This is a genomic window from Streptomyces sp. NPDC053560 (genome assembly GCF_044544605.1).
Taxonomy (GTDB): Bacteria; Actinomycetota; Actinomycetes; order Streptomycetales; family Streptomycetaceae; genus Streptomyces.
In genome coordinates this window covers 337,742-392,448 of record NZ_JBITXI010000010.1, presented here as the reverse complement: position 1 = coordinate 392,448, position 54,707 = coordinate 337,742, and the positions used below count along the sequence as shown (strand labels likewise).

Sequence of the window (54,707 nt, the reverse complement as noted above, 5' to 3'; positions counted from 1 at the left end):
CCGCGCCCCAGATCGCGATGCCCAGGCAGAGCAGGATGGCCACTGCCATCACCACTTCGACCATCACGCGGGCCTCGTTGCCCAGGCTCCCGAACGGGCCCCAGTCCGGGGCGATTCCGCCGATAATGGTGGTGATGTCGCCCTTTTCGGCCGCAATGAACATTTGTGAACTCACCGCCCCAATTGGGTAGTTGTCTCCCGTACCACATGGCACGGCCAGTCTCTATCTTCGCTGACGATTGCCCGTGACGATGTCGACTTGGCGTCAAACTTTGGCGGATCCCGTGTGGGCGGCGGGAGCAGGGGTGCGCACGTCGCCCACAGGGCCCATTATTCTCACCGTGTGTACCATGCTTGGTCACTCTGAGCAATATTGAGGCGGGAAGTGAACACGCAGCGCGGTCGGTGCAGGGGGCGCCGCTGACGTGCGGTCAATGTGCCGCCGCTCCGGGGCCAATGGGCCGCTGAGCGGCGGGCGGTGTCGCGCGGTACCCGTGGCGTGAGACGGGGCGGACAGGTGAACGGTTCGTCGGTAGCCTGACGGGGATCGATGTGGGGGTGAGGGGTGCAGTGCGCAAGGTCTGGGTGGGGACAGGGATCGGCACCGGCCTCGGTGCCGGCTTTCTCGCACTGCTGATCATCGGTACGTACGCAGCGGCCGGCGGTATCGGCGGCGCCGCGGGGCGGGCCGTCGGCCTGGCCAAGGGGTCGGTGCCGGCGGCGTACCAGGCACATGTGCAGAAGTGGGGCGCGCTCTGTCCCGCGATCAACCCGGCGCTGCTCGCCGCGCAGTTGTACCAGGAGAGCGGCTGGAACCCCAAGGCGCAGAGCCCGGCGGCGGCGCAGGGGCTCGCGCAGTTCATCCCCGGCACGTGGGCCACGCACGGCGTCGACGGTGACGGCGACGGAGACAAGGACGTCTGGGACCCGGTGGACGCGATCGCGTCGGCCGCCTCGTACGACTGCGAACTGGCCAAGTACGTGAAGAACGTCCCCGGGGACGCCACGCACAACATGCTGGCGGCGTACAACGCGGGCGCCTACCGGGTCATCCAGTACGACGGCGTGCCGCCATACCGGGAGACGCAGAATTACGTCAAGGTCATCACGACCCTCGCGAAGAGCTTCGAGGCGCCGGTCCAGAACGTGGAGCCCTCGCAGCAGGCGGCCGGCGCGATCTATTACGCACAGAAGAAGCTCGGGACGCCGTACCTCTGGGGCGGCAACGGAACGGCGGACCAGGGCGGCCGGTTCGACTGCTCGGGTCTGACGAAGGCCGCTTTCAAGACGGTCGGCATCGAGCTGCCCCGTGTCGCGAACGACCAGTGGAACGCCGGGCCGCACCCGAAGCGCGACGAACTGCTCCCCGGCGACCTGGTGTTCTTCGCCCACAACCTGAACGACCCGCGGTCGATCCACCACGTGGGCATCTATGTGGGCGGCGGCTACATGATCAACGCTCCGTACACGGGCGCGGTGATCAGATTCGACAAGATCGACACCCCTGACTACATCGGCGCCACTCGCGTCACAGAAGATGGCGCAAAAGCGCTCCCCCGTCGGAACGCTGCGTGAACATGGGGCCTGAGCTGCGGCGATGAGTCAAGCTTCGATAACGTCCTGGTGATCATCCGGTGGAAAGTGGAACGTCGTGCGGGTGCATGACGTTTCCTTGGAGTGGGTGTGAGAGGCACTGCGGAGCGGGCTGTCGAATGACGCGGCCGGCACGGCACTGCTCGACGACCACGGGGGTTGGCAGCACTCGGATGGCGCTCGCGCGCGCGAAAGGTTAGGGGCCGCGGCACATGGCTGGACTCGCACTGGACGGGTCGAACCCCGACGTTGGCCTGCTCTATGAGGTCAACGGCCTCGCCAAGGACGCTCCGCACTGGTTCGACCAGGTGATGGAGTACGTCGGCGAGTACGGCATCATCGCCGGGCTGGCGATTCTCTGTCTGGTCGCCTGGTGGGGCGCCCGCAAGAAGTCCGACGCGCCCGCCGCGGTGGCGGGCCTGGTCTGGGCACCGCTGGCGGCCGGTATCGCGCTGCTGGCCAACATCCCGATCCGGGAGTTCGTGGCCCGGCCGCGTCCCTTCAAGGACCACTCGGGCCTGCAGGTCCTGGTGGAGGGCAAGAACGACTTCTCGTTCGTGAGCGACCACGCCACGCTCACCATGGCCGTCGGCGTCGGCATCTTCATCGCGCACCGCAAGTTCGGGCTGGTGGGCATCGCGCTCGCGCTGCTCGAAGGGCTGTGCCGGGTCTACATGGGCGTGCACTACCCGACGGACGTCATCGGCGGATTCGCGCTGGGTACGGCGGTCGCGCTGCTCTTCGCGCCGCTGGCGCAGGCGCTGCTGGTGCCGTTGATGAAGGCGATCGCGGCCTCCCGTATCGGGGCGCTGGTCCAGGTGCCCCGCGCGGGGACGGCGCACGCGGGCGGAGCGGGCGAGGGGGACGGCGCGGCTGTGACGGACGCGTTCGGGCCCGCGGGGGCGGCCGGTGCCGTCGGGGCCGGGGGCCCCGACGGGTTTCCGGAACCGCCGGGCGCGCCGCGCGACGGCCGCGTGAACCGCGACAAGGACCTCGCGGCCTGACGGTCCCGTCGCCCGACGGACGATCCGCATCTCGGCCCCGCCCGGACACCGGGCGGGGCCGACGCGTATCCACCGCCGGCCGGGCGCCGCAGCCCGCCGCGGAGCCCAGCCCGGCGCCGTATCCGCCGCAGGCCCCTGGGCCCGCCCCGGGCCCAGGGGCCCCGCAGCACGCCGTGGCCCGTACCTCGCTACAGCGCCTGCGGGAACGTCCGGAACAGGTGCTTCGGGTCGTACGTCTGCTTCACCTCGGCCAGCCGCCCGGCGGCCGCCCCGTAGTACGCCTTCTTCCAGTCCTTCAGGGCCGGGTCGGCGTAGTTCTGGTAGGCGGCGCCCGAGGCGTACCGGCGCATCGCGGTGTGCATTCCGGCCAGCCAGGCGTTCTGGGCCTTGCCCGTGCCGCTGGGTGCCCAGGAGGCGAGGTACTGCGCGAGGAACCGCGAGCGGCGGTGCACGAAGGCGGTGGCGGTGGGCTGCACGCGGTTGATCGCGCCACCCAGGGCGGTGAAGGCGACGTTGCCGTTGACGCCGTTGCGGCCCGCGCGCTCGATCTGGTCGAGGACCGTGCGGATGCCGGCCGCGCTCAGCGAGCGGTCGAAGAAGTCGGAGCGGGCCGCGTAGGTCTCCCGGCCCAGCTGCCCGGCCGGGTTCCGCCCGGGGGTGCTGCCCGGCTGGTGGCACTGGGCGGTGGTCTTCGAGGCGCAGCCCGCGTACGCCTCCATGGCGTCCAGGTACGCCTTCGGCTTGAGCGAGACGGAGGACGCGGGGCCGGGGCCGCCCGCGCGGTCGGCGAGCTTGTCGACGGCGTTCTGGAGGTCGCGGTACGAGCCGAGCGAGAACGCGGCGACGGAGACGGTCGGGGTGGCGCCGGGCCGGGCGTCCAGGTGGCAGCTGGACCAGATCTCGTCGGCCTGGTCCGGGCCCCACTCCTGCCAGGAGCGCAGCACGGCGGCGGCCTTGGACCAGGGCCAGGTCAGGTACGCCATCACCGCGTCCGGCGCCTTGTGCGTACGGAAGCGCAGCTCGGTGACCACACCGAAGTTGCCGTTGCCCGCGCCGCGCAGCGCCCAGAAGAGGTCGGGGTGCTCCTTCGTGTCGCAGTGCACGGTCTTGCCGTTGGCCGTGACGAGCGTCGCGCCGACGAGGCTGTCGCAGGTCAGGCCGTACGCGCGGGAGACGACGCCATGGCCGCCGCCGAGGGTCAGGCCGGAGACGCCGACGGTCGGGCAGGAGCCGCCCGGGATGGTCACGCCGTGCTTGCCCAGGCCCTCGTAGACGTCGATGAGCTTGGCGCCGGCCCCGATGCGGGTGGTGCCGCCGGACGGCGCGGCCACCTTGGACAGCGCGGAGACGTCGACGATCAGGCGGTTGTCGCCGCTGGACCAGCCCGCGTAGGAGTGGCCGCCGTTGCGTATGGCGACGGGCGTGCCGTTCCGGCGGGCGAAGGCCAGGCACTCCGCTATGTCCCCGGCGTGCTTCACATAGGCCACGGCCGACGGCTTCAGCGTGTCGAAGCGGGTGTTGTAGAGGCGGCGCGCGGTGGCGTACGCGGCGTCGCCCGGCCGTATCAGCCGGCCGTCCAGGCCCTTGCGGAGCGCGTCCCAGGGCGTCCCTGACGCCTTCGTGGCCGCGTGGCCCGCTCCCGTACCGCCCGCGGCGAACCAGGCCGCCGTGGTCGCCGCGAGCCCGCCGCCCGCCTGCAGAATTGTGCGCCGCCTCACGGCCGCCCCCTTGCCGAACAGCGCCCGAGGCGCTTTCCCGATGCCTTCCGCCCAGCCAGATGCGGAAGTGGGGCTACGGGTTCCGCCGGGGAGGGCGCGCGGGAGGTGACGGAGGGTGCTTCGGGGGCGTGCGGGGCGCTTTGCCCCGGTCTCTCGGGGCAGTGGTCCCCGGTGGCCCGGGGCAGCGGCGGTCGGTGGCCGGGGTCAGCGGTCGCCGGCGGTGTGCCGGTCGGCGTCCGTGCGGGCCTGGGAGCGCGCGCGGCGGGCGGGGCCCGACCAGCCGCAGTTGCAGCGGGCCAGACAGAAGGCGCCGCGCTCGACGGTGGAGGTGCGGTGGCCCCCGCTCGCGCCGCTGCCGGCGCTGTCGGGTTCGGCGGTCTGCTGCGGGTCCTGGGTCAGGTACGGCACATCACCACGCTACTGCCGGTTGTACCGGGCGGGCGTGACGGGCCAGATGAACGGTCGTTGAACGAAATGGTTGCCCGATGCCGGCCGCGCCACGCGGCGGCGGGACGGCGGCGCGACACCGGCAGGGGGCCCGTGCGCGATGGTGGTGCAGGACAGACGGATCGGCGGAGCCGTCGCCGCCGCCACGGCGGCGGGGCTGGCGCTCGGGGCCGGCCTGCTGGCATCGGGATGTACGACGGACGGCGCAGCCGCCGATGACGCTCCCGCGGGCCCGCCCCCCTCGGTGACGCTCCGGCAGGCCGCCGACACCTTGGTACGCGCGGCCACCTCCCAGGTCCGTACGTCGCTGGAGACCACCAGTGGCGGCACCCGCGTCGCCATCAGCGGCACCGGCCACTACGACTACCGCCGGGGCGCCGGCCGGCTGCGGCTGGTGCTGCCGGAGCCGGCCGGCCCGGACGGCCGGCTGCGCAAGCCGATCACGGAGATCTTCGCGCCCGGCGCGCTCTACATGAAGAACCGCGGCGCCGGGGTGCCCGCCGACAAGTGGGTGCGGGTGGACACCACCGCGCTGTCCGACGGCAATCTCGTCACCGGCGGCGCGACCGATCCGATGGCAGCGGCGGAGCTGCTGCGCGGCACCCGCCGGGCGACGTACGAGGGGGAGAAGCGGCTGCGGGGCGAGCGGGTGCGGCACTACCGGGGCACCGCCGACATCGGGGTGGCCGCCGACGCCGCCTCGAAGGGCACCGGGCCCTCGCTGACCGCGGCCGAGAAGGGCTTCACCACCGACGTGGTCCCCTTCGACGCGTATCTGGACGAGGCGGGGCGGCTCCGCAAGGTGCAGTACCGGTTCTCCTTCGCCAACGGCTCGCCGCGCGGCACGGAGGTGACGTCGACGGTCGGGTACAGCCGCTTCGGGGCCGCAGCGCCGGTCGAGCTGCCGCACCGCGAGGACATCTACACGGGCCGGGTCGCGGCACCCGGCAGCGGCTGACGGCGCGGGGAGAGCGCCGGCGCCAGGCCGTGCGGCTGCGCGACCGGACCCGCAAACCGGTCCGGCGGGTCGGCGTAAATGGTCCATCCGTGCCATGCGCGGGGTGTGCGCCCGTCCCTACCCTTGGTGGTAACCGCCAGAAGAGTGGCATGGGCCTCGAAGGAGGAGGTGTTGTACGTGGCGCCGCACCGCAGTCAGACGACTCAGGACCACGTGGCCCTCATCGAGATCGATCTGGCTGGTGAGTTGATGATCGCGGCGGCGACGTCCCCCGAGGACCGCCTCAGTCCGGACCGGATCGACGAGGTACTGGACGTGAGCGCGGACCGTGGCGACAGAAGGACCGCGGCGGAGGCGCGACAGCGCTCCGCGACCGCCGACCGGGCGTGACGAACGTCCGTTTTCGGCCGCGGCCCCGGCGTGGAATTCGTCACGCCGGATCACTCACCCGCACGACCGGACCAGCAACCGGGGCCCTGACCCTGCCCCGCTCCGGCCGGTCGCTGACGCGGGTCAGGTGCGCAGCATGCGCTCGATCGCCCTGGTCGCTTCCTTGACCTTCTCGTCGATGGCCTCGGGGCCCTTCACGGCCGCGTCGGCGACGCAGTGCCGCAGGTGCTCCTCGAGAAGCTGCAGGCCGAAGGACTGCAGGCCCTTCGTGCTGGCCGAGACCTGGGTGAGTATGTCGATGCAGTAGACGTCCTCCTCCAGCATCCGCTGGAGGCCCCTGATCTGCCCCTCGATGCGGCGCAGCCGCTTGATGTGGGCGTCCTTCTGCTGTGCGTACCCGTGGATGCCCAGGTCGTGATTTGTCACGGCATTGGGGTCGCCCTGCGGTTCCGTGCCGTGGCAGGACCCGGCGGCAGCGGTGGTGCCATCGGTCTCGGAGTCCGTGGTCGGCATGGGCTTCTCCCCTGGTACGTAGCCGGTTCATATACCCCTGGTGGGTATATGTTACAGAATTTCGCGCGCGAGAGAGATACCCCGCGCACCTCGCGGGGCAGGTACCCCGTGCAGAGCATGCTGCCCGATGGGCGACACTGAGGTAATGCCGGTTAGCAGTGGCTGGATGATGCGCCTAGCATCAACTCGACCGAATCCGATGCACCCCGAGGATTTCACGTGCGCTTTCGTCTGACCCCCAGGGAGACGAGCTTCTACGACATGTTCGCCGCCTCCGCGGACAACATCGTCACGGGCTCCAAGCTCCTGATGGAACTGCTCGGGGCGGACGCCTCCGCGCGGGCAGAGATCGCCGAGAGGATGCGAGCGGCGGAGCACGCGGGGGACGACGCCACCCACGCGGTGTTCCACCAGTTGAACTCCTCGTTCATCACGCCGTTCGACCGCGAGGACATCTACAACCTCGCCTCGTCGCTCGACGACATCATGGACTTCATGGAAGAGGCCGTCGACCTGGTCGTCCTCTACAACGTCGAGGAACTCCCCAAGGGCGTCGACCAGCAGATCGAGGTCCTGGCGCGGGCGGCCGAGCTGACCGCCGAGGCCATGCCGAACCTGCGGACGATGTCCAACCTCACCGAGTACTGGATCGAGGTCAACCGGCTGGAGAACCAGGCCGACCAGATCCACCGCAAGCTGCTCGCGCACCTCTTCAACGGCAAGTACGACGCCATCGAGGTGCTCAAGCTCAAGCAGATCGTGGACATCCTCGAAGAGGCGGCCGACGCGTTCGAGCATGTGGCGAACACCGTCGAAACCATCGCGGTGAAGGAGTCCTGAGCCCCGGCCATGGACACCTTTGCGCTCGTCGTGACCATCGCGGTCGCGCTCGGATTCACGTACACCAACGGCTTTCACGACTCCGCGAACGCGATCGCGACCTCGGTCTCGACGCGTGCGCTGACGCCGCGGGCCGCCCTCGCGATGGCGGCGGTGATGAACCTCGCCGGTGCCTTCCTGGGCAGCGGGGTCGCCAAGACCGTCAGTGAGGGCCTGATCGAGACGCCCACCGGCAAGCAGGGGATGATGATCCTCTTCTCCGCTCTGGTGGGCGCCATCGCGTGGAACATGATCACGTGGTACTTCGGTCTGCCCTCGTCCTCCTCCCATGCGCTCTTCGGCGGCATGGTGGGCGCGGCGCTCGCCGGCTCGTCGGTCGTCTACTGGTCGGGCGTCTGGGAGAAGATCGTCCTCCCGATGTTCCTGTCGCCGCTGGTCGGCCTGATCGTCGGCTACTTCGTCATGGTCGCCATCCTGTGGATGTTCAAGGGCGCCAACCCGCACAAGGCCAAGCGCGGCTTCCGTATCGCGCAGACGGTCTCGGCGGCGGGCATGGCGCTCGGCCACGGTCTCCAGGACGCCCAGAAGACGATGGGCATCGTGGTGATGGCGCTGGTCATCGGCGGTGTCGAGGGCCACGGCGACCCGATCCCGATCTGGGTGAAGATCGCCTGCGCCGCAATGCTGTCGCTCGGTACGTACGCGGGCGGCTGGCGCATCATGCGCACCCTCGGCCGCAAGATCATCGAGCTGGACCCGCCGCAGGGCTTCGCGGCCGAGGCGACCGGCGCGTCGATCATGTTCAGCACCGCGTTCCTCTTCCACGCGCCGATCTCCACCACCCACGTGATCACCTCCGCGATCATGGGTGTGGGCGCGACCAAGCGGGTCAGCGCGGTCCGCTGGGGCGTCGCCAAGAACATCATCCTGGGCTGGTTCATCACCATGCCGGCGGCCGGCGCGGTGGCCGCCGCCTCGTACTGGGTGGTGAACCTGGCGTTCGGCTGAGCCGGCCGGCCCGTCGGGCGCGGGTGAACGCGCGCAGACATGATGAGGGCCCGCCCCCGTTCCCGGGGGGCGGGCCCTCGTCCTGTGGTGGCACCGCCATGCAGCACCACAGGACACTCGGCATGCCGGTCGCCGTGCCGCCGGAGCGGCGGCGACTCAGCCGAAGCGGCCGGAGATGTAGTCCTCGGTGTCCTGGACCGACGGGTTGGAGAAGATCCGCTCGGTCTCGTCGATCTCGATGAGCTTGCCGGGCTGGCCGACGGCGGCCAGGTTGAAGAACGCCGTACGGTCCGAGACGCGCGCCGCCTGCTGCATGTTGTGCGTGACGATGACGATCGTGAAGCGCTCCTTGAGCTCCCCGATCAGGTCCTCGATGGCGAGGGTGGAGATCGGGTCGAGCGCGGAGCAGGGCTCGTCCATCAGCAGGACCTGCGGCTCGACCGCGATGGCGCGGGCGATGCAGAGGCGCTGCTGCTGGCCGCCGGAGAGGCCGGAGCCGGGCTTGTTCAGCCGGTCCTTGACCTCGTTCCAGAGGTTGGCGCCCTTGAGGGACTTCTCGACGACGTCGTTCAGCTCGGACTTCTTCTTCACCGCGCCGTTCAGCCGCAGACCGGCCGCCACGTTGTCGAAGATCGACATGGTGGGGAACGGGTTGGGGCGCTGGAAGACCATGCCGACGGTGCGGCGGACGGCGACCGGGTCGACGCCCGAGCCGTAGAGGTTCTCGTCGTCCAGCAGCACCTTGCCCTCGACGCGGCCGCCGGGGGTGACCTCGTGCATGCGGTTCAGGGTCCGCAGGAAGGTGGACTTGCCGCAGCCGGAGGGGCCGATGAAGGCCGTCACCGAGCGGGGCTCGACGGTCATGGAGATGTCGTCGATGGCCTTGTGGCTGCCGTAGAAGGCGGAGAGGCCGCTGATGTCGATTCGCTTGGCCATGGGAATCACTGCTTCTTTCTGGTGGCCCCGATTCGGCGGAGCCGCATCATCGGGTGCCTTAACGGCCGGTCTTGGGGGCCTTCCAGCGGGCGATGCCGCGGGCCACCAGGTTGAGGATCATGACGAAGGCGATGAGGACGAGGGCCGCGGCCCAGGCGCGGTCGTAGCTCGCGTCGGAGCCCTGCTGCCACTGCTGGTACACGTACAGCGGCAGGGACTGCTGGGCGCCTTCGAAGGGGTTGTTGTTGATCGTCTTGGCGCCCCACACCAGGAGCAGTACCGGGGCCGTCTCGCCGGTGATCCGGGCGATGGCCAGCATGACGCCGGTGGTGATGCCGCCGATGGAGGTGGGCAGGACGACCTTGAGGATGGTGCGCCACTTCGGTACGCCGAGGGCGAGGGAGGCCTCGCGCAGCTCGTTCGGTACCAGCTTGAGCATCTCCTCCGTGGAGCGGACCACGACCGGCATCATCAGGATGGCCAGGGCCATGGCGCCGGCGAAGCCGGAGGGGCCGAAGCCGAGGATCAGGATCCATACCGACAGGACGAAGAGGCCGGCGACGATCGAGGGGACGCCCGTCATGACGTCGACGAAGAAGGTGACGGCCTTGGCGAGCCTGCCGCGCCCGTACTCGACCAGGTAGATCGCGGTGAGCAGGCCGATCGGCGCGGCGATCAGGGTGGCCAGGCCGACCTGCTGGAGGGTGCCGGTGATCGCGTGGTTGATGCCGCCGCCGACCATGGCGTCCGGCAGGGTGCCCATGGAGTGGGTCAGGAAGTAGACGTCCAGGACCTTGCTGCCGCGGACGACGGTCTCCCAGATCAGGGAGGCGAGCGGGAGGACGGCGAGCAGGAAGGCGATCCAGACCAGGCTGGTGGCCAGCCGGTCCTTGGCCTGCCGGGCGCCCTCGACCTTCGCGGCGACCGCGTACGTACCGACGATGAAGAGCAGTGCGGCGATCAGGCCCCACTGGATCTTGCTGTCCAGGCCGGTGCCGAGCCCGATGCCGACGCCGACGGCGAGCGCGACGAGCGCGAAGACCGGGGGCGACCAGCGCGGCAGCCGGGCCTGCTGGAGGGAGACGGGGGGCAGCGGTGCGCTGTCCGCCACGGGGCGCTTCTCGGTGATGACGTTGCTCATGCGTTGGCCCCCGAGTACTCCTTGCGGCGGGCGATGATCAGGCGGGCCGCGCCGTTGACCAGCAGGGTGATGACGAAGAGGACGAGGCCGGAGGCGATCAGCGCGTCCTGGCCGAAGGTGTCGGCCTCACTGAACTTGCTGGCGATGTTCTGGGCGAACGTGCCGCCGCCCGGGTCCAGCAGGCTGAGCCCGATGAGGAAGCTGGGGGAGAGGACCGTGGCGACGGCCATGGTCTCGCCGAGCGCGCGGCCCAGGCCCAGCATCGAGGCGCTGATGATGCCGGAGCGGCCGAAGGGCAGCACCGACATGCGGATGACCTCCCAGCGGGTGGCGCCGAGGGCGAGCGCGGCCTCCTCGTGCATCTTGGGCACCTGGAGGAACACCTCGCGGCTGACGCTGGTGACGATCGGCAGGATCATGATCGCCAGCAGGATGCCGACGGTGAACAGCGAGCGCGCGGCGCCCTGGGAGTAGCTGAAGATCCCGGTCCAGCCGAGGTAGTCGTCCAGCCAGCTGTACAGGCCGCTCAGGTGCGGGACGAGGAAGAGGGCGCCCCACAGGCCGTAGATGATGCTGGGGACCGCGGCGAGCAGGTCGATGACGTAGCCCAGCGGCGAGGCCAGCTTGCGCGGCGCGTAGTGCGAGATGAACAGCGCGATGCCGACCGCTACGGGGACCGCGATGACCATCGCGATGATCGAGCTGACGACGGTGCCGAAGGCGAGGACGGCGATGCCGAACTTCGGCTCGGCGCCGCTGGGGTCCCACTCGAAGGTGGTGAAGAAGTTGGCCTTGTCGCCCTGGATGGCGAGGACCGAGCGGTAGGTGAGGAAGGCCGCGATGGCGGCCATGATCACCAGCAGCGCGATGCCGGAGCCGCGCGAGAGACCGAGGAAGACACGGTCACCGGGGCGTACGGACTTGCCGCTGACCTCGGAGGGCTCTGCGGGCGCTGCGGGGGGTGGGTTCTGGGGTATCGCTGAGGTATCCATGGGTTTCTCCGGTCTGCGGAGCCGGTGGGGCTCCAGGCGGCGGTGCACCGGACGGGCGGCGGCCTGCGCGTGGTGCGCCGGCCGCCGCCCGGTGGGTCAGGAGAGCGACGAGACGGCCTTGCGGACCTTGCTCGCGATCTCGGTGGGCAGCGGCGCGTAGCCCTGCTCCTTGAGGGTGGCCTGGCCGTCCTCGCTGGCGAGGTAGGTCAGGAAGGACTTGGTGGCGGGCAGGGTCTCGGCCTTGTTGCCCTTGTCGCAGGCGACCTCGTACGTCACCAGCGTGATCGGGTACGCGCCCTCGGCCTTGGTGGTGTAGTTCAGGTCCAGGGCCAGGTCATTGCCCTCGCCGACCTGCTTGGCCTCGGCGATGGCCTTGGAGGCGTTCTCCACGTCGGCCTCGACGGGCTTCTGGGCGCCGGTGTTCAGCTTGACCGTGTCGATCTTGCCGGCCGTCGCGTAGGACAGCTCGAAGTAGGAGATCGCGCCGCTGGTCTGCTTGACCTGCGAGGAGACGCCGGAGGAGCCGGAGGCCGCCTGGCCGCCCTTGCCCTCCCAGGTCTTCGCGGGCTCGTGCGGCCATGCCTTGGGCGCGGCGCCCTTGAGGTACTTGGTGAAGTTGTCGGTGGTGCCGGAGTCGTCCGAGCGGTGGAACGCCTGGATCTTCAGGTCCGGCAGCTTGGCGCCCGGGTTCAGTTTCTTGATCGCCGGGTCGTTCCAGTTGGTGATCTTCGAGTCGAAGATCTTGCCGAGGGTCTCGGCGTCCAGGACCAGGTTGTCCACGCCCGGAACGTTGTAGCCGACCGCGATCGGGCCGCCGACCATCGGCAGGTTGATGGCCTCGCCGCCCTTGCAGATCTTCTTGGACTTGGCGACCTCCTCCGGCTTGAGCGCCGAGTCGGACCCCGCGAAGGCGGTCTGCCCCTGGAGGAAGGTGGTGATGCCGGCGCCGGAGCCCGTGGGCTGGTAGTTGATCTCGGTGTCCTTGCAGGCACCGGAGTAGTTCTGCACCCAGACGTCCATGGCGTTCTTCTGTGCCGAGGAGCCGGACGCGAGCAGCTTGCCCTTGCCGTCGCACTTGATGTTCGCGGCCTTCGCGGACGAGGCGCCGGGGCCGCCGGAAGTGTCGTCCGAGCCGCACGCCGAGAGGGCCAGGGCTCCGGAGACGGCGAGAGCGCCAACCGCGAGGGCGCGAACCCGGTTCTTGCGCTGAAGCTTCACTGTCGAAGGTTCCTTCCTGGGGCCCGCCGTGGTCAGTGGCGTGCTGGGCCGTGAAATGAATCAGGTGAGAGGTGTCCAGCTATGCGGTGCGTCGTCCACCTCCGGGGCATGACGCGCACTCGGTAAGGCCGAAATTAGGCAGATCAGGTGAAGGCGTCGATGGAGGAGAGTGAACGAGGGGTGAACCTCGGCCGTCGGACGGGTGCGGCCGGTATTGCCCGCTCCGCACCGGGCCGGGCGGTGATCTCCCGGAAGAAGCAGTGCACTGCTCTTCTGTATTACCGACCGGTATGGCAGCATCCGCGCCTGAGGCCCGCCCCAGGGCGGTGCGCTCGCGCCCGACGACGCGTACGGCGAGTGACCGGAGGTGGCCCATGAGCCCGGTGGAACGGCGGAACGTGGGACGAGGCGCGGCGGCGGCCCGCGCGGCCGTGGTGCTGTGCGTGGCGGGCGTCCTGGTGGGCGCGGCCCCGGCGGCGTACGCCGATCCGGCCCCCGACGGCAAGCGGGACCTGGAGGATGTACGCAAGCGCATCGACGACCTCTACCGCCGTGCCGAGCGGGCCACCGACGCCTACAACGGCGCCAAGGAGCAGGTCGAGCGCCAGCAGAAGGAGATCGTGAAGCTGGCGAAGGACATCGTCAGCACCCAGGAGCGGCGCAAGCAGCTCAAGAAGCGGGCCGGCTCGCTGGCCAGCGCGCAGTACCGGGGCGGCGGGCTGCCCGCCGAGGCGAAGCTGATGCTGAACAGGGACCCGGAGGGGTTCCTCGACAACGCCACGCTCGCCCGCAAGGGGCAGCACGCGGTCCGGACCGTACTGGGGCAACTGGCGCGGACCGAGGACGACCTGCAGGGCTACGCGCAGGACGCCTCCGAACGCTGGGACAGGCTGGAGAAGGAACGCAAGAAGAAGGCCGCGGCGAAGAAGGACATCGAGAAGAAGATCGACGCCGCCGAACGGATCGAGTCACAGCTGAAGGCCGAGGAAAAGGAGCGGCTGAAGAAGCTGGAAGAGGACCGGGCTCACCGTGCGCAGACGAAATGGCTGGACTCCGGAATTCTGCGGGAGATCGGCGGGGACGCCTCCGCACAGGGGAAAAAGGCCATTTCCTATGCCACCGCGCAGATCGGCAAGAATTACGTATGGGGCGCGGAGGGCCCGGACACCTTCGACTGCTCCGGACTCACCATGCGGGCATGGGAAGCGGCCGGCCGGACCATTCCGCGTACCTCGCAGGAACAGTGGCGGCAGCTGCGCCGTATCGACATCGACGACATGCGCCCCGGTGATCTGATCATCTATCACGAGGACGCCAGCCACGTGGGGATGTACCTCGGCGACGGGGCGATCGTGCACGCCCCGCGGCCCGGCCGGCAGGTGACGATCGCGGGGGCCGGTTCCATGCGGATTCTGGGCGTCGTACGGCCGGACGCGAAGGGCTGAGTCGACGCGCCGTATCGCGGTGCGTGCGTGCCGTGGCCGCCCGGCGATTCCGGCATCCGGCCGAAACAACCCCGTCACTGTCCGGTAGCCCAGCGTGTGCCCGGGGGTGATGTTCGTCATTCCGCATTTCTCCCGGGGAGGGCCAAAACGCTTCCCCACCCCGGTATATGCCCCTGGCGGCGTGCTGTACGCCATTCCGTACGGGCCCGTACTGGCGCTAAGGTCGCCTTCCAGTGCCCGGTGGCGCACCGCTCGTACCGACCAATGAGCGGCGCGGAACCGGGCACGGTGGTGCGCCGGTCGGTCACCGCCGCCGCACCCTCGGGGGGAGGGAAGGAAACAGAGGACATGTCCGTACCCGGTCCGCGTGAGCGCACGGCCGTGCTGCCCCAGGCGGCAGGCCCGCTGAACGGCGCGCCCGAGCCCGCGCGCCCGGCGCAGGGGGACGCCGCGCGCCCGCACGACGGCGCCGCCCCGGCGGACACCGAGCCCACCGCCCCGGCCCCCGGCCCCGCGGATTCCCTGAGCCCGGCCGCGGCCGGGAACGGCAGCCACGGGCTGACCCTGCTGGTGATCGGCGACGACCCGACCAGCTCCGTCCCCGAGATGTCCGACGGCCAGGGCCACAAGGTCCGGGTCCGCACCGCCCGCAACCTCACCGAGGCCCAGCGACTGCTCACCGACGACGTGCACTGCGTCCTGCTCGACCTGGCGGCCATGCCGAGCCAGGAAGCGCGGGAGCCCGGCGACCGGGAGAGCCGCGCCGAGGCCGACGAGACCGGCACGCCGGACGAGCTGGAGCCGCTGCGCGCGGTCCTGCGGCTCGCCCCGCGCCACGCCGTCCTCGCGCTGACGGCGGAGGCGGACGCGGAGCGCGGCGCCGAGGCGGTACGCGTCGGCGCCCAGGACTACCTCCCCCGCGACCAGCTCGACGCCAGGGTGCTCAGCCGGGTCGTGCGCTACGCCGTGGAACGCAAGCGCGCCGACCTCGCGCAGCGCCAGCTCACCGAGTCCCGGCTGCGCGCCCAGGAGAACGCCCGGCTGGAGCGCGGGCTGCTGCCCACGCCGCTGCTGGACGGCTCCGACCTGCGCTTCGCGGCCCGGTACCGGCCCGGGCGCAGCCGCGCCCTGCTCGGCGGCGACTTCTACGACACCGTCCGCACACCGGACGGAACAGTTCACGCCATGATCGGTGACGTCTGCGGGCACGGCCCCGACGAGGCGGCCCTCGGCGTCGAACTCCGCATCGCCTGGCGCGCGCTGACCTTCGCGGGCCTGTGCGGCGACGAACTGCTCTCCACCCTGCAGCGGGTGCTGGAGAACGAGCGGGACAACGACGAGATCTTCGCGACGCTGTGCACCGTGGACATCGCGCCGGACGGGCGGAACGCCGGGGTCTGCATGGCGGGCCATCCGGCACCGCTGCTGGCCAGGGCCGGCCGCGCGCCGCGCCTGCTGCCGTTCGAGAGCGGCGGCCCCGCGCTCGGCCTGCTGCCGCGCGCCCGCTGGCCGCGCCACCAGGTGACGCTGGGCGGCGCCTGGAGCCTGCTGATGTACACCGACGGCCTGATCGAGGGCCGGATCGGGGACGGCAACCAGCGCCTCGGCCAGGACGGCATGGTCGACCTGGTCGCCGCCAAGATGGCCGCGGGGCTGCGCGGGGAGGCGCTGCTCGACGCCGCCGTCACGGAAGTGCGCGACCTCAACGGCGGCGAGCTGACCGACGACCTCGCGGTGCTGCTGCTGAACCGCGGGGAGGCCTGGGGCTGACCGCCGGGGCCGGCCCGTCAGGGGCCTGACCGGTCGGGTCCCCTCAGGGCCTCAGCGGCCGCCGTTCCACGGGCCGTACGGGCCGTCGGAGCTGGAGCCGCCGCGGCGCGGGCCCTTGCCGCCGCCGGAGACCTGCTTGAGCGCGGGCCGGACGTCGACCATGTACACGATCGTCGCGATCAGCCCGATGATCGGCAGGAACGACATGATCCCGAAGAGTACGTTCACCAGCGTCGCCAGGCCCAGAATGATCAGCCAGAACGGCTTCGTCTTCTTGTCGGCGGCGCGGTAGGCGTCCTCGCGGCGGATGGCGGAATCGATGAACGCGAACCCGCTGAAGACCAGCATGGCCAGCGAAAGCAGCCACAGCAGATTGTTGAACCCCTGGATCAGCACGCCGTTCCACCACCCGTTGACTGTCGGACTGTCCCCGTCACCGTACCGGTAGAACGGGCCGGGCACGTCCAGCGTGCCCGGCCCGCTCCGTTGGTCCGTCGCTCACTTCGACGGCGGCGTGGTCTTCTTCGCCGTCGTGGTCTTGCGGGCGGCGGGCGCCGTCGGCGTCGTCTTCTTCGCCGGCGCCGGCTTGGCCTCCGTACCGGCCTTGGCGGCGGCCGGCTTGCTCTCCCCGGCCTTCGCCGGCTCGCTCTTGACCGCGGCCGGCTTGGTCTCCGCGGCCTTGGCCCCGGTCGGCTTCGGCTCCGTCCTGGGCTCCGGCTCGATCGCGACCGCGAGGTCCTCGACCTCCTCGGCGACCTCACCGCGCCAGGTCTGCACGGCGCGCTGCCCGCGCTCGGCCAGCTCGTCGTAGGTCTCGCGGGCCTTGACGGCGTACTCCGCCGCCCGGCCGACGCCCTGCAGCGCGAGGTCCTGGGCCTGCTCGCGGATCTTCTTCAGGTCGGTGTCCAGGGAGCCGAGCAGCTCGTAGAACTTGTCCTGGGCCTCCTTGGCCTGCTTGGACACGCGGTCCTGCACGGCCTTGGCCTCGGTGGAGCGCACCTCTTCGAAGCGCTTGGGCGCCTCGGCGCGGAGCCGCTCCACCAGCCCCGGCACCTCCTTGAGCTTCTCGCTCGCGAGATCCGCGGTGCCGGCCAGGGCGTACAGGGGGGTGGGGTCGGTCACCTTCTTGACGATGTCGTCGGTGATGGCCATGCCGTTCTTCCTCCTGGAATCGGATTGCTCAGGTGGCGTGCGGTTCGCCGTCGGCCCCACGGGTGCCCTTCTTGCCCTTGCCCGTACCGCCTTGCCGCTCGTCGTCGCCGCCTTGTTCGCCTTCCGGCGCGGGCCGGTCGAGGTCCAGCCCCTCGGCGCGTGCGACGTCCGAGCTGTAGCCGTTCTCCTTGCGGAACGACTCGTAGATCTGCAGCAGCACCTGCTTCTGCTTCTCGTTCAGAGCCGGATCGGTCAGGATCGCGCTGTGCACTTCCAGGCCGTCCGGGTCCCGTCGTTCGTCGAGGATCCCCGCCTGGACGTACAGCGTCTCGGCCGAGATCCGCAGGGCCTTCGCCAGCTGCTGCAGGATCTCCGCGCTCGGCTTGCGCAGACCGCGTTCGATCTGGCTGAGGTACGGGTTGGACACCCCGGCGGCATCGGCGAGCTGCCGGAGGCTCAGCTGCGCGTTGCGCCGCTGCTCCCGCAGGAACTCCCCGAGATTGCCGACGTTGAGTGATGCCATGTCCCCGATCGTGCCTCCGTTCGCTAACTTTTGCAAGCAGCCGCTAGCAAAAGTGTTCCGTGTCATGCGCGGCCGGGCGCGCCGGGCGCTTGGTCGACGTCATGGTCGGCACGGGCACGCGGGCGGAAATCGTTTGCCGCCGATCGGGAGCGGCGCGAGGATGCGGGGATGGAGCGCGGTTTTGACGATCTGGTGGCCGAGGCTGCGGAGGTGTCCGTGGCCGGCTGGGACTTCTCCTGGCTGGACGGACGGGCGACAGAGGCACGGCCCTCGTGGGGATATCAGCGACTGATGGGCGAGCGGCTGGCCGGCGCGTCGGCCGCGCTGGACATCCAGACCGGCGGGGGCGAGGTGCTCGCCGGGGCGCCGAAGCTGCCTCCCGTGATGGTCGCCACCGAGTCCTGGCCGCCGAACGTCACCAAGGCCACCCGGCTGCTGCACCCGCTCGGCGCGGTCGTCGTCGCCGACCCGGACGAGCCGCCGCTGCCCTTCGCCGACGGCGCGTTCGACCTGGTGACGAGCCGGCACCCGGCAACGATCTGGTGGGCGGAGATCGCCCGCGTACTGCGCCCCGGCGGCACGTACTTCGCGCAGCACGTGGCACACGAGAGCGTCTTCGAACTCATCGAATACTTCCTCGGGCCGCAGCCCGAGGCCCGGCGGGGGCGCCACCCCGACGACGAGCGCGCGGCGGCCGAGGCGGCCGGGCTGGAGATCACCGACCTGCGGTTCGAGCGGCTGCCCATGGAGTTCCGCGACATCGGCGCGGTCGTCTACTTCCTGCGCAAGGTGATCTGGATGGTGCCCGGATTCACCGTCGAGCAGTACCGCGACCGGCTCCGCGACCTCCATGAAAAGATCCGCGCCGAGGGGCCGTTCACCGCCCACTCCACCCGCTCCCTCTTCGAGGCCCGCAAACCGGAGTGACGACGCGCGCTGCCTTCCGAGGCGCGCGAGTCGGGTAGAGGGCAGACCGACTTCCCCTCCCCCCAAGGGGTTTGACTTGGAGTGCGCTCCAACTCCTACCGTCCCTGACGTGAGCCCGACACGGTCCTCGCCCACGGGGGACGGGGCACTTCCAGGAGGTTACGCATGACCGGCATTCCTACTCGGCAGCTCGGCGATCTGACCGTCTCGGCCCAGGGGCTGGGCTGCATGGGGATGAGTCACGGGTACGGCGCTTCGGACGACGCGCAGTCGATCGCGACCATCCACCGCGCCCTCGACCTCGGCGTCTCTCTCCTGGACACCTCCGACTTCTACGGGGCCGGGCACAACGAGGAGCTCGTCGGGCGGGCCGTCGCCGACCGCCGCGACCGGGCGGTGATCGCCACCAAGTTCGGCTTCGCCAACAAGCTCGGCGAGCCGACCGCGATCCGGGGCGATGCCGCGTACGTACGCCAGGCCTGCGACGCCTCGCTGCGCCGACTCGGCGTCGACCACATCGACCTGTACTACCAGCACCGCGTCGACCCCGAAGTGCCGATCGAGGAGACCGTCGGGGCGATGGCGGAGCTGGTCGCGGCGGGCAAGGTGCGGCACCTCGGCCTCTCCGAGGCGAGCGCCGCGACGATCCGGCGGGCGCACGCGGTGCACCCGATCGCCGCGCTGCAGAGCGAGTGGTCGCTGTGGACGCGCGACCTGGAGCAGGAGATCGCGCCGGTCTGCCGGGAGCTGGGCGTCGGCATCGTGCCGTTCTCGCCGCTCGGCCGCGGCTTCCTCACTGGCCGGTACACGTCCGTGGAGGGAATGGCGGAGGGCGACGTACGCCGTACCCAGCCGCGCTTCGCCGACGGCAACCTGGAGCGCAACCTCGCCATCGTCGAGAAGCTGGACGAACTGGCTGTGGAAAAGGGCGTCACCGCCGGGCAGCTGGCACTGGCCTGGGTGCAGCACCGGGGCGCCGACGTGGTGCCGATCCCGGGCACGCGCCGCGAGAAGTACCTGCTGGAGAACGTCGCCGCGGTCGCCGTCGGGCTGTCCGCCGACGAGCTGGCCGCCATCGACGCCGTCGCCCCGGCCGACGCGGTCGCCGGCACCCGCTACGACGAGTCGAGCCTGGCCTTCGTCAACCGCTGAGGTTTTCCACAGGCTCCCGCGCCATTCGCCGTGCCGCCGTAAAGTCGGGGACATGAGTGAGGACGAGGGGAGCGTGCGGATCGACAGCTGGATCTGGTCCGTGCGGCTCATGAAGACGAGGTCGGCGGCGGCCACGGCCTGCCGGGGCGGACACGTGCGGGTCAACGGCGAGCGCGTGAAGGCGGCGCACGGTGTGCGGACCGGCGACGAGGTCCGGCTGCGGCACGCCGGACGCGAGCGGATAGTGGTCGTGAAACGGCTCGTGAAGAAGCGAGTCGGCGCGCCGGTCGCGGTCGAGTGCTACGTCGACAACAGCCCGCCCCCGCCCCCGCGCGAGACGGCCCTGCAGGTCCCGGTCCGCGACCGGGGCGCGGGCCGCCCGACCAAGCGCGACCGCCGCGAGATGGAGCGCCTGTGGAGCCGCCCGCCCGCGCCTCCCGGCGACGAACCGAAGCAGTGAGTCGCGGGTGGCCGACGGGGGTTGGGTCGCCGACCTGAGGGATTGCATGGGGGAGGGGTGGGGGCGGGGGGGGGAGGGGCCCCGAGGGGCAGCGTCGGGGAATGTCTCGCCCTCCAAGCCGGCGCCTCACCCCCCATTCGCCGCCAGCCATTCCCGGTCCGGCTCGATGGTCTGGAGGACTTCGATGAGGATGCCCTCCGGGCTTTCGAGGTTGAAGCGGCGCTGGCCCCAGGGTTCGTCGCGCAGCGGCTCGGTGATGCGTACGCCGCGGGCGCGCAGTGCGGCTTCCTCGGCTGCCGCGTCCGCGACGAGGAAGGCGAGGCAGAGGCCCGCCGTGTCCTGGGTGCGGAAGCCCGCCGGCATGCTCTCGTGGCCGCGCTGCACGAAGTCGAGGACGTACGCGGGGTGTTCGGGGTGGTGCAGGCTGACGTACCAGCCGAGGTCGGCGACCTGGGTGAAGCCGAAGTGGTCGGTGTAGAAGCGGCTGCTGGCGGCCGTGTCGTCGCTGAGTACGGCGATACCGAGCTTTTCGAAGCGCATGCGGTTCCCTCCCGGTCGGTGGCACGATGCCGCCAACCACTCTGCTTGTAGTGACTCAAAGTACTCTAGTTGTAGTACGTTGGGTGTAGTGGTTGCAAGGGAATTGCGAGGAGGGTGCCCGGTGGTACGCAATCCGGAGCGGCGTACGGCACTGGTGGACGCGGCGATCGAGGTACTGGCGCGGGACGGTGCGCGCGGCCTGACGTTCCGCGCCGTGGACGCGGAGGCGGCCGTGCCGAAGGGCACCGCCTCCAACTACTTCGCCAGCAGGGACGCGTTGCTCGCGCAGGTCACGGGGCAGATCCATCAGCGCATCGCGCCGGACCCGGACGAGGTCACCGAGGTCATGAAGGCGCCGCACGGACGTGAGCTGGTGACCGAGCTGATGGGCTGGATCAACCGCAGGGTGACCGCGAACCGCACCGGCTACCTCGCGATGCTGGAGCTGCGCCTGGAGGCCACCCGGCGGCCCGAACTGCGCGCGGAGCTGACCGCCACCCTGCGGGGCGTATTGGAGGACGACATCCGCTTCCATGAGGAGGGCGGGCTGCCGGGGGACCGTACGGCGGTGATGCTGATGTACCTCGCGATGACGGGGCTGATGCTGGAGCAGCTCACCTTGCCGGGTGTGGTGCCGGGCGAGGAGACGGACGGGCTGATCGCCGCCCTGGTGGACCGGGTGATCCCGGACGACGACCGGTAGCCATTCTGCGAGGACCGCTAGCCGGCCTGCGAGGGCCGCTAGTCGGCCTGCGGCGACCGCTAGTCGGTCCGCGGCGGCCGGTGTCTGCCGCGGCCCTGCACGCCCCCGCCAGGCGCCGGTCCGCCCCTCAGCTCCCGTAGGGCCGGGCCAGTCGGGCGTCGCGCAGGGCGTGGGCCCACCAGGTCAGCTGGTCGAGCAGGACGGCGGCCGCGCGGTCCGGGCCCTCCGGGGCGTGCAGCCGGCCCCGGCCGTCGAAGAGCTGCCCGGCCATCGGGAGGCTGACCGTCTCGCGCACCGTCGTGGCGTGCAGTTCGGCGAAGACCAGGCGCAGTTGCTCCACGGCGCGCAGGCCGCCGGAGATCCCGCCGTAGGAGACGAAGCCGACGGGCTTGGCCTGCCACTCCGCGTGCAGCAGGTCGATGGCGTGCTTGAGCGGGGCGGGGAAGGAGTGGTTGTACTCCGGGGTGATCACGACGAAGGCGTCCGCCGCGTCGACGCGCTTGGCGAACGCCTCCGCGTCGGGCCCGCCGCGCAGCGCGTACGGCTGGATCTCGGCGAGGTCCAGGACGTCCACTCCGAGGTCGGGGCGGGCCGCCGCGTGCCCGGTGAACCAGTCCGCGACGACGGGCGCGAACCGGCCCTCCCGGGTGCTGGCGACGATGACGGCGAGGTGGAGCGTCTCTGCAGACATGAACATGCCTCTCTGGAATGAGGTGTGGTGGCGAATGCAGAGACGACGCTAGGACCTCAATAAAACTTGAGGTCAAGCGTGATCGTGATCGGGGTGCCGTACCGGAGGCGCAGCGGCCCCCGGAGGGGCGGCTGTCGTACATCCGCCCCCGGGGCCGTCGTTCAGCCCTCGCCGAACAGCTGGAGCAGCTCCTTCTTCTCGAACATGCGGGCAGTCTCGACCGCCGACGGCGTGCCCGCGTGCGGGTCGGCGCCGTGGCTGAGGAGGAGCCGTACGACGGCGTCCTCGCCCTTGAAGACGGCGCCCGCGATCGGGGTCTGGCCGCGCTCGTTGGGCCGGTCGGCGTCCGCGCCGCGCTGGAGCAGGGCTGCGACGGTCGCTTCGTGGCCGTGGTACGCGGCCAGCATGACGAGCGAATCGCCCTTCTCGTTGGTGAGGTTGGCGGGCACCCCCGCGTCCACGTATGCGGCGACGGTGTCGGTGTCGCCCCGCCGGGCCAGGTCGAAGACCTTGGCCGCCAGCTGCAGCACCTCGGGGTCGTGCGCGTGCTCGATCGACTCGGGCCCCTGCGCGCCTGGGGTCGTCTCGCTCATGCTGTCGGCCTCCTGCTCTCGTGGTGTGCGCTTGCACCCGCCACTTTATGCAGGCCAGGGCCGTGGTCGGCGAGTCGGCGGCAGGACGCCTCAGAACATGTCCGGGCACCAGGGCCGCCGCGCGGCCCGCAGCAGCACGTCCGCGGTGGCCAGCGCGCCCGCCCGGTCCTCCTGGATCCGGCCGAGCGCCGCGAGCCGCGTGGCCGACTCGTCGCCCAGGTACAGCGAGGCCAGGTCGCGTACGTCCAGGGTGAGGTCGGCGGAGCGTGTCGTGGACGTACACGTGGCGCCCTCGGGCCCGGCGTCGAGGTGGTACCGGCCGGCGGCGTAACCGGCCGTATCGGCCACCTCCAGCACCAGGGAGCCCGGTACCGCGTACGTCCGCGCCGCCAGCAGGCGTGGCACGTCCAGCGGGCGGATCCACAGGTAGTCGGCGTGCTCCTCGATGTTCGCGGCGCGCGGGTCGCCGAGCAGCAGCGGCAGGGTGTCGTCCGGTGGGCGCTCCCCGGTCCGTACGTGCCACACCCAGTCGATCGAGCACAGGAAGTGCCACAGGGCGCGCTCGGCCTCCGGACTGACCGCGATCAGCTTTCTGACGTAGGCGGTCTGCTCGGGCTGCTTCTGCTCCCAGCGGTCGTCACAGGTGTACGTGACCAGGCCGTCGACCTCGCCGGACGCCGACCGGTACACGGCATGGAAGGGGTCCTTCCATTCCAGCGCCGGCCACTGGACCTCGCCGGTCGCGAGCTGCCACCAGCGTGCGTCGCGCGAGACGGCGCCGTGCTGCTGTGCCCGGAAGCGGTCGTGCAGGACCGGGCCGAGGGCGCGGACTTCGGCGGGGCTCACGAATTCCACCCGGCCGCCGCTCTCCGCCCCCGGGCGGCCGGAGCCGAGCTGGGCGCGGGCCACGTCGATGCGCCACTCGGTGAAGTGGGTGGCGGGCCCGAAGCCGTACCGCCCGTAGATCGGGTACTCCGCGGCGACCAGCGTGGCCACCGCCTCGCCGCGCTCGCGCGCCGCGGCCAGGTCCCGCTCGATCATCCGGCTGAGCAGGCCGCGGCGGCGGTGCGTGGGCGAGACGGTCACCTGGCTCACGGCGTCGGCCGGCACCCGGGCGCCGCCTACGACGGTCAGCTCCTGCGCGAAGCTGCGGAAGGTCGCGACGCACTGCCCGTCGTCGAAACCGCCCTGCAGACGGGCGAAGTCGGCGCCGCCGCGGCGGAATTCGAGCTCTTCCTTGGTCAGTGTCCCCGGCGGCCGGGTGAAGCCGGTGGCCACCGCCTCCATCCAGCCGGTGAACTCCGCCTCGTCGACCGCGCGCACCTCAACGCTCATGTGCGTACGCTAGCCACCGTCCTGACAGGTTGTCGCCCGGATTAATGCCGTGCCGCGGGGGCACGAACGTCAGCGCGCCGGCCGCTGATTCAGAAGGCCGCCGCCCGGATCTCGCCCACGCGCTCGGCGCCGCCCAGCAGCGGGACGTCCGCGATGCGGTCGAGGACCGGGGCGTCGACGCCCATGAGACGCAGCGTGCGGGCGAGTATCGGGCCGAGCGTGCGGGTCGCACCGTCGTCGATCTTGAAGGCGAGCGCGCGGCCGTCGGGCAGCGCCAGCGCCTGAACGGCCTCGGCGCCCATCTTCGACAGCACGCCGGGGATCTCCCGCATCAGCCAGGTGTCGGGGCGGCGGGTGCCCGCGACGTACTCCGGGTGGGCGCGCATCGCGTCCGCCACCCGGCGCTCGGGCGTGCCGGGCGCGGCCAGGACGAAGTGCCGGTACGCGCGTGCCAGGCCGGTCAGCGAGAGGGCCATCAGGGGCGCGCCGCAGCCGTCGGTGCCGATGTGGTCGACGGCCTCGCCGCTCGCGTCCCGTACGGCCTCCAGGACCAGCCGCTGGAGCGGGTGGTGCTGGTCGAGGTAGTTCTCCAGGGGCCAGCCGTTGGCGGCGCAGGCGGCGAGCATCGCGGTGTGCTTGCCGGAGCAGTTCATGGTCAGCGGGTCGCGGACCTTGCCGGCGGCCAGGTAGTTCTCCGCCTCGGCCGGGTCGAGCGGCAGGTCGGGCGGGGTCTGCAGCTGCTCGGGGGCGAGGTCGTACTCGGCGAGCATCTTCTGCACGAGATCGAGGTGAAAGCTTTCCCCGGAGTGGCTGGCGGCAGCCAGGGCCAGGCGCTCGCCGGAGAGGTCCAGGCCCGCGCGGAGGATCGCTGTGGCCTGCATCGGCTTGTTCGTGGAGCGCGGGAAGACCGGCGCTGCCACATCGCCCAAAGCCAGGTCCACGCTGCCGTCCGCGGCCAGGACGACCAGCGAGCCGCGGTGCACGCCCTCGACGAAGCCGGAGCGGACGACCTCGGCGAGCACGGGCGGGAGGGGCGGCTGCTGCTCGGTTATCGCACCGGGGGTGTCGGCGGAGGAGGTCATCGCGGGCCTTCCGGGGTCGCGGACCCGCCTCCCACGAGGACCGGACGGCGGGGGACCGCCGGATCAGGAGAGCAGGTCGTCTACTTGTGCTTCCCCTTCACGGTACCTGCGGGCGATCTCCGCGCTGCAATCGTCGGCCGTGCGCTGGAGCGACTGGCGGCGCAGCGAGACCTGCTGCTCGTACTGGACCAGCCGCCCCATCGCCTCCCGCAGCTCGGTGTCCGTGCGCGCGCCCAGGTCGGACAGCTCGACCTCGCCGAGCATGTCGTCGGCCAGCCGGCGGTACTCCTCGCTGTGCGGCGTTCCGACCGTCACGTGCCGGGCCGAGGAGCGGTGCCGCGAGGGCTCGTCCGTCAGGATCTCCGGCAGCCGGTCCAGGACCGTGGTCTGGGGCGCCGCGCGCCGCGCCGTCTCCGCGCGGAGGATGTCGATGCGGCCCTGGAGCAGTCGCCGTACGTAGCTGAGGTCGGCCTCCTCCTGCTGCGCGTCCCGGCGCAGCTTGCGGATCTCGGGCAGGTCGAGGCCCGAGAGGTCGGGCCGGGGGGCCGGACGGAAGCGGTCGCGTTGCAGCGGAGGGCGGGGCTGAGCCGGGCCTGCGGGGAGCATGGGGCCATCCTCGGTGCGGTCGCCGGGCCGCGCCGGGCGCCCGGGCGGGGGCGACGGCTCGGGCCGGGACGTGGACATCGTCGGCAGGGGCAGGGGCAGGGGCAGGGGCAGGGGCAGGGGCAGGGGCCCGCGCGCGGAGACCGCCGCTGCCCCTTGGGCGGATGTACGGGCAAAAGGTACGGAACCGGAGGATGTCTGCCCGGTGCCGGCGGTGCTCATGCGTGTGTCCGTCCCCTCGTGCGGCGCGGTCCGGAGCCACGTGGTCCCGCGCACCGCGTGCAGGCATCGTGCCACTGCGAGAGGTGCGCGCGCAGGGTCATTGGCCCGCGAACGGTCCGTGTGGGGGTACGGCGGGCGGCGCGGTTGGGCTGTCCGGGTGGTGAGGCGCTCACACCCGCCGGGGTGGCCTGGGGTGGCGACCGGCATCATGGCGGTATGCGAGCAGTGGTGCAGAGGGTGAACGGCGCACGCGTCGACGTGGCCGGCGAGACCGTCGGCGAGGTCGTGGGGGAGGGCCTGTGCGTCCTGGTCGGCGTGACGCACGACGACACCCCGGAGAAGGCCGCGCAGCTGGCCCGCAAGCTGTGGTCGGTACGGATCCTCGACGGTGAGAAGTCGTGCTCGGACACGGGCGCGGGACTGCTGGTGATCAGCCAGTTCACGCTGTACGGGGATGCCCGCAAGGGCCGCCGCCCCACCTGGAACGCGGCGGCGCCGGGGCCGGTCGCCGAGCCGCTCGTCGACGAGGTCGTCGCGCAGCTGCGGACGCTCGGCGCGCAGGTGGAAACGGGCCGGTTCGGCGCGGACATGAAGGTCTCGCTGACGAACGACGGCCCGTTCACGGTGCTTCTGGAGGTCTGACGCGGCCCGGCGGGCCGCGCGCCCGCTACGGCTCGACCACGATCTCCTGGGCCGCCGCCGTGCTGTCCGCCATCAGTTCGGCGTTCGCCTTCACGTTCCGCTTGACCAGGGCCAGCGCGATCGGGCCCAGCTCGTGGTGGCGGGCCGAGGTCGTGATGAAACCGATCTGGCGCCCCTCGGGGCCGTCGGCGGCGAGCCGGACCGGCGTACCGTGCCCCGGCAGCTTCACCTCGCTGCCGTCCAGGTGCAGGAAGACCAGCCGGCGCGGCGGCTTCCCCAGGTTGTGGACGCGGGCGACGGTCTCCTGGCCGCGGTAGCAGCCCTTCTGGAGGTGGACGGCCGTGCCGATCCAGCCCAGCTCGTGCGGGATGGTGCGGTGGTCGGTCTCCAGACCCAGCCGCGGCCGGTGCGCCTCGACGCGCAGCGCCTCCAGGGCGAGCACGCCGATCGCCGGGCCGTGCGTCCCGGCGAAGTCCTCCAGGGAGGCGCGCGGCAGGAAGAGGTCGCGGCCGTGCGGCGTCTCGCGGACGGCGGCGGCGTCCTTGGGCGTCTCGGCGATGGAGCCGGCCGGCAGGTGCACGACGGCCAGCTCGTCCGTACGGTCGGCCACCTCGACCCGGTAGAAGAACTTCATGCTCTCCAGGTACGCGAGCAGCGCTTCCTGGGTGCCGGGTTCGGTGTGCAGCCAGGTCGTCTCGCCGTCGTCGACGAGGTAGAGCGCGTGCTCGATGTGGCCGTTGGCGGAGAGGATCAGCGCCTCGGTGGCGTGGCCGGGCGCCAGCTCGCTGACGTGCTGGGTGAGCAGCAGGTGCAGCCAGCTCAGCCGCTCGGGGCCGGAGACGGCGAGCACGCCGCGGTGCGAGAGGTCCACGAAGCCCGCGCCGTCCGCAAGGGCGCGTTGCTCGCGGAAGAGGTCGCCGTAGTGCGCGGCGACGCCTTCGTCGGGGGCCTCGGCGGGGACGGCACCGGGCAGCGACAGCAAGGGGCTGGCTTCTGATGGACGCAGCATGTGTCCCAGCGTACGTCCCGGTAGTACCGGTCGGCCGGTCCGTCCCGGTGGGTGAGCGGGGAGCCCGGTCTCAGCCGGAATCCGCCGCGTGCGCCCCGTCCTCGCCGGCCGCCTTCGCGGTGCACTCCCGGCACCGGCCGAAGATCGCGAAGTGCTTCAGGTCCGTGTCGAACCCGAAGGTCTTCTGCAGCGTCTCCCGGAAGGGCGCGGCGACCGACAGGTCGGCCTCGATCACCTCGGTGCAGTCCCGGCACACCAGGTGGATGTGGTGGTGCCGGTCGGCGAGGTGGTACGTGGGCGCGCCGTGCCCGAGGTGGGCGTGGCTGACGAGGCCCAGCTCCTCCAGCAGCTCCAGGGTGCGGTAGACCGTGGAGATGTTGACGCCGCCCGCCGTTTTGCGTACCTCGGTGAGGATCTCGTCGGGCGTGGCGTGCTCCAGCCGGTCGACCGCCTCCAGCACGAGCTGCCGCTGGGGCGTCAGACGGTATCCGCGCTTGCGGAGGTCGCTCTGCCAGTCGGTGGTCACCACGCCCCCAGTGTAGGTACGCCCGTCGGCGGGCCGTTACGGCTTGTAGGGCGTGCCGTCCGGGTTGAAGAAGGAGACGCCGTCGGGCATGTCCTCGGGCAGGCTCTCCGCCCACTCCTTGAGGTCGGCGTCCGCGACCTTCTTGAGGTGGGCCGACATGTACGGGCGCAGCGGGACGTCCGGCGTCGCCTTCTCGCCGACCCACATCAGGTCGCTGTTGACGTAGCCGTACAGCCGCTTGCCGCCGCTGTACGGGCCCGAGGCCTCGGTACGGGCCACGGCGTCCGTCGCCAGGTCGATCTGCGGCTTCTGGTCGGCCAGCTCGCCGTACCAGACCTCGACGACGCCCTGGTCGCGGACCATGACGATCTCGACCTTGCGGTCCTTGTCGATGCGCCAGTAGCCGCTCTCGGACTCCAGCGGGCGGACCTTCTTGCCCTCGCCGTCGAGCACCCAGCTGTGCGAGTGGTACTCCAGGAAGTCACGGCCGTCGTGGGAGAAGGTGACCTCCTGCCCGAAGTTGCACTTCTCGGTGCCGGGGAAGTCGGCGACGCCCGCACCCTCCCAGTTGCCCAGGAGGAAGGCCAGCGGTACGAGGGCCGGGTTCAGGTCGGACGGGATCTCGATCATGAGAGCTCAGGCGATCTATAGGAGGTGGACAGGCTCGGTCCGGGCGCGGTCAGCGCTGACCCTGGTAGAGCTTCTTCCAGGTCAGACCGGCGAAGGCGACGACGCCGACGGCGACCAGGACAAGCAGGGCGGTGAAGAATGCCTCAAGCACGAGCGCGCTCCTCGGACAGAGTGAGGGTTTACGGACCGTAGGTGAGTCTAGTCGCCGCAGGGAGCGACGGCGCTGTGAGGTCCGCCCCAGGGGCCCGGACGGGCGCTCACCGGTGGTCCTGGTCGTCCAGCTCGCGCCACCAGCGGTCGGACTCCGGGTCGCCGGACTCGTCCCACCAGCGCTCACCCGGCTCCCTGCGGTTCGCCACGATCGCCGCGAAGGGCGGGATGACCATGGCGACCACGCACATCGCGACTGCCGCCGGAAGCGACCACAGCCGCACGACGCCCCACGCCAGGACGAAGAGCGCGATGCAGGTGGCCATCATGGCGTAGTACCTGCGGTGACGGCGCTGCACGGACATACCCCCACGGTAGATCCGGGCGGCGGGCCTGAACAGCGCTGCGCCCTCCGTTGCGGCGAGCCGTACGGAGGGCGGGAAAGCGCGGAGGACCGCAACCCCGGCCAAGGCGTCCAAACCCCTGGGGTGCGGCCCTCCAGCCGTGTTGCGGACCGTCCGGGAACGGTCTGCGTCAGACGGCGATGGCGACCTCCGCGAGGCCACCCTGCTGGGCGACCACGGTGCGGTCGGCGGTGCCGCCCGGGACGAGCGCGCGCAGCGTCCAGGTGCCCTCGGCCGCGTAGAAGCGGAACTGTCCGGTGGCCGAGGTGGGGACCTCGGCGGTGAACTCACCGGTGCTGTCCAGCAGGCGGACGTAACCGGTGACGGGCTCGCCGTCCTTGGTCACGCTGCCCTGGATCGTGGTCTCGCCGGGCTTGATGGTCGACGCGTCGGGGCCGCCGGCCTGTGCTCCACACATGGGAATTCCTTGAGGGGTAGGGAGGGTGGGTCGGGGGCTTACTTGTTGGCGCCGAGCTCGATCGGCACGCCGACGAGCGAGCCGTACTCGGTCCAGGAGCCGTCGTAGTTCTTCACGTTCTCCTGGCCCAGGAGCTCGTGCAGCACGAACCAGGTGAGCGCGGAGCGCTCACCGATGCGGCAGTAGGCGACGGTGTCCTTGGACAGGTCGACCTGCTCGTCCTCGTAGAGGGCCTTGAGCTCCTCGTCGGACTTGAAGGTGCCGTCGTCGTTGGCGTTCTTCGACCACGGGATGTTGCGGGCGCTCGGCACGTGGCCGGGGCGCTGCGACTGCTCCTGCGGGAGGTGCGCCGGGGCGAGCAGCTTGCCGCTGAACTCGTCGGGGGAGCGGACGTCCACCAGGTTCTTGTTGCCGATCGCGTTCACGACGTCGTCGCGGAAGGCGCGGATGGAGGTGTCCTGCGGCTTGGCCTTGTACTCGGTCTTCGCGCGGTTCGGGACCTGCGAGCCGTCGACCAGGTCGCGGGAGTCCAGCTCCCACTTCTTGCGGCCGCCGTCGAGGAGCTTGACGTCCTGGTGGCCGTAGAGCTTGAAGTACCAGTACGCGTAGGAGGCGAACCAGTTGTTGTTGCCGCCGTAGAGGACGACGGTGTCGTCGTTGGCGATGCCCTTCTCCGACAGGAGCTTCTCGAAGCCCTCCTGGTCGACGAAGTCACGGCGCACCGGGTCCTGCAGGTCCTGCTGCCAGTCGATACGGACCGCGTTCTTGATGTGGTTCTTGTCGTAGGCCGAGGTGTCCTCGTCCACCTCGACGAGGACCACGTTGGGGTCGTCGATGTGGGCCTCGACCCAGTCGGCGTCGACGAGGACGTCGCTACGGCTCATGGTTTTCTCCTCCGGGGCAGTTTCGGATGCGGTTGCGCAGGAGTACGCCGGTACGCGCGGCGGCATCAGAGGCGCGCGGCGCTGCGCGGGGGTACAGGCGGAATGGCCTCAAGGCCGGGAGGACGGGTGGCAGAAACCCGTCAGACAGAGCGACAGAGCATGGCGGCGACGCGGCACAGGTCGACTGCCCGCCGCTTCGTGAGATCCGCCTGTCCCCGCGTACGGGAACGGCTCATCAGGCTCTGCATGGCTCCGATCGTAAAGAGGGACAGCGGGGCGTGTCACCGGTGTGTCGGATTCTGAGACGTGAGCGTCCGCGATGTGGAAGCGGAGGGCGGGAACGGCTGTGCGCGAGCCGCCCGGCGGCGGGCCGGACGGCCTTCACGGGTCGCGGTACGGACAGGCCCGTCTCAAAGTATGGACGCGGGTCTCCGTGGCGGCCGCCGGGTCAGCCCGGCAGCTTGACGTCGGTGCCCCTCGCGGAGATCGCTATGCCGTCGCGGGTGGTCGTCACGCGGTCCAGCTTCAGCCCGGCCGGCAGCTCGCCCAGCTTCCAGTCGTGATCCGTACGGGCCCGCACCTTGTCCTCGCAGCCGGGGACCGCGGTGCACAGCGTCGGGAGCTCGTCGGCGCGCAGCCGTATCGTGTCGCCGCCCACCGTCGAGACGGTGCCGACCACGTCGAGCGAGTCGAGCACGGGGATGTCCGGCGAGATCTTGACCTGGCTCTTGCCGCCGCTCGTGCCGCCGTACGAGATGCGCACGCCGTCCCCCGCCGCCCTGGTCAGGTCGGCGTAGCCGATACGGGCCTCGCCGGTCGCCGAGGCCGCGCCCTCGATGGAGGTGTAGTCGCTGCTCAGCTTTACGTCGTGGAACTGGGCCGACAGCTCCGAGACCCGCAGCCGGTGCCCCTCGGCGGTGGCCTCGATGCCGCCGAGCGAGGCGTCGACCTCGGTGAGGGTGCCGCTCGCGACCTGGGTGAGGAAGGGGAAGCCCTTGATGGAGACCTGTGGCGTCTCGCTCACCCCCAGGCTGCCCTGGATCTTCTCGGCGGCCTTGTCCTCGGCGAAGTTCACGGCCAGCCGGTCGGCGGCGACGAACAGCGCCGCGACGACGACCAAGAACACCAAGAGCCTTCTCAGAGCGCGCATCGAACCCCTTCCCCCCATGCTTCGGTGTGACGCCGAGCCTAACCGGGCACCTTGTGCGACGGCATGAACAGGCCGGTCACGCTTCCTCCGTAAGGAGCGTGACCGGCCCGAAGAGGTTGCGCACGGGTGCCGGGAAAACTGCTCAGCCCAGCGTGCGGCCCAGGACGTAGACGGCGGGGGCGGCGAGCGCCAGCGGCAGCGCGACGCCGGCCGTGAGGTGCACGAACCGCGAGGGGTAGTCGTAGCTGGCGACCCGCAGGCCGATCAGCGCGCAGCCGCCGGCCGCGAAGCCGAGGACGGCACCGGCCGCGCCGTCGCCGCCGAACTGTCCGGCCGCGATCCCCGCACCGGTCGCGGCCAGCAGCGCCAGTACGACCGAGACCGGTCCGGGCAGCGGCAGCGCGCGGGCGAGCACCGCGACCGCCACGGCCACGGCGCCGGTGACCGTGGCGTGCGGCTCGGCCGCGAGATGGCCGGCGGCCAGCACCGCCAGCGCGGACGAGGTGAGCCCCGCGGTCAGCGCGTACATCCGCTCGTCCGCGCTGCTGCGGTTGCGCAGCTGCAGGACGAGGACGAGCAGGCACCACACGCCGAGCGTGCCGATGCCCACCACGGGAGCGGCCTCGCGGTCGGTGACCAGCAGCGCGACGTCGGTGACCAGGCCGCTGAGGAACGCCAGCGCGATGCCCTGACGGGCCGGCCACATGCCGTTCAGCCGGAACCAGCCGGCCGCCGTGACCGCCTGGAGGACCGCGACCACCACGGCCGGGAACACCCGGGGCAGCGGCGCCGCCAGCGCGAGCAGCACGGCGAGCCCCGCGGTGAGCGCGGCGGGCTGGAACCCGGGCGGGATGATCGGAGAGTGGCCCAGGGCGCGGGCGCGCTGGTTGGGCGCGAGGTGCGAGAGGTCGTCGTCGGCCGCGGCCCGCCGCGCGGGCTCCTGGGCCGCCGGCTGCGCTGCCGCGGGCTGGGCGGGGACGTGCGTGGTCTCCGCCGCGGCGGGGGCGTGCGCGGGCTGCCCCGCCTCGGTCTCCCAGGTCGCGCCGTCCCAGGTCTGGGTCTGCGGCTGCGCGTACGGCGCCCGGTGCTGCGCGTACGGGTCGGCGTACGGGTCCTGGCCGTTGGCGTACGGGCCCTGGGCGTGCGCGTACTGGCCCTGTGCGTACTGACCCTGGGCGTACGGATCCTGGGTGCCGGCGTACGGGGCCTGCGGGTGGCCGCCCTGGAAGTGGCCGCCCTGGCCCTGGCCGTACGCGTCACCGCCGTACGCGCCGTTGTCGTACGCCGGGTCCTCGTAGGACCCGTACCGCTGCCCGTACGGGCCGTGCTGCTGGTCGCTCATCTCGGCGCTCATCCTCCCGCGAACGGTGGGAGGACCTCGACGGTGCCGCCCTGGGACAGTGGGACAGCGGCGTGGTCGCGGCTGCCGACCGCGGTGCCGTCGACGAGGAACGAGCAGCGCAGCAGGACGCGGGCGAACTCCGGGTTCGCCTCGTGCGCCGCGCGCGCCGCATCCAGCGCCTCGGCGAGCGTGCGCGCGGTGTACGGCTCCTCGGCCGTGCCGGCCGCGGCCTTCGCCGCCGCCCAGTAGCGGACGGTGCCTGTTGTTGTCACGGACGGCCCCTTCTCCTTCGTTGCCGCCTCCATGATGGCCTACGCCGCCGGACGCGCGGCCCCGGGCAAGGGATGGCAAAGCCTCGCGGCCGGAACCCCGTAAGACAGAAATATCGGTTGCTGCGGGCAAACGTTCGCATAGGCTTCGGCGCGTGCTGGTCCGACTCGCCATGGCGCATTTGCGCCCCCACAGACGTTCGATATCCCTGATCGTGCTGCTCCAGCTCGTCCAGACGCTGGCCACGCTCTATCTCCCCACTCTCAACGCCGAGATCATCGACAACGGTGTCGTCGCGGGCGACACCGGCTACATCCTCAGCACCGGCGGCTTCATGATCGCCGTGACGCTGCTGCAGATCGTCTGCGCGATCGGCGCCGTCTACCTGGGCGCCCGTACGGCCATGGCGCTCGGCCGCGACATCAGGGCCGCCGTCTTCGACCGGGTGCAGTCCTTCTCCGCGCGCGAGCTCGGCTCCTTCGGCGCGCCCTCGCTCATCACCCGTACCACCAACGACGTCCAGCAGGTCCAGATGCTGGTGCTGATGACGTTCACGATGATGGTCGCGGCGCCGATCATGATGATCGGCGGCGTCGTCATGGCGCTCAACCAGGACGTGCCGCTCTCCGGCCTGCTGCTGGTCGTCGTCCCGCTGCTCGGCGTGCTGGTGACGATGGTCGTCCGGCGGATGCGGCCGCTCTTCCGCGGCGTGCAGGAGCGCATCGACACCGTCAACCGCGTGCTGCGCGAGCAGATCACCGGCATCCGGGTCATCCGCGCCTTCGTCCGGGACCAGCACGAGCGGACCCGCTTCGAGCGGGCCAACACTGACCTGTACGACGTCTCGCTGCGCGCCGGCCGGCTGATGTCGATGATGTTCCCGCTGGTCATGCTCATCGTGAACGCCTCCAGCGTGGCCGTCGTCTGGTTCGGCGGACACCGCATCGACAGCGGCGGCATGGAGATCGGCGCGCTGACGGCCTTCCTCAGCTACCTCATGTACATCCTGATGTCGATCATGATGGCCACGTTCATGGTCATGATGCTGCCGCGCGCCGAGGTCTGCGCCGAGCGCATCCAGGAGGTGCTGGCCACCGACACCAGCGTCACCCCGCCCGCCGCCGGCATCACCGAGCTGCGCCGCCACGGCGAGCTGGAGCTGCGCGGCGTGGAGTTCCGCTTCCCCGGTGCCGAGGAGCCGGTCCTCAAGGACGTCTCCCTCGTGGCCCGGCCCGGCGAGACCACCGCCGTCATCGGCTCCACCGGCAGCGGCAAGTCCACCCTCCTCGGCCTGGTGCCCCGGCTGTTCGACGCGACCGGCGGCGTGGTGCTCGTGGACGGCGAGGACGTACGCGGACTCGACCCGCGCACCCTCTCCGACGCCATCGGCCTCGTACCGCAGAAGCCGTACCTCTTCTCCGGGACCGTCGCGAGCAACCTGCGCTACGGCAAGCCGGACGCCACCGACGAGGAGCTGTGGCACGCGCTGGAGACCGCGCAGGCCCGCGACTTCGTCGAGCGGATGGAGGGTGGCCTGGAGGCGTCGATCGCGCAGGGCGGCAGCAATGTCTCCGGCGGCCAGCGGCAGCGCCTGGCCATCGCCCGTGCGCTGGTCCGCAGGCCCGAGATCTACCTCTTCGACGACTCCTTCTCCGCGCTGGACTACGCCACCGACGCCGCCCTGCGGGCCGCGCTGGCCCGCGAGACCGGCCGGGCGACCGTGGTGATCGTCGCGCAGCGGGTGTCCACCATCCGCGGCGCCGACCGGATCGTGGTCCTGGACGAGGGGCGGGTCGTCGGCACGGGGACGCACACCGAGCTGATGGCGGCGAACGAGACGTACCGGGAGATCGTGCTCTCCCAGCTCACCGAGCAGGAGGCGGCGTGAGTACCCCGGACAAGGGCGGTGCCCAGGGCAAGGGCAGCTCTCCCGCGAAGGGCGCGGCCCCGCAGAAGGCGGCCCCGCAGGCGGGCCCCAGACCCGGCGCGGGTCCGGCCCGCTTCATGGGCGGCCAGCCGACCGAGAAGTCCATGGACTTCAAGGGCTCGGGCAAGCGGCTGCTGCGCCAGATGCGGCCCGAGCGCGCCATCGTCACCGTCGCGCTGCTGCTCGGCACGGTCAGCGTCGCGCTGACGGTCGCCGGGCCCAAGGTGCTCGGCCACGCCACCGACCTGATCATGGCCGGCATCGTCGGCCGCCAGCTGCCCGCGGGGATCAGCAAGGAGCAGGCCGTCGAGGCCCTCCGCGCTCAGGGCAAGGACGGGCTGGCCGACATCCTCGGCACGATGCCCGTGGTCCCCGGCCGCGGCATCGACTTCGGCGCCGTCGGCACGGTGCTCCTCTGGGTCTTCGCGATCTACCTCGCGTCCTCCCTCTTCGGCTTCGTGCAGGCCCGCATCGTCACCACGGTGGTGCAGCGGACCGTCTACCGGCTGCGCGAGCAGGTGGAGGAGAAGCTGGCCCGGCTGCCGCTGAGCTACTTCGACAAGCAGGCGCGCGGCGAGGTGCTCTCCCGCGCGACGAACGACATCGACAACATCCAGCAGACCTTCCAGCAGACGTTCAGCCAGATCGTCGCCTCGCTGCTGACGATCGTCGGCGTGCTGGCGATGATGTTCTGGATCTCGCCGCTGCTGGCGCTGGTCGCGCTGATCACCGTGCCGGTGTCGGTGGTGGTCGCCACCCGGATCGGCAAGCGGGCGCAGCCGCAGTTCGTCCAGCAGTGGAAGACCACCGGCACGCTCAACGCCCACATCGAGGAGATGTACACCGGGCACTCCCTGGTCAAGGTCTTCGGCCGCCAGCAGGAGTCCGCCGAGATCTTCCGCAAGGAGAACGAGGACCTCTACGAGGCGGGGTTCCGGGCGCAGTTCATCTCGGGCGTCATCCAGCCCGCGATGATGTTCATCGGCAACCTCAACTACGTCCTGGTGGCCGTCGTCGGCGGCCTCCGCGTCGCCTCGGGCGCGCTCTCCATCGGTGACGTGCAGGCGTTCATCCAGTACTCCCGGCAGTTCAGCCAGCCGCTCACCCAGGTCGCCTCGATGGCCAACCTGGTGCAGTCCGGCGTCGCGTCGGCCGAGCGGGTCTTCGAGCTGCTGGACGCCGAGGAGCAGGAGCCGGATGCGCAGCAGCCGCCGCGCCCCGACCACGTCACGGGCAAGGTCGCCTTCGAGCGGGTCTCCTTCCGGTACGACCCGGAGAAGCCGCTCATCGAGGACCTGTCGCTAGCCGTCAGCCCCGGCCAGACCGTCGCCATCGTCGGGCCCACCGGAGCCGGCAAGACGACGCTGGTCAACCTCCTCATGCGGTTCTACGAGGTGAGCGGCGGCCGGATCACGCTGGACGGCGTGGACATCGCCGCGATGGCCCGCGAGGAGCTGCGCGCGAACATCGGGATGGTGCTCCAGGACACCTGGCTGTTCGGCGGCACCATCGCGGAGAACATCGCGTACGGCGCCCCCGAGGGCACCTCGATGGACAAGATCGTCGAGGCGGCGAAGGCCACCCACGTCGACCGCTTCGTGCGCACCCTCCCCGACGGCTACGACACCGTCATCGACGAGGAGGGCGGCAACGTCTCGGTAGGCGAGAAGCAGCTGATCACGATCGCCCGGGCCTTCCTCGCCGAGCCCGCGATCCTGGTCCTGGACGAGGCGACCAGCTCGGTGGACACCCGTACCGAGCTCCTCATCCAGCAGGCCATGGCGCAGCTGCGGTCCGGCCGGACGAGCTTCGTGATCGCGCACCGGCTCTCCACGATCCGCGACGCCGACCTGATCCTGGTCATGGAGTCCGGCTCGATCGTCGAACAGGGCACGCACGACGCCCTGCTGGCGGCGGACGGCGCGTACGCACGGTTGTACGCGGCCCAGTTCGCGGAGGCCGTGGCGGAGACCGACTGACGTCGCGCCCGGCCGGCGGGCCTACAGGTACAGCCTGATCAGCCGCTCCAGATGGTGCCCCGCCACCTGGAGCGGCTTTTCGCTGCGCCGGAGCTGAGCGGCCATCTCCGCGCCCTCCAGGGTGTTCATGACGGTGAGGGCCAGGTCGGCCGCGTCGGCCGCGGAGATGCCGGCGGTACGGAACTTGTCGCGCAGCACGTCCTGCCAGTGCTGGAGCGCCTCGGCGCAGGCGCGCTCCAGGTCGGGGGCGCGGCCGACGGTCTCCAGGGCCGTGGTGGTGACCGGGCAGCCGTCGGTCCAGCCGGAGGCGCGCAGCTCCTCGCCGAGCATGCGGGTGCACGTCACGACGGCGTCGGCGGGGTCCTCGGCGCTCGCCATCGCCGTCCGCAGCAGCTCGGTCATCTCGTCGTCGCTGTGCCGGATCGCCTCGGCCGCCAGCGCCTGCTTGCCGCCGGGGAAGAAGTGGTAGACGGAGCCGAGGGTGGCGTCGGCCTCGCGGGCGATCTGCTTGATGCCGCTGGCCTCGTAGCCCTGCCGCTGGAGCAGCCGTGCGGTGGCCGCGAGGATCCGGTCGCGGGTGCCGGGGGCGGCCGGGCCGCCGTCCGTTCCGGCCCCGGCCGTGCCGCCCTTGGTCTTCTGCATGTGCCGATCGTATCCGCGCACGCAATTAAGTAGAGCGTTCGTTTTAGAGGGTGCTATCGTGCTCACGTTCTAAATAGAACGCTCGTTTTAGTGAATGTCGAAGGGGTGGGGCATGAGCAAGCAGGGCGTGACACTGATCGGGCTCGGACCGATGGGGCGGGCCATGGTCCGGGCGCTGCTGGCGGCCGGGCACCCGGTGACGGTCTGGAACAGGACCGCGAGCCGGGCGGACGACCTGGTGGCGGAGGGGGCGGCGCGGGCCGGCACGGTGGCGGACGCGCTCGCGGCCAACGAGCTGGTGGTGCTGAGCCTGACGGACTACGCCGCGATGTACGCGGTACTGGAGCCGGCCGCGGCCGCGCTGGACGGACGGGTCGTGGTCAACCTCAGCTCCGACACCCCGGAGCGGGCCCGCGAGGGCGCGGAGTGGGCGGCGGGGCACGGGGCGCGGTACCTCACCGGCGGTGTGCAGGTCCCGGCGCCGCTGGTCGGGCAGCCGGGGTCCGCCACCTTCTACAGCGGTCCCGAGGATGTCTTCGAGGCGCACCGGGCCACGCTGGAGGTGCTCACCGAAGCCGACTACCGCGGCGCCGACCCGGGCCTCTCACAGGTCTACTACCAGGCGCTGATGACCGTCTTCTGGACCACGCTGACCGGGCACCTGCAGGCCCAGGCGCTGGCCGGGGCGCACGGCATCCCGGCGGCCGAGTACCTGCCGTACGCGGCGCGGGCGGAGGAGACCGCGGCGTCCTTCCTGCCGGCGATCGCGGCGGACGTGGCGGCCGGGCGGTACCCGGGGGACGAGGCGACCCTCGCGATGTGCGCGGCCACCACCGAGCACGCGCTGCAGGCGGCGCGGGACGCGGGCCTGGACACCACGGTCCCCGCGGCCCTGGCGGCCCTGTTCGGCCGGGGCGTGGCGGCGGGGTACGGCGCGGAGAGCTTCACCAGCCTGATCGAGATGGTGCGGAAGCCCGCCGACTGATCAGTCCCCGGCGGGCCCGGCCGTCCGTGTGCCGAGCCCCCCCCGCGATCCGGTCCAGCAGGTCCGGGGCCGCGGCGTTCTCCGCGTGGCCGTAGCCGCGCTCGCTCCACAGGTCGGTGGAGCCGGGCGCGGCTGCGGCCGCCGGCGCGCGGGGATGGTCGGGCGGGAAGTAGGGGTCGCGGTCGCCGTGCACGAGGAGCAGCGGAGCGGGCGCGATCATCGGCGCCGCCTCGGTGAGGGAGAGCGGCACCGGATCCCCTGCCTCGGAGTGGATGCGGGTGCGCAGCCCCAGCCGCCCCACGAGGCGGCCCGGCGGCCGTTCCACCACCCAGTGCAGCCGCCGCATCGCCGCGGTACCGCGGTAATACCAGCGGGCAGGGGCGCTCACGGCCACCACCATGTCGGTGTGCGCACCTGTGCGCCCCTCATGCTTCGGGCGGTACTGGGCGGCGTGCCGGATCACGACCGACCCGCCCTCCCCCACTGCCCTGAAGGCGTGGGAGGTGCCCCCAGAATCCGACCGTGGCCACACGGGTGTGACCCAGGGTGCGCGCCCAGCGCACCACGGCCGCCAGGTCCAGCACCTCCCGGTCACCCGCCGTGGACCGCCCACCCGAACGGCCGTGACCCTGGAACGAGAACGTGATCACGGGGCTGTACTGCGCGAACGCGGCGGCGGCACGGCGCAGCGCGGGACGGTCCAGGGAGCCGGTGAAGCCGTGCGCGAGGACCACGACGAGGCCGTCCGGAGGGCCGGACGGCGTGTGGGCGCAGGGGGTGCGCCCGGCCTCGATGCACACGCCGTCGTCCGTCAACAGGGCTATGCGCCGGCCACTCGAAGTGATCGAAGGAACACGAGATCGCGCAAAGTCGGCCGCCGGCCGGGAAGGCATGTGGGCTATTCTGTCGGGCATGGAGGATCCGGGCAGCGTAGCCCCCGGGTCCTTTTGTGCTTTCGGACGCGCGGTGCGCGGATGAGCGCAGGCGTGCTCCATGGGTGCGGAGCGTGCCGGAGTGCTCACGTTTCCGGAGGCACGCGAGCCTCGCAACGGCGCGGGGCCCGCGACCGTACGAAGCAGTGCCGCAAAGTCCTCGCAGGCAGGGACCGAGGAGGAACCGATGGGCGAGCGAAGCGTGCAGAAGACCCGAACGGACAGGCGACGACGGACGACCCGGGCGGGTGATGAGCGATGAGCTCGCTGCTGCTTCTCACGAACGCCCTCCAGCCCTCCACGGAGGTGCTCCCCGCACTCGGCCTCCTGCTGCACAGCGTGCGCGTCGCCCCGGCCGAGGGCCCGGCCCTGGTGGACACCCCCGGCGCCGACGTCATCCTCATCGACGGCCGCCGCGACCTGCCGCAGGTCCGGTCGCTCTGCCAGCTGCTGCGCTCCACCGGCCCCGGCTGTCCCCTCGTCCTGGTCGTGACCGAGGGCGGCCTCGCCGCCGTCACCGCCGACTGGGGCATCGACGACGTACTCCTCGACACCGCGGGCCCCGCCGAGGTCGAGGCGCGGCTGCGGCTCGCCATGGGCCGCCAGCAGGTCACCACGGACGACAGCCCGATGGAGATCCGCAACGGCGACCTCTCGGTGGACGAGGCCACCTACAGCGCCAAGCTCAAGGGCCGGGTCCTGGACCTGACCTTCAAGGAGTTCGAGCTGCTCAAGTACCTCGCGCAGCACCCGGGCCGGGTCTTCACCCGCGCCCAGCTGCTCCAGGAGGTCTGGGGCTACGACTACTTCGGCGGCACCCGCACGGTCGACGTGCACGTACGGCGGCTGCGCGCCAAGCTCGGCCCGGAGCACGAGTCGCTCATCGGCACGGTGCGCAACGTCGGCTACCGCTTCGTCGTACCGGAGAAGGTCGAGCGGGCCGCCGAGGAGGCCAAGGAGAAGGCCGCCCAGCAGGCCGAACGCGCCGCTGCGCGGGCCGCGGCCGAGGCGCGCGAGCACACCGCCGACCGGAGCGCGGCGGCGGGCGGCGTACGCCCTGCCAAGCGGTAGCACCACCCGCGTAGACTGCCGCGCGTGGCCAAGGTGACGCGGGATGATGTGGCGAGGCTGGCGGGGACGTCCACCGCCGTGGTGAGTTACGTCATCAACAACGGACCGAGGCCGGTCGCCCCGGCCACGCGCGAGCGGGTGCTCGCCGCGATCAAGGAGCTGGGGTACCGGCCGGACCGCGTCGCGCAGGCCATGGCCTCCCGGCGCACCGACCTCATAGGGCTCATCGTGCCCGACACCCGGCAGCCGTTCTTCGCGGAGATGGCGCACGCCGTGGAGCGTGCCGCCTCCGAGCGCGGCAAGATGGTGCTGGTCGGTAACGCCAACTACGAGGACGAGCGCGAGGTTCACTACCTCCGCGCCTTCCTCGGCATGCGGGTCGCCGGGCTCATCCTGATCAGCCAGGGCCCCAGCGAGCACGCCGCCACCGAGATCGACACCTGGGACGCCCGCGTGGTGCTGCTGCACCGCCGCCCCGACGCCATAGACGACGTCGCCGTGATGGCGGACGACATCGGCGGCGCCCAGCTCGCCACCCGCCACCTCCTGGAGCACGGCCACCCCTACGTCGCGTTCTTCGGCGGCCTGGAGGAGACGCCCAAGTCCGGCGACCCGGTCACCGACCACGTCGAGGGCTGGCGGCGGGCCATGCAGGAGGCCGGCCGCCCGACCGAGGGCCGCTACTTCCACGCCCCGTACAACCGCTACGAGGCCTACCCGATCGCGCTGAAGCTCCTCGAAAGCCCGGACCGGCCGCCGGCGATCATGTGCGCCACCGACGACCAGGCCATCGCCGTGCTGCGCGCGGCCCGCGAGCTGCGCATCGACGTGCCGGGCGAGCTGGCGGTGGCGGGCTTCGACGACGTGAAGGAAGCGGCGCTGACCGACCCGCCGCTGACCACGGTCGGCTCCGACCGCGAGGCGATGGCCCGTACGGCGGTGGACCTGGTGCTCGACGACGCGCTGCGGCTGGCCGGGTCGCGCCGGGAGCGGCTGCGGCAGTACCCGTCCCGGCTGGTGGTCCGCCAGTCCTGCGGCTGCACGGGCTGAGCCTCCCGAAGGGCGGCGAGGGCGTCTTTATACCGGGCATACCCACTTCTGCCGGACCTCTCAGGGTGCTCTCAGCTTGTTCTCATGCACGGCTCGCAGAGTCGTAGACATGACCGAGAGCTACCGCCGAAGCGGCGAAGAGACCCCGCAGTACGACACCCGGCACACCTCCCCGTACGCGTCCTTCGGCCCGCACGCCGGTGCCGCGCAGGCGGCTTACCCGCCGCCGCCCCCGTATGCCCCGCCGGCCCCGCCCGCCGACAGCGGCCCCGAGGGCGCCCCGCGCCGCAAGGCGCGCCGCCCCGTCGCGCTGATCGCCGCGGTCGCGCTGGCCTCCGGCCTGATCGGCGGCGGCAGCGCCGCGCTCATCGGGAGCGCCACGCAGGGCGGCAGCAGCAGCGGCCAGAGCACCGCCGTCGTCAACGCGGGCGCCACGTCGAACAGCGGGGTCTCCTCGGTCGCCAAGGCGGTCAGCCCCGCGACAGTCGAGATCAAGGCCCGCACCTCCGAGGGCGAGTCCACCGGCTCCGGCGTGGTCATCACCGGCGACGGCGAGATCATCACCAACAACCACGTGGTCTCCGGCGCCGACACCGTCTCGGTGTCCTTCAGCGACGGCTCCACCAAGACCGCCCAGGTCGTCGGCACCGACCCCGGCAAGGACCTGGCGCTCATCAAGATCAAGGGCGGCAAGGACCTCACGCACGCCACCCTCGGCGACTCCAGCAAGCTGGCGGTCGGCGACCAGGTCGTCGCGATCGGCTCGCCCGAGGGGCTCACCGGCTCGGTGACCAGCGGCATCGTCTCGGCGCTCGACCGCGAGGTGACCGTGCCCAAGGAGGACCAGCAGCAACAGCAGCAGGGCCAGGGGCAGGGTGACATGCCGTGGCCGTTCGAGTTCGGCGGCAACCAGTACAACGGTGACACCGGCGACTCGACCACCAGCTACAAGGCCATCCAGACCGACGCCTCGCTCAACCCCGGCAACTCCGGCGGCGCCCTGATCGACATGTCCGGCCGCATCATCGGCATCAACTCCGCGATGTACTCCGCCTCCGGCAGCTCCAACGGCAGCGGCAGCAGCGCCGGCAGCGTCGGCCTCGGCTTCGCCATACCGATCAACACCGTCAAGGCGGACCTGGCCGACCTGCGCGCCGGCGGCACGACGAACAGCTGACCCGAAACCCCGCCACCTGTACACGTACGAGGAGGCACCATGACCACGAGGAACCGCACCACAGGGACCCGTACGACGCGGACCCGCGCCGCGCGGACCCGTATGAAGCGGACCCGTACCACCGTTCCGCTGCACCGTGCGCGGCGCGCGCTCGCCACGGCCGTCAGCCTGAGCGCGGGCGGCGCGGCACCCCACGACCCGCCGCACGCGCCGTACCGGTCCCCGTCCCGCGCCGCGCGGCGCTCCCGCAGACGCGCCGTGCGAGGCTGAGGGGGTCCTGGCCCTCCCTTCACACCTACCGAGGTCACCGAGAACATGAGCGCCGCCGAGCAGGGCGAGACGTCCGCCCGCATCCTGATCGTCGACGACGAGCCCGCCGTCCGCGAGGCCCTGCGCCGCTCGCTCGCCTTCGAGGGGTACGCCACCGACGAGGCCGTGGACGGCCTGGACGCGGTCGAGAAGGTGGCGGCGCACCGGCCCGAACTCATCGTGCTGGACGTGCTGATGCCCCGCATGGACGGCCTGACCGCCGCCCGCCGGCTGCGCGCGAGCGGCCTGACCGTGCCGATCCTCATGCTCACCGCGCGCGACACGGTCGGCGACCGGGTCACCGGACTCGACGCGGGCGCCGACGACTACCTGGTCAAGCCCTTCGAACTGGACGAGTTGCTGGCCCGCATCCGCGCGCTGCTGCGCCGCAGCTCCTACGCGGCGGCCGCGGGGGCGGCCCCCGACGAGGGCGACACGCTCACCTTCGCCGACCTGACCATGAACCTCGCCACCCGTGAAGTCACCCGCGGCGACCGCACCGTGGAGCTGACCCGCACCGAATTCACCCTGCTGGAGATGTTCCTGGCCCATCCGCGCCAGGTCCTCACCCGCGAGCAGATCCTCAAGGCCGTCTGGGGCTTCGACTTCGAGCCCTCCTCCAACTCCCTGGACGTGTACGTGATGTACCTGCGGCGCAAGACCGAGGCCGGCGGGGAGCCCCGGCTGGTGCACACGGTGCGCGGCGTCGGCTACGTCCTGCGTTCCGGCGGTGCCGAGTGAACGTCCGCGAGAGAGCGGCCCAGCGCTACCGCCGGCTGCCGCTCCAGTCCCGGCTGGCGATGCTCACCGCGCTCGCCGTCGCCCTCGCGGTCGCCGCCTCGGCCGCCGCCTGCTGGCTCATCACCCGCGACCGGCTCACCGAGCAGCTGGACGCGACCCTGAGGAGCGTCAGCGTGAACGACGCGTACGTACGGGCGCTGAGCGCCGAGTGCAACGGCACCGCGCAGGGCGTCAGTTTCCCGCCGGCCGGCCCGTACACCGTCCAGCTGGTGTCGGTGGACGGCCGGGTGTGCACCTCGCCTGAGCGGTCGCAGATCCCCGCCACCCGGGCGGACGTCGAGGTCGCGCAGGGCAGGGCCCGTGACGCCATGCACACCGCGCGGGCCGCGAACGGGGCGCAGATGCGGGTCTCGACCGAGGCGTCCCGCGGGTCCGCCACCGACGCGTTCGGCAACCAGGTGGCGGTGTCCGTCGCCACGCCCATGGACCAGGTGTCCCAGCCGCTCAACCAGCTCGCGCTGGTGCTGCTGATCGTCTCCGGGGTCGGTGTGCTGGGCGCAGCGACCACCGGCCTGTGGGTGGCCAGGGCGGGCCTGAAGCCGGTGAACCGGCTCACCGCCGCCGTCGAGCACGTCGCCCGTACGGAAGACCTGGCCGTCCGCATCCCCACCGACGGCGAGGACGAGATCGCCCGGCTCTCCCGGTCCTTCAACTCCATGACCGCCGCGCTCGCCGCCTCCCGCGACCTCCAGCAGCAGCTGATCGCGGACGCGGGCCACGAGCTGCGCACCCCGCTGACCTCGCTCCGCACCAACATCGACCTGCTGGAGCGCAGCGAGCGCACCGGCCGGGCCATCCCGGCCGACGACAAGCTCGCCCTGCTGGACTCGGTGAAGGCGCAGATGGGCGAGCTGGCCGCGCTGATCGGCGACCTCCAGGAGCTGTCCAGGACGCCGGACCACGGGGCCGGCGGCCACGGCGCGCCGCCGGTCGTCGCACTGCACGAGGTCGCGTCGACGGCGCTGGAACGGGCCCGGCTGCGCGGCCCGTCCCTCACCCTCGACGCCGCCCTCGACCCCTGGTACGTACGTGCTGAGCCGGCCGCGCTGGAGCGCGCGGTGGTCAACCTCCTGGACAACGCGGTGAAGTTCAGCCCCGCGGGCGGCACGGTCGAGGTCCGCCTGACGGGCGGCCTGCTGACCGTGCGCGATCACGGGCCCGGCATCCCGGCCGACGAACTCCCGCATGTCTTCGAGCGGTTCTGGCGCTCGCCCTCGGCGCGCAGCCTGCCCGGCAGCGGCCTGGGCCTGTCGATCGTGGCCCGCACGGCGCAGCAGGCGGGCGGCGCCGTCCGGCTCCTCGCGGCGGAGGGCGGCGGCACGCTGGCGGAGCTGACCCTCCCGGGAGCGGCCACGCCGCCCCCGGACCACGCGCCGGAGCCGGGTCCGGGGGGCGGCGCGAGCGGCGGTTAGTGGGCGAAGCCCGACCCCAGGCCGGCGCCCGCCTCGGGGGCGCCGATCGCGCCGGGTCCGTACGAGACGGCGCCGGTCGTCGTCAGCCCGCCGGCCGCGCCCCGCAGGGCCCACACCGCGCCGGTGTCCTTCAGGCTCGTGCCGTCCTCGCCGGGCGCGCCCGCCGCGAGGTCGGCCTTGCCGTCCTTGTCGGTGTCCAGCAGCGAGACCGCCTCGCCGAAGCGGTCACCGGCCTCGGCGACCCCCGGGACCCCGGTGGTCGTCTGGTTGAGCGCCTGCGCGCCGGTGCCGGACAGGCCGCCCTTGCCGCCCTTGAGCAGGACCACGCTGCCCGCGTCCTTCAGGGCGGCGCCGGAGGCCGACGTCAGGTCCTCGAAGGGGACGCCGGCCGCGACGTCCGCGTAGCCGTCGCCGTTCACGTCGCCCGCGCTGAGCGAGTAGCCGAACTGGTCGCCCTCCTCGCCCGCTCCGGGGACGCCCGCGGTGTCCTGGGTGATGGTCGTGGTGCGCTTGCCCGGACCGTCGGCCGAGCCGTACGCGACCTTGACCGTGCCCTTGTCGTACGGGAGGTCCTCCACGACGCCGCCGGGCACGGGGCGGTAGATGAGGTCGCCGTAGCCGTCCTTGTCGACGTCGCCGACCGTGGCCGCCGCGGCGTCCGGCAGCTCCGTGGACTTGGTGGAGAGGCCGTCGGCGGTGCCCTTCCAGAACTCGCTCGACTCCGACATCTCCTCGAACGCGTGCATGCTGACCAGGTCGTCCCGGCCGTCACCGTTGAGGTCACCGGCGGCCAGGTCCTCGGAGTTGAAGAGGTGGCCGGTCATGAGCTCCGAGGTACGGGCGGGCGCCCCGGCCCGGGTGAACGGTCCGTACATCACGTGCAGGGCGGCGGAGTTCTCGTTGCCTTCGCCTTCGGCCACCAGGTCGGTGTGGCCGTCACCGTCGAAGTCGCCCGCGGTGAGGTTGCGGCCGCCGACGCCCTGCAGGCTGCTCGCGCCGCCCTTGCCGTCGGTGGAGCCCCACAGGACCACCGGGCCTCCGGAGCCGGTGATGACGAGGTCGCTGGTGCCGTCGCCGTCCAGGTCGCGGGCGACGGTGCGGTCGCCGAAGCGGGCGCCCTCGGCGGGGTCGCCGGGCACGCCGGCGGTGGCGCGGCTGATGACCTGGTGCTTTCCGGTGGCGGCACCGGAGGCCGAGCCGTAGACGACGGTGACGTAACCGGCCTTCGCCTTGCCGCCGACCGTGCCGCCGGGGGCTCCGGCAACGATGTCGGCGTAGCCGTCGTGGTTGAAGTCGGCCTGCGGGGCGGTGCCCGCCGGGCCCTTCGCGGCGGCGGCCGGCGGGTCTGCGGGTGCCGCGCTCGCCGGGGCGGCGATGGCGAGCGGGGCGGTGAGCAGCGCGGCCACCACGGCGCAGCGCGCTGCGGTGGGGGTGGAACGGTGGCGCACGGTTCCTCCTGACGTCGGCACCCGGACATCCCGGGTGCACCGTTCGTTCACCTCATACGACGGAATTACCGCGTCCGTGGTTCTTTACTGACGCCCCTTGTGTCCCGTGCGTATCGCGTCAGGGCCGCTTCTTCGCCGCGTCACCGAAGGGGAGTTGAGTGCCCGTCAGGCGGGCCCGGATGCCGTCCCGCTCCACGGAGACGGTGCGCAGCCGCACGTCACCGGGGGTCTTGGGGAGCCGGAAGGACAGGTCGAAGCGGTCCGCGATCTCCGGCTTGGTGAGCCCCGCCAGGCCGCCGAGGATCTTCGGATCGATGCCGACCTTCTGCAGCAGCCAGGGGTGGTCGGTCACGACGTCGACGAGGTTGACCTTCATCAGCTTGCCGATGAAGCGCGGCGTGCCGACGAGGTCGTGCAGCTTCTTCTCGTTGTGCAGCGCGGCGTCGATGGTGTCCTGCGGGATGCCGATGCGGTCGGCGATGGCCGGTACGCCGAGCATCGCCTTGATCTTGGCGGCCTCCCGGCTGAGCTGCCGGGCGGTCTTGCGGGTCAGCTGCAGCCCCTCGCCCTTGCCGGTGCCGGGGCGGTAGACCGCGATGTCGCCGATGTCCAGCCGCATGCCGCTGATCTCGGTGGAGATGCCGCGGTCGCCGGCCTGCCGGATGTGGGCCCGGGCGCGCATCCGCAGTTCGTGCCCGGCGATCGGCAGCCGCCCCTCGGCACGTACCGCGTCGGGTCCCAGCTCGCTGAACTTCACCTGCGAGGCGCCCAGTTCGCGGTTCATGTCCTCGAAGGAGAGCAGTACGTCACCGTGCATCCGGCCGACCGTGCCGCCCTTGAGGGAGGTGGGCAGGTCGCCGTCGAGCGTGACGTCCTCGGCCGTCGCCTCGAACTTCGCCAGCGAGACGCGGTCGGCGGCCAGGTCGGGGATGGCCACCCGCACCCGGTCCAGGTGCTTGTCGGCGACCTGGGTGAGGAAGGGGAAGCCCTCGATGTCCACCTCGGGATCGGCCGCCAGGTGCAGCGAGTCCTTGAGCTTCTCGGCGGCCTTGTTCTGCGCGTACAGCACGGCGAACCGGTCGGCGAGACCCGCGAAGGAGGCGGCCACCAGGACCGTGGCGACGATCTTCGCGGTGAGCGGGACGGCGGCGAACCGGCTGAGGCCGCGCCGGGCCTTGCGGTGGTTCGGCGGCGCCCAGGCGTCCTCGTCCTCGGGGTCCGCGCGCAGCCCGAGCCCCAGGGGGTCGTCGCTGTCGTCGCGCTCGTTGAGGTACGACCGCGCGGGGCCCGGCTCCGGCTCGGGGTCGGCCAGCCCGGCCAGCTCCGCGTACGGGTTGACCGGCGCCATCTCACGGGTGTCACCCTGGGCGCCAGGGCCCTGGGACGCGCGGGCCTCCTGGGATTCCCGCGCGTCCTGCGGAGCGTGTGACGCGGCTATGCGTGTGGGGGGTCGCATCGGCACATCCCACCATGCGTACGGCTGTCGAACGCAAGTCTTACTGTCGGTAAGTGGGGATATGAGCCGTTACTTCACCACGGTGATGCGGTCCGCCTTCGGCGGGGTCAGCGGGCCGGACGCCGAGGAGTGGGCGCCGAGGTACGCGGTGAATGCCTCCAGATCGGAGGGCCCGACGTACTTGTCCGTGCCGCCCTTGAATGCGGCGAATCCGTCGCCGCCGCCCGCCAGGAACTCGTTCATCGCGACGCGGTAGCTCTTCGCCGGGTCGACCGGCTCGCCGTCGAGCTTCACCGAGTCCACGACGATCCGGGCGGCGCCGGTCTTGGTCATGTCCAGGGTGTAGGTGAGGCCCTTCGACACCTGGAGGATCTTGGGGGAGGCCTCGTTGGCGCCGCTGACCTGCTGCTGGAGCGCGGTGATGAGCTGCTTCCCGGTCAGCGAGACGACGTTGGTCATGTTGGTGAACGGCTGGACCGTGAACGCCTCGCCGTACGTCACCACCCCGTCGCCCTCGCTGCCGGACGCCTTGAACGCCAGGTCGGAGCGGACGCCGCCGGGGTTCATCAGGGCCAGCTGGGCGCCGCCCTTGCCGCTGTCCGCCGTCGCCTCCAGCTGCGCGTCGGCGATCACGTCACCGAGGGGCGACTCCGGGGTGGTCGCGCCGCGGCCCGCGATGTCCGCCGAGATGTACCCGACCGGCTTGCTCGCGACCGGCGCGGCCAGCTTGTCCCAGCGCTTGATCAGCGCGGTCAGGTCGGCCGCCTTGGGCTGGGTGCGGTGCACCACGTGGTTGGCCGACTTCACGGCCGTGCGCACGATGTCCTTGGTCTTCCGGTCGTACGTCAGCGTGGTGTCGGTGTAGAGCTTGCCGAAGGAGGACGCCGAGGTGACCATCCGCGGCTGCCCGGCCGGGTCCGGGATCGTGCACGCGTACGCCTGGTGCGTATGGCCGGTGACCAGCGCGTCGACGTCCGGCGAGACCTTCTTGGCGATCTCCGTGATCGGCCCGGAGATGCCGTCGCCGGGACCAGGGCTGTCGCAGTCGTAGTTGTACGCGGTGGACGCGGGCGCGCCGCCCTCGTGGATCAGCGCGACGACCGACTTCACGCCCTGCTTGCGCAGCACCTTGGTGTACTTGTCGATGGTCTCGGCCTCGTCGTGGAACTTCAGGCCCTTCACGCCGTCGGCGCTGACGATGTCCGGCGTGCCCTCCAGCGTGACCCCGATGAAGCCGATCTTGACGCCCTTGTGCTTCCAGACCGTGTACGGCTTGAGGATCGGCTTACCGGTCCTCTCGTCCGTGACGTTGGCGGCGAGGTACGGATAGTCGGCGCCGGCGAACTTCCGGCCCTTCTCGTAACAGCCTTCCTTCGGGTGGCAGCCGCCGTTCTGCAGCCGGGCCAGCTCTGTGCGTCCCTCGTCGAACTCGTGGTTGCCGACGCTCGTCACGTCCAGCTGCAGCTTGTTCATCGCCTCCACGGTCGGCTCGTCGTGGAAGAGGCCGGAGAGCAGCGGGCTCGCGCCGACCAGGTCGCCGGCCGCCGCGGTGACGGAGTAAGGGTGCCCCTTGCGCGCCGTGCGCAGGGAGTTGGCCAGGTACTCCACGCCGCCCGCTTCGACCTTCTTCTTGCTGCCGTCCGCCTGCTCCTCGTCCACGGTGCCGGAGGAGCCCTGCGGCGGTTCCAGGTTGCCGTGGAAGTCATTGAAGGACAGCAGTTGCACGTCGACGGTGCGGGAGGAGTGGCCGGGGCCGCCGTGGGTGCCGGCGCCGGCGGGCAGGGCCGCCGCCGTGACACCGGCAGCGGCGGCCAGTACCGTCGCGGCGGCCGCCAGGCGGCGCATCCGGCGGCGCCGGTGCGGAGTATCTGACATGGGTCGTCCCCCTCGTGGACAGCGGATCAGGAGTGTGCGAGCGACCGGAAGCCTACGGTCAACGCGCGTAGCGCAACAGGGGTGTCGGGTGACGGCACGGTTGCAGCACGGCGACGGCGGCCCGGCCGGGTACGCGTACGGCGCGATGGGGGTCGCCACCGGGCGCGCGCGGCGCCGTACGCTTCGGGACATGACTGACGCTGCAGAGGAAACGGGCCGGCCCGACCGGGGCATGCAGGTACTGGACGAGCTCACGCCGGACGTGGCGGGTGCCGTACTGGAGCTGATCGAGACGGCGGCGCGGACGGACGGGCAGCCGGCCGTCTCCGAGCAGGGGCGGCTGCAGCTGCGCGGCGGGCACCGGGAGGGCGTCAAGCACTTCCTCGTGCGGGCCGAGGGCGACCGCGTCGTCGGATACGGGCAGCTGGAGGGCACCGACCCCGTCGAGGCGCCCGCCGCCGAGCTGGTCGTCCACCCCGAATTCCGCGGCCACGGCCTGGGCCGCAAGCTCGGCAGCGCGCTGCTGGAGCACTCCGGGCGGCGGCTCCGGCTCTGGGCGCACGGCGGCCACCCCGCGGCCCGCCACCTCGCGCAGACCCTGGGCCTGACCCTCTTCCGCGAGCTGCGGCAGATGCGCCGCCCGCTGACCGACCTGGACCTGCCGGAGCCGGTGCTGCCCGAGGGCGTCACCGTCCGCACCTTCCAGCCCGGCACGGACGACGCGGCCTGGCTCGCCGCGAACGCCGAGGCCTTCGCCCACCACCCCGAGCAGGGCTCGCTCACCCAGCGTGACCTGGACGACCGCAAGGCCGAGTCGTGGTTCGACCCCAAGGGCTTCTTCCTGGCAGAGAGGCAGGAGGAAGCATCGCGAAGCGATTCCCCTCGGGGCGGTGGCGGGCGACGGGAGGGCGAGCTGGTCGGTTTTCACTGGACGAAGAAGCACGCCGAGGAGGGCCTGGGCGAGGTCTACGTCGTGGGTGTCCGGCCCGGCGCCCAGGGCGGCGGGCTCGGCAAGGCGCTCACCGCGATCGGCCTGCGCCACCTGGCCGCCGAGGGCGTGCCCACGGCGATGCTGTACGTCGACGCGGACAACGTCCCCGCCGTCACCGTCTACGAGCGGCTCGGCTTCGTCACGCACGAGACGGACCTGATGTACCGCACCGAGCTGTGACGGACAGCGCGGTTCCTCCGCACCGGTGTTGACGGTGTGTCAGGCGCGGCGGCGGGGTACGTGTCCCGCCGCCGCGCCCTCGTCCGGCACCGTAATGTCCCCTCCGGGTGGCCCCCCGCTTGCCTGTCCGCCATGTCTGCGTTACCGGCGATTCAAACTCGCTTGCGAGCATCACTGAATGCAGCCCTCCGCGCAGCCGGCCGGTGACCGATGGCTCCGAGCCGCCCCGCCGCCTCCCGACGCGCTTTCCCGGCCGGGAGCGCGGAACAATGAGGTCATGGACCAGCAGACCAGCGCCCAGGCAACGCCCCAGACGCCGTCCGCACAGGCTCAGCCCTCGGTCGGCTCGATCGCCGCGCACCGCCCGAACACGGTCGCCGCGCCCCTGCCCGAGCTGGAACCGGATCTCGACGCCGACCTCGATGCCTACGACGTCGACGGCGTGCTGGGCGACGACGGAGCGGAGCTGCCCGCCGGCCGTTTCCTGGACCGCGAGCGCAGCTGGCTCGCCTTCAACGAACGCGTACTGGAACTGGCCGAGGACCCGGCCACGCCGCTGCTGGAACGTGCCAAATTCCTGGCGATCTTCGCGTCGAACCTGGACGAGTTCTTCATGGTCCGGGTCGCCGGCCTCAAGCGCAGAATCGCCACCGGCGTCGCCACCCGCTCCGCCTCCGGGCTCCAGCCCCGCGAGGTGCTGGACCTGATCTGGACCCGCTCCCGCGAGCTCATGGCCCGGCACGCCGCCTGCTACCAGCAGGACGTCGCCCCCGAGCTGGCCGGCGAGGGCATCCACCTGATCCGCTGGCCGGAGCTGACCGAGAAGGAACAGGCCCGCCTGTTCACCCTCTTCCGCCACCAGATCTTCCCGGTGCTGACCCCGCTGGCCGTGGACCCGGCCCACCCCTTCCCGTACATCTCGGGCCTCTCCCTGAACCTCGCCGTGGTCGTCCGCAACCCCGTCAGCGGCCACGACCACTTCGCCCGCGTCAAGGTCCCGCCGCTGCTCTCCCGCTTCCTGGAGGCCTCCCCGCAGCGCTACGTCCCCATAGAGGACGTCATAGCGGCGCACCTGGAAGAGCTGTTCCCGGGCATGGAGGTACGCGCGCACCACATGTTCCGGGTCACCCGCAACGAGGACCTGGAGGTCGAGGAGGACGACGCGGAGAACCTCCTCAAGGCCCTGGAGAAGGAGCTGCTGCGGCGCCGCTTCGGGCCGCCCGTCCGGCTGGAGGTCGAGGAGTCCATCGACCCGGCCGTCCTGGACCTGCTGGTCCAGGAGCTGAAGATCTCCGAGGCCGAGGTCTACCCGCTGCCCGGACCGCTGGACCTGACCGGCCTCTTCGGCATCGCCGCGCTGGACCGGCCCGAGCTGAAGTTCCCGAAGTTCGTCGCCGGCACCCACCGCGACCTCGCCGAGGTCGAGTCCGCCTCGGCGCCCGACGTCTTCGCCGCGCTGCGCGCCCGCGACGTCCTGCTCCACCACCCGTACGACAGCTTCTCCACCTCCGTACAGGCCTTCCTGGAGCAGGCCGCCGCCGACCCGCACGTCCTCGCGATCAAGCAGACGCTCTACCGCACCTCCGGCGACTCGCCGATCGTCGACGCCCTGATAGACGCCGCCGAGTCCGGCAAACAGGTCCTCGTCCTGGTCGAGATCAAGGCCCGCTTCGACGAGCAGGCCAACATCAAGTGGGCCCGGAAGCTGGAGGAGGCCGGCTGCCACGTCGTCTACGGCCTGGTGGGCCTCAAGACGCACTGCAAGCTCTCCCTCGTCGTCCGCCAGGAAGGCGAGATGCTGCGCCGCTACTCCCATGTGGGGACCGGCAACTACCACCCCAAGACGGCCCGGCTCTACGAGGACATCGGCCTGCTCACCGCCGACCAGCAGGTGGGCGCCGACCTCTCCGACCTGTTCAACCGGCTCTCCGGCTACTCCCGCCGGGAGACCTACCGACGGCTGCTCGTCGCCCCCAAGTCGCTGCGCGACGGCCTGGTCCAGCGCATCACCAAGGAGATCGCGCACCACCGCGCCGGACACGCCGCGCACGTCCGCATCAAGGTCAACTCCATGGTGGACGAGGCCGTCGTCGACGCGCTCTACCGCGCCTCCCAGGCCGGTGTACCGGTGGACATCTGGGTACGCGGAATCTGCGCCCTGCGGCCCGGCGTACCGGGGCTGAGCGAGAACATCCGCGTCCGCAGCGTCCTGGGCCGCTTCCTCGAACACTCCCGGGTGTTCGCCTTCGGCAACGGAGGGGAGCCGGAAGTATGGCTGGGCAGCGCGGACATGATGCACCGCAATCTCGACCGGCGGATCGAGGCGCTGGTCCGGGTCACCGACCCCGGACACCGTGCCTCGCTCGTCCGGCTGCTGGAGACCGGCATGTCGGACGCGACCTCGTCCTGGCACCTCGGCCCGGACGGCAACTGGACCCGGCACGCCACCGACGCGGACGGCAAGCCGCTGCGGAACGTACAAGAAATGCTCATCGACGCCCGGAGGCGCCGGCGTGGCCCTGCGACATGACCCCTCCCCGCCCAGCTCCCCGCCCTGCGAACGGAGCCGTGCCCGCGCGGCCGCCGCGGCCGGACCGGCTGCCGCCGCGTGCCCGGCCGCCACGGTCACCGTGAGGAGGACGGCATGACGCACGGAGCGAACCGGAGCACCGCACCCGCACCCGCCGGCCTGCTCGGCGCGGTGACGGAGCCGCCACCGGACCGCGCCACGGCCGGCGAGGTGTTCTCGGCCTACCTCCACGAACAGTCCACGGCGTTCCTGCGCAGCCTGCGGCTGCACCGCGAGAGCGGCTCGGACGCGCGCGGCGCCGGGGAAGCGGCCCGGGAGCTGCGGGCCGCGGCCCGCCGGATCAGCGGCGCGCTGCACACCTTCCGGCCGCTGACCGACGAGACCTGGGCCGACCAGCTCCGTTCCGAGCTGGGCTGGCTGTCGGGCACCCTGGCCCGCGAGCACTCCTACGCCGACCGGCTCGAACGCCTGCTGGCCGCACTGCACCGCGTGGCCGGCCCCGCCGAACCGGGCGGCACCTCCAGAGCGCCCGAGGACGGGCCGGCGCCGCAGCGGGCGCCC

56 protein-coding genes and 1 pseudogene (2 of these 57 running past the window's edge) are annotated in these 54,707 nt (G+C 71.6%); 25 read left to right on the top strand and 32 right to left on the bottom strand.

Annotated features, from left to right (window positions below):
- On the bottom strand, window positions 1-163 hold the 5' portion of the coding sequence (locus tag ACIGQF_RS25590; RefSeq protein WP_031067282.1) for a hypothetical protein. 146 nt of this gene lie to the left of the window's left edge; only the first 163 of its 309 coding nucleotides appear in the window; its start codon is at window positions 161-163; its stop codon lies off the left edge, out of view.
- Window positions 164-570: 407 nt separating this feature from the next.
- Here ACIGQF_RS25590 and ACIGQF_RS25585 point away from each other — a divergent pair, with 407 nt between their 5' ends.
- Window positions 571-1,575: an NlpC/P60 family protein gene (locus ACIGQF_RS25585; protein ID WP_399714460.1), complete on the top strand. Its 1,005-nt coding sequence runs from the start codon at window positions 571-573 to the stop codon at window positions 1,573-1,575.
- Between the two features lie 230 nt (window positions 1,576-1,805).
- Complete coding sequence (locus ACIGQF_RS25580; protein WP_399714398.1) at window positions 1,806-2,597, top strand: phosphatase PAP2 family protein; 792 nt, start codon at window positions 1,806-1,808, stop codon at window positions 2,595-2,597.
- A 188-nt stretch (window positions 2,598-2,785) separates the two neighbouring features.
- Here the strand turns inward: ACIGQF_RS25580 and ACIGQF_RS25575 are convergent, their stop codons facing one another.
- Window positions 2,786-4,315 carry an FAD-binding oxidoreductase gene (locus ACIGQF_RS25575; RefSeq protein WP_399714396.1) on the bottom strand — a complete coding sequence of 510 codons (1,530 nt, stop codon included), beginning with the start codon at window positions 4,313-4,315 and terminating at the stop codon, window positions 2,786-2,788.
- 204 nt (window positions 4,316-4,519) lie between these two features.
- Window positions 4,520-4,723 carry a hypothetical protein gene (locus tag ACIGQF_RS25570; protein WP_399714394.1) on the bottom strand — a complete coding sequence of 68 codons (204 nt, stop codon included), beginning with the start codon at window positions 4,721-4,723 and terminating at the stop codon, window positions 4,520-4,522.
- Between the two features lie 139 nt (window positions 4,724-4,862).
- Between ACIGQF_RS25570 and ACIGQF_RS25565 the strand changes: the two genes are divergently transcribed.
- Window positions 4,863-5,720 carry a hypothetical protein gene (locus ACIGQF_RS25565; RefSeq protein WP_399714391.1) on the top strand — a complete coding sequence of 286 codons (858 nt, stop codon included), beginning with the start codon at window positions 4,863-4,865 and terminating at the stop codon, window positions 5,718-5,720.
- A 177-nt stretch (window positions 5,721-5,897) separates the two neighbouring features.
- Complete coding sequence (locus ACIGQF_RS25560) at window positions 5,898-6,110, top strand: hypothetical protein (protein WP_399714388.1); 213 nt, start codon at window positions 5,898-5,900, stop codon at window positions 6,108-6,110.
- Window positions 6,111-6,233: 123 nt separating this feature from the next.
- On the opposite strand, the gene ACIGQF_RS25555 is transcribed toward ACIGQF_RS25560, so the two are convergent.
- Window positions 6,234-6,623 carry a metal-sensitive transcriptional regulator gene (locus tag ACIGQF_RS25555; RefSeq protein ID WP_399714386.1) on the bottom strand — a complete coding sequence of 130 codons (390 nt, stop codon included), beginning with the start codon at window positions 6,621-6,623 and terminating at the stop codon, window positions 6,234-6,236.
- A gap of 219 nt (window positions 6,624-6,842) precedes the next feature.
- Here ACIGQF_RS25555 and ACIGQF_RS25550 point away from each other — a divergent pair, with 219 nt between their 5' ends.
- Together ACIGQF_RS25550 and ACIGQF_RS25545 are read left to right on the top strand one after the other, a co-directional pair.
- Entirely contained in the window at window positions 6,843-7,463 is a 621-nt protein-coding gene (locus ACIGQF_RS25550; RefSeq protein ID WP_030267458.1) for a DUF47 domain-containing protein, read from the top strand.
- Between the two features lie 9 nt (window positions 7,464-7,472).
- A complete protein-coding gene (locus ACIGQF_RS25545; RefSeq protein WP_399714384.1) occupies window positions 7,473-8,471 on the top strand; it encodes an anion permease in 999 nt (332 codons plus the stop codon).
- A gap of 156 nt (window positions 8,472-8,627) precedes the next feature.
- Here the strand turns inward: ACIGQF_RS25545 and pstB are convergent, their stop codons facing one another.
- The 4 genes from pstB to pstS all read right to left on the bottom strand — a co-directional run bounded on the left by pstB (window position 8,628) and on the right by pstS (window position 12,758).
- On the bottom strand, window positions 8,628-9,407 hold the full coding sequence (pstB, locus tag ACIGQF_RS25540; RefSeq protein WP_361558903.1) for a phosphate ABC transporter ATP-binding protein PstB: 780 nt from the start codon (window positions 9,405-9,407) through the stop codon (window positions 8,628-8,630).
- A 58-nt stretch (window positions 9,408-9,465) separates the two neighbouring features.
- The gene (gene pstA / locus ACIGQF_RS25535) at window positions 9,466-10,548 is read right to left on the bottom strand and encodes a phosphate ABC transporter permease PstA (RefSeq protein WP_399714381.1); all 1,083 of its coding nucleotides are present in this window, start codon (window positions 10,546-10,548) and stop codon (window positions 9,466-9,468) included.
- Window positions 10,545-11,540: a phosphate ABC transporter permease subunit PstC gene (pstC, locus tag ACIGQF_RS25530; protein WP_399714379.1), complete on the bottom strand. Its 996-nt coding sequence runs from the start codon at window positions 11,538-11,540 to the stop codon at window positions 10,545-10,547. Before pstC ends, pstA begins: the two co-directional genes overlap by 4 nt.
- A gap of 96 nt (window positions 11,541-11,636) precedes the next feature.
- Entirely contained in the window at window positions 11,637-12,758 is a 1,122-nt protein-coding gene (pstS, locus tag ACIGQF_RS25525) for a phosphate ABC transporter substrate-binding protein PstS (protein ID WP_399714377.1), read from the bottom strand.
- Between the two features lie 374 nt (window positions 12,759-13,132).
- Here pstS and ACIGQF_RS25520 point away from each other — a divergent pair, with 374 nt between their 5' ends.
- Both ACIGQF_RS25520 and ACIGQF_RS25515 read left to right on the top strand, forming a co-directional pair.
- Entirely contained in the window at window positions 13,133-14,203 is a 1,071-nt protein-coding gene (locus tag ACIGQF_RS25520) for an NlpC/P60 family protein (protein WP_399714373.1), read from the top strand.
- A 348-nt stretch (window positions 14,204-14,551) separates the two neighbouring features.
- On the top strand, window positions 14,552-15,973 hold the full coding sequence (locus ACIGQF_RS25515) for a PP2C family protein-serine/threonine phosphatase (RefSeq protein WP_399714370.1): 1,422 nt from the start codon (window positions 14,552-14,554) through the stop codon (window positions 15,971-15,973).
- 51 nt (window positions 15,974-16,024) lie between these two features.
- Here the strand turns inward: ACIGQF_RS25515 and ACIGQF_RS25510 are convergent, their stop codons facing one another.
- From ACIGQF_RS25510 to ACIGQF_RS25500, 3 genes are all read right to left on the bottom strand, one after another.
- On the bottom strand, window positions 16,025-16,369 hold the full coding sequence (locus tag ACIGQF_RS25510) for a DUF2516 family protein (protein ID WP_399714367.1): 345 nt from the start codon (window positions 16,367-16,369) through the stop codon (window positions 16,025-16,027).
- 102 nt (window positions 16,370-16,471) lie between these two features.
- Complete coding sequence (locus ACIGQF_RS25505; RefSeq protein ID WP_399714364.1) at window positions 16,472-17,125, bottom strand: hypothetical protein; 654 nt, start codon at window positions 17,123-17,125, stop codon at window positions 16,472-16,474.
- A 28-nt stretch (window positions 17,126-17,153) separates the two neighbouring features.
- Window positions 17,154-17,648 (bottom strand): helix-turn-helix domain-containing protein, encoded by a 495-nt coding sequence (locus ACIGQF_RS25500; protein WP_399714362.1) that lies wholly within the window; start codon window positions 17,646-17,648, stop codon window positions 17,154-17,156.
- Window positions 17,649-17,816: 168 nt separating this feature from the next.
- Between ACIGQF_RS25500 and ACIGQF_RS25495 the strand changes: the two genes are divergently transcribed.
- From ACIGQF_RS25495 to ACIGQF_RS25485, 3 genes are all read left to right on the top strand, one after another.
- Complete coding sequence (locus ACIGQF_RS25495; RefSeq protein WP_399714360.1) at window positions 17,817-18,575, top strand: class I SAM-dependent methyltransferase; 759 nt, start codon at window positions 17,817-17,819, stop codon at window positions 18,573-18,575.
- A gap of 165 nt (window positions 18,576-18,740) precedes the next feature.
- Window positions 18,741-19,727 (top strand): aldo/keto reductase, encoded by a 987-nt coding sequence (locus ACIGQF_RS25490; protein WP_399714358.1) that lies wholly within the window; start codon window positions 18,741-18,743, stop codon window positions 19,725-19,727.
- A 52-nt stretch (window positions 19,728-19,779) separates the two neighbouring features.
- Window positions 19,780-20,187, top strand: a complete 408-nt coding sequence (locus ACIGQF_RS25485; RefSeq protein ID WP_399714354.1) for an RNA-binding S4 domain-containing protein — start codon at window positions 19,780-19,782, stop codon at window positions 20,185-20,187.
- 126 nt (window positions 20,188-20,313) lie between these two features.
- On the opposite strand, the gene ACIGQF_RS25480 is transcribed toward ACIGQF_RS25485, so the two are convergent.
- Window positions 20,314-20,727: a VOC family protein gene (locus tag ACIGQF_RS25480; protein ID WP_399714352.1), complete on the bottom strand. Its 414-nt coding sequence runs from the start codon at window positions 20,725-20,727 to the stop codon at window positions 20,314-20,316.
- A 121-nt stretch (window positions 20,728-20,848) separates the two neighbouring features.
- Here ACIGQF_RS25480 and ACIGQF_RS25475 point away from each other — a divergent pair, with 121 nt between their 5' ends.
- Complete coding sequence (locus tag ACIGQF_RS25475; RefSeq protein WP_399714349.1) at window positions 20,849-21,430, top strand: TetR/AcrR family transcriptional regulator; 582 nt, start codon at window positions 20,849-20,851, stop codon at window positions 21,428-21,430.
- 127 nt (window positions 21,431-21,557) lie between these two features.
- Here the strand turns inward: ACIGQF_RS25475 and ACIGQF_RS25470 are convergent, their stop codons facing one another.
- The 5 genes from ACIGQF_RS25470 to ACIGQF_RS25450 all read right to left on the bottom strand — a co-directional run bounded on the left by ACIGQF_RS25470 (window position 21,558) and on the right by ACIGQF_RS25450 (window position 25,737).
- Window positions 21,558-22,121: an NADPH-dependent FMN reductase gene (locus ACIGQF_RS25470; RefSeq protein WP_399714346.1), complete on the bottom strand. Its 564-nt coding sequence runs from the start codon at window positions 22,119-22,121 to the stop codon at window positions 21,558-21,560.
- 161 nt (window positions 22,122-22,282) lie between these two features.
- Complete coding sequence (locus tag ACIGQF_RS25465; protein ID WP_399714344.1) at window positions 22,283-22,714, bottom strand: ankyrin repeat domain-containing protein; 432 nt, start codon at window positions 22,712-22,714, stop codon at window positions 22,283-22,285.
- 90 nt (window positions 22,715-22,804) lie between these two features.
- Entirely contained in the window at window positions 22,805-24,049 is a 1,245-nt protein-coding gene (locus ACIGQF_RS25460; protein WP_399714342.1) for a GNAT family N-acetyltransferase, read from the bottom strand.
- An 89-nt stretch (window positions 24,050-24,138) separates the two neighbouring features.
- Window positions 24,139-25,131, bottom strand: coding sequence for an asparaginase (locus tag ACIGQF_RS25455; RefSeq protein ID WP_399714340.1), 993 nt, complete (start codon window positions 25,129-25,131; stop codon window positions 24,139-24,141).
- Between the two features lie 63 nt (window positions 25,132-25,194).
- The gene (locus tag ACIGQF_RS25450; RefSeq protein ID WP_399714337.1) at window positions 25,195-25,737 is read right to left on the bottom strand and encodes an ABC transporter substrate-binding protein; all 543 of its coding nucleotides are present in this window, start codon (window positions 25,735-25,737) and stop codon (window positions 25,195-25,197) included.
- A gap of 435 nt (window positions 25,738-26,172) precedes the next feature.
- Here ACIGQF_RS25450 and dtd point away from each other — a divergent pair, with 435 nt between their 5' ends.
- The gene (dtd, locus tag ACIGQF_RS25445) at window positions 26,173-26,598 is read left to right on the top strand and encodes a D-aminoacyl-tRNA deacylase (RefSeq protein WP_361558960.1); all 426 of its coding nucleotides are present in this window, start codon (window positions 26,173-26,175) and stop codon (window positions 26,596-26,598) included.
- Window positions 26,599-26,623: 25 nt separating this feature from the next.
- Here the strand turns inward: dtd and ACIGQF_RS25440 are convergent, their stop codons facing one another.
- The 10 genes from ACIGQF_RS25440 to ACIGQF_RS25395 form a co-directional block, all read right to left on the bottom strand.
- On the bottom strand, window positions 26,624-27,607 hold the full coding sequence (locus ACIGQF_RS25440) for a YgfZ/GcvT domain-containing protein (RefSeq protein WP_399714334.1): 984 nt from the start codon (window positions 27,605-27,607) through the stop codon (window positions 26,624-26,626).
- A gap of 70 nt (window positions 27,608-27,677) precedes the next feature.
- Window positions 27,678-28,136, bottom strand: coding sequence for a Fur family transcriptional regulator (locus ACIGQF_RS25435; RefSeq protein WP_399714331.1), 459 nt, complete (start codon window positions 28,134-28,136; stop codon window positions 27,678-27,680).
- A gap of 33 nt (window positions 28,137-28,169) precedes the next feature.
- On the bottom strand, window positions 28,170-28,763 hold the full coding sequence (locus ACIGQF_RS25430; RefSeq protein WP_399714328.1) for an FABP family protein: 594 nt from the start codon (window positions 28,761-28,763) through the stop codon (window positions 28,170-28,172).
- Between the two features lie 257 nt (window positions 28,764-29,020).
- Window positions 29,021-29,278 carry a DUF3099 domain-containing protein gene (locus ACIGQF_RS25425; RefSeq protein ID WP_399714325.1) on the bottom strand — a complete coding sequence of 86 codons (258 nt, stop codon included), beginning with the start codon at window positions 29,276-29,278 and terminating at the stop codon, window positions 29,021-29,023.
- Window positions 29,279-29,447: 169 nt separating this feature from the next.
- Window positions 29,448-29,735 (bottom strand): DUF1416 domain-containing protein, encoded by a 288-nt coding sequence (locus tag ACIGQF_RS25420; RefSeq protein ID WP_030254814.1) that lies wholly within the window; start codon window positions 29,733-29,735, stop codon window positions 29,448-29,450.
- Window positions 29,736-29,773: 38 nt separating this feature from the next.
- Window positions 29,774-30,619: a sulfurtransferase gene (locus tag ACIGQF_RS25415; protein WP_399714322.1), complete on the bottom strand. Its 846-nt coding sequence runs from the start codon at window positions 30,617-30,619 to the stop codon at window positions 29,774-29,776.
- Between the two features lie 140 nt (window positions 30,620-30,759).
- Window positions 30,760-30,855 (bottom strand): putative leader peptide, encoded by a 96-nt coding sequence (locus tag ACIGQF_RS25410; protein WP_351594259.1) that lies wholly within the window; start codon window positions 30,853-30,855, stop codon window positions 30,760-30,762.
- 212 nt (window positions 30,856-31,067) lie between these two features.
- Window positions 31,068-31,745, bottom strand: a complete 678-nt coding sequence (locus ACIGQF_RS25405; RefSeq protein WP_399714320.1) for a DUF2993 domain-containing protein — start codon at window positions 31,743-31,745, stop codon at window positions 31,068-31,070.
- Between the two features lie 166 nt (window positions 31,746-31,911).
- Window positions 31,912-33,111 (bottom strand): hypothetical protein, encoded by a 1,200-nt coding sequence (locus tag ACIGQF_RS25400; RefSeq protein ID WP_399714317.1) that lies wholly within the window; start codon window positions 33,109-33,111, stop codon window positions 31,912-31,914.
- Between the two features lie 8 nt (window positions 33,112-33,119).
- On the bottom strand, window positions 33,120-33,416 hold the full coding sequence (locus ACIGQF_RS25395) for a MoaD/ThiS family protein (RefSeq protein ID WP_399714315.1): 297 nt from the start codon (window positions 33,414-33,416) through the stop codon (window positions 33,120-33,122).
- A gap of 119 nt (window positions 33,417-33,535) precedes the next feature.
- Here ACIGQF_RS25395 and ACIGQF_RS25390 point away from each other — a divergent pair, with 119 nt between their 5' ends.
- Both ACIGQF_RS25390 and ACIGQF_RS25385 read left to right on the top strand, forming a co-directional pair.
- Window positions 33,536-35,269 carry an ABC transporter ATP-binding protein gene (locus ACIGQF_RS25390; RefSeq protein ID WP_399714312.1) on the top strand — a complete coding sequence of 578 codons (1,734 nt, stop codon included), beginning with the start codon at window positions 33,536-33,538 and terminating at the stop codon, window positions 35,267-35,269.
- A gap of 116 nt (window positions 35,270-35,385) precedes the next feature.
- Window positions 35,386-37,287 (top strand): ABC transporter ATP-binding protein, encoded by a 1,902-nt coding sequence (locus tag ACIGQF_RS25385; protein ID WP_399714456.1) that lies wholly within the window; start codon window positions 35,386-35,388, stop codon window positions 37,285-37,287.
- 21 nt (window positions 37,288-37,308) lie between these two features.
- Here ACIGQF_RS25385 and ACIGQF_RS25380 read toward each other — a convergent pair whose 3' ends face one another.
- On the bottom strand, window positions 37,309-37,929 hold the full coding sequence (locus ACIGQF_RS25380; protein WP_399714310.1) for a TetR/AcrR family transcriptional regulator: 621 nt from the start codon (window positions 37,927-37,929) through the stop codon (window positions 37,309-37,311).
- Window positions 37,930-38,041: 112 nt separating this feature from the next.
- Here ACIGQF_RS25380 and ACIGQF_RS25375 point away from each other — a divergent pair, with 112 nt between their 5' ends.
- A complete protein-coding gene (locus ACIGQF_RS25375) occupies window positions 38,042-38,914 on the top strand; it encodes an NAD(P)-dependent oxidoreductase (protein ID WP_399714307.1) in 873 nt (290 codons plus the stop codon).
- Here ACIGQF_RS25375 and ACIGQF_RS25370 read toward each other — a convergent pair.
- Window positions 38,874-39,807: pseudogene (locus ACIGQF_RS25370) on the bottom strand (alpha/beta hydrolase). The gene ACIGQF_RS25375 and the pseudogene ACIGQF_RS25370 overlap by 41 nt on opposite strands.
- 297 nt (window positions 39,808-40,104) lie before the next feature.
- Here ACIGQF_RS25370 and ACIGQF_RS25365 point away from each other — a divergent pair.
- From ACIGQF_RS25365 to ACIGQF_RS25340, 6 genes are all read left to right on the top strand, one after another.
- Window positions 40,105-40,917 carry a response regulator transcription factor gene (locus ACIGQF_RS25365; RefSeq protein WP_361558999.1) on the top strand — a complete coding sequence of 271 codons (813 nt, stop codon included), beginning with the start codon at window positions 40,105-40,107 and terminating at the stop codon, window positions 40,915-40,917.
- Window positions 40,918-40,941: 24 nt separating this feature from the next.
- On the top strand, window positions 40,942-41,967 hold the full coding sequence (locus ACIGQF_RS25360) for a LacI family DNA-binding transcriptional regulator (protein ID WP_399714304.1): 1,026 nt from the start codon (window positions 40,942-40,944) through the stop codon (window positions 41,965-41,967).
- Window positions 41,968-42,076: 109 nt separating this feature from the next.
- Window positions 42,077-43,144, top strand: a complete 1,068-nt coding sequence (locus ACIGQF_RS25355) for a S1C family serine protease (protein WP_399714301.1) — start codon at window positions 42,077-42,079, stop codon at window positions 43,142-43,144.
- A gap of 39 nt (window positions 43,145-43,183) precedes the next feature.
- The gene (locus ACIGQF_RS25350; protein WP_399714299.1) at window positions 43,184-43,414 is read left to right on the top strand and encodes a hypothetical protein; all 231 of its coding nucleotides are present in this window, start codon (window positions 43,184-43,186) and stop codon (window positions 43,412-43,414) included.
- Window positions 43,415-43,459: 45 nt separating this feature from the next.
- Complete coding sequence (locus ACIGQF_RS25345) at window positions 43,460-44,194, top strand: response regulator transcription factor (RefSeq protein WP_399714297.1); 735 nt, start codon at window positions 43,460-43,462, stop codon at window positions 44,192-44,194.
- 59 nt (window positions 44,195-44,253) lie between these two features.
- Complete coding sequence (locus ACIGQF_RS25340) at window positions 44,254-45,666, top strand: sensor histidine kinase (protein WP_399714453.1); 1,413 nt, start codon at window positions 44,254-44,256, stop codon at window positions 45,664-45,666.
- Here the strand turns inward: ACIGQF_RS25340 and ACIGQF_RS25335 are convergent.
- The 3 genes from ACIGQF_RS25335 to ACIGQF_RS25325 form a co-directional block, all read right to left on the bottom strand.
- Entirely contained in the window at window positions 45,663-47,114 is a 1,452-nt protein-coding gene (locus ACIGQF_RS25335; RefSeq protein ID WP_399714295.1) for an FG-GAP-like repeat-containing protein, read from the bottom strand. The two genes, ACIGQF_RS25340 and ACIGQF_RS25335, sit on opposite strands and share 4 nt — an antisense overlap.
- 118 nt (window positions 47,115-47,232) lie before the next feature.
- Window positions 47,233-48,570 carry a DUF2993 domain-containing protein gene (locus ACIGQF_RS25330; protein ID WP_399714292.1) on the bottom strand — a complete coding sequence of 446 codons (1,338 nt, stop codon included), beginning with the start codon at window positions 48,568-48,570 and terminating at the stop codon, window positions 47,233-47,235.
- A gap of 69 nt (window positions 48,571-48,639) precedes the next feature.
- Window positions 48,640-50,445, bottom strand: coding sequence for a bifunctional metallophosphatase/5'-nucleotidase (locus tag ACIGQF_RS25325; protein ID WP_399714290.1), 1,806 nt, complete (start codon window positions 50,443-50,445; stop codon window positions 48,640-48,642).
- Between the two features lie 232 nt (window positions 50,446-50,677).
- On the opposite strand from ACIGQF_RS25325, the gene mshD reads away from it, so the two are divergent.
- The 3 genes from mshD to ACIGQF_RS25310 form a co-directional block, all read left to right on the top strand.
- The gene (gene mshD, locus ACIGQF_RS25320; RefSeq protein WP_399714450.1) at window positions 50,678-51,616 is read left to right on the top strand and encodes a mycothiol synthase; all 939 of its coding nucleotides are present in this window, start codon (window positions 50,678-50,680) and stop codon (window positions 51,614-51,616) included.
- Between the two features lie 277 nt (window positions 51,617-51,893).
- On the top strand, window positions 51,894-54,146 hold the full coding sequence (locus ACIGQF_RS25315) for an RNA degradosome polyphosphate kinase (protein WP_399714286.1): 2,253 nt from the start codon (window positions 51,894-51,896) through the stop codon (window positions 54,144-54,146).
- A 114-nt stretch (window positions 54,147-54,260) separates the two neighbouring features.
- Window positions 54,261-54,707: the 5' end (the start) of a CHAD domain-containing protein gene (locus tag ACIGQF_RS25310; RefSeq protein ID WP_399714283.1), read on the top strand. Its footprint extends 720 nt past the window's final position; 447 of the gene's 1,167 nt are visible here — the first part of the coding sequence; the start codon lies at window positions 54,261-54,263; its stop codon lies beyond the right edge, outside the window.

Bases quoted from the DNA above. Each gene is read 5' to 3' on its own strand.
- ACIGQF_RS25545 (WP_399714384.1), top strand. From the start codon at position 7,473: ATGGACACCTTTGCGCTCGTCGTGACCATCGCGGTCGCGCTCGGATTC.
- ACIGQF_RS25380 (WP_399714310.1), bottom strand. From the start codon at position 37,929: ATGCAGAAGACCAAGGGCGGCACGGCCGGGGCCGGAACGGACGGCGGC.
- ACIGQF_RS25395 (WP_399714315.1), bottom strand. From the start codon at position 33,416: ATGGAGGCGGCAACGAAGGAGAAGGGGCCGTCCGTGACAACAACAGGC.
- ACIGQF_RS25485 (WP_399714354.1), top strand. From the start codon at position 19,780: ATGAGTGAGGACGAGGGGAGCGTGCGGATCGACAGCTGGATCTGGTCC.
- pstB (WP_361558903.1), bottom strand. From the start codon at position 9,407: ATGGCCAAGCGAATCGACATCAGCGGCCTCTCCGCCTTCTACGGCAGC.
- ACIGQF_RS25350 (WP_399714299.1), top strand. From the start codon at position 43,184: ATGACCACGAGGAACCGCACCACAGGGACCCGTACGACGCGGACCCGC.
- ACIGQF_RS25505 (WP_399714364.1), bottom strand. From the start codon at position 17,125: ATGGCCATCACCGACGACATCGTCAAGAAGGTGACCGACCCCACCCCC.
- mshD (WP_399714450.1), top strand. From the start codon at position 50,678: ATGCAGGTACTGGACGAGCTCACGCCGGACGTGGCGGGTGCCGTACTG.
- ACIGQF_RS25425 (WP_399714325.1), bottom strand. From the start codon at position 29,278: ATGTCCGTGCAGCGCCGTCACCGCAGGTACTACGCCATGATGGCCACC.
- ACIGQF_RS25520 (WP_399714373.1), top strand. From the start codon at position 13,133: ATGAGCCCGGTGGAACGGCGGAACGTGGGACGAGGCGCGGCGGCGGCC.
- ACIGQF_RS25515 (WP_399714370.1), top strand. From the start codon at position 14,552: ATGTCCGTACCCGGTCCGCGTGAGCGCACGGCCGTGCTGCCCCAGGCG.
- ACIGQF_RS25415 (WP_399714322.1), bottom strand. From the start codon at position 30,619: ATGAGCCGTAGCGACGTCCTCGTCGACGCCGACTGGGTCGAGGCCCAC.
- ACIGQF_RS25490 (WP_399714358.1), top strand. From the start codon at position 18,741: ATGACCGGCATTCCTACTCGGCAGCTCGGCGATCTGACCGTCTCGGCC.
- ACIGQF_RS25340 (WP_399714453.1), top strand. From the start codon at position 44,254: ATGCTCACCGCGCTCGCCGTCGCCCTCGCGGTCGCCGCCTCGGCCGCC.
- ACIGQF_RS25555 (WP_399714386.1), bottom strand. From the start codon at position 6,623: ATGCCGACCACGGACTCCGAGACCGATGGCACCACCGCTGCCGCCGGG.
- ACIGQF_RS25500 (WP_399714362.1), bottom strand. From the start codon at position 17,648: ATGGCATCACTCAACGTCGGCAATCTCGGGGAGTTCCTGCGGGAGCAG.
- ACIGQF_RS25565 (WP_399714391.1), top strand. From the start codon at position 4,863: ATGGTGGTGCAGGACAGACGGATCGGCGGAGCCGTCGCCGCCGCCACG.
- ACIGQF_RS25345 (WP_399714297.1), top strand. From the start codon at position 43,460: ATGAGCGCCGCCGAGCAGGGCGAGACGTCCGCCCGCATCCTGATCGTC.
- pstC (WP_399714379.1), bottom strand. From the start codon at position 11,540: ATGGATACCTCAGCGATACCCCAGAACCCACCCCCCGCAGCGCCCGCA.
- pstA (WP_399714381.1), bottom strand. From the start codon at position 10,548: ATGAGCAACGTCATCACCGAGAAGCGCCCCGTGGCGGACAGCGCACCG.
- ACIGQF_RS25465 (WP_399714344.1), bottom strand. From the start codon at position 22,714: ATGAGCGAGACGACCCCAGGCGCGCAGGGGCCCGAGTCGATCGAGCAC.
- ACIGQF_RS25580 (WP_399714398.1), top strand. From the start codon at position 1,806: ATGGCTGGACTCGCACTGGACGGGTCGAACCCCGACGTTGGCCTGCTC.
- ACIGQF_RS25315 (WP_399714286.1), top strand. From the start codon at position 51,894: ATGGACCAGCAGACCAGCGCCCAGGCAACGCCCCAGACGCCGTCCGCA.
- ACIGQF_RS25410 (WP_351594259.1), bottom strand. From the start codon at position 30,855: ATGAGCCGTTCCCGTACGCGGGGACAGGCGGATCTCACGAAGCGGCGG.
- ACIGQF_RS25460 (WP_399714342.1), bottom strand. From the start codon at position 24,049: ATGAGCGTTGAGGTGCGCGCGGTCGACGAGGCGGAGTTCACCGGCTGG.
- ACIGQF_RS25325 (WP_399714290.1), bottom strand. From the start codon at position 50,445: ATGTCAGATACTCCGCACCGGCGCCGCCGGATGCGCCGCCTGGCGGCC.
- ACIGQF_RS25385 (WP_399714456.1), top strand. From the start codon at position 35,386: ATGGGCGGCCAGCCGACCGAGAAGTCCATGGACTTCAAGGGCTCGGGC.
- ACIGQF_RS25450 (WP_399714337.1), bottom strand. From the start codon at position 25,737: ATGCTCCCCGCAGGCCCGGCTCAGCCCCGCCCTCCGCTGCAACGCGAC.
- ACIGQF_RS25365 (WP_361558999.1), top strand. From the start codon at position 40,105: ATGAGCTCGCTGCTGCTTCTCACGAACGCCCTCCAGCCCTCCACGGAG.
- ACIGQF_RS25480 (WP_399714352.1), bottom strand. From the start codon at position 20,727: ATGCGCTTCGAAAAGCTCGGTATCGCCGTACTCAGCGACGACACGGCC.
- ACIGQF_RS25420 (WP_030254814.1), bottom strand. From the start codon at position 29,735: ATGTGTGGAGCACAGGCCGGCGGCCCCGACGCGTCGACCATCAAGCCC.
- ACIGQF_RS25440 (WP_399714334.1), bottom strand. From the start codon at position 27,607: ATGCTGCGTCCATCAGAAGCCAGCCCCTTGCTGTCGCTGCCCGGTGCC.
- ACIGQF_RS25470 (WP_399714346.1), bottom strand. From the start codon at position 22,121: ATGTCTGCAGAGACGCTCCACCTCGCCGTCATCGTCGCCAGCACCCGG.
- ACIGQF_RS25375 (WP_399714307.1), top strand. From the start codon at position 38,042: ATGAGCAAGCAGGGCGTGACACTGATCGGGCTCGGACCGATGGGGCGG.
- dtd (WP_361558960.1), top strand. From the start codon at position 26,173: ATGCGAGCAGTGGTGCAGAGGGTGAACGGCGCACGCGTCGACGTGGCC.
- ACIGQF_RS25400 (WP_399714317.1), bottom strand. From the start codon at position 33,111: ATGAGCGACCAGCAGCACGGCCCGTACGGGCAGCGGTACGGGTCCTAC.
- ACIGQF_RS25495 (WP_399714360.1), top strand. From the start codon at position 17,817: ATGGAGCGCGGTTTTGACGATCTGGTGGCCGAGGCTGCGGAGGTGTCC.
- ACIGQF_RS25430 (WP_399714328.1), bottom strand. From the start codon at position 28,763: ATGATCGAGATCCCGTCCGACCTGAACCCGGCCCTCGTACCGCTGGCC.
- ACIGQF_RS25330 (WP_399714292.1), bottom strand. From the start codon at position 48,570: ATGCGACCCCCCACACGCATAGCCGCGTCACACGCTCCGCAGGACGCG.
- ACIGQF_RS25455 (WP_399714340.1), bottom strand. From the start codon at position 25,131: ATGACCTCCTCCGCCGACACCCCCGGTGCGATAACCGAGCAGCAGCCG.
- ACIGQF_RS25355 (WP_399714301.1), top strand. From the start codon at position 42,077: ATGACCGAGAGCTACCGCCGAAGCGGCGAAGAGACCCCGCAGTACGAC.